The following is a 55761-nucleotide window of genomic DNA, read 5'->3' as shown; positions in this document are numbered from 1 at the left end:
TACGGAGAGGTGTCCGAGTTGGCCGAAGGAGCACGATTGGAAATCGTGTAGGCGCCAAAAGCGTCTCGAGGGTTCGAATCCCTCTCTCTCCGCCAGCAAGGACTTTATATACGGCCCGTTGGTCAAGGGGTTAAGACACCTCCCTTTCACGGAGGTAACAGGGGTTCGAATCCCCTACGGGTCACCACTTTCTTTAATGCATCAGGGGATAAGAATCCCGTCGGTTCGTCGGAGGATAACTTCGTAAGCATAGACTTCAGTCTCGAACGAAGTGAGAGTATCCCCTACGGGTCACCACTTTCTTTAATGAATGTAACAATCCAGATGGAGGCTTAGCTCAGCTGGGAGAGCATCTGCCTTACAAGCAGAGGGTCGGGGGTTCGATCCCCTCAGCCTCCACCATAATTCATCCCCATAAAGTGAAGCTCACGCTTCGCAGGTAATTCCGATTACTTTTCGGGGACCCATATTAGCAACCCTTTTAATGACGCGGGGTGGAGCAGTTCGGTAGCTCGTCGGGCTCATAACCCGAAGGTCGTAGGTTCAAATCCTGCCCCCGCAACCAATTTATGTCGCAATGGCGATAATGCCTCTTGGAACTGTGGTGTAGAGGCCTAACATGCCTGCCTGTCACGCAGGAGATCGCGGGTTCGAATCCCGTCAGTTCCGCCATTCTTATTAGCTTCAGGGATGAGAATCCCTATTGGGTTCGTCGGAGCTTAGCTTCGTTAGTATAGACTTCGCAGTCTCGAACGAAGAGAGCGTATCCCGTCGGTTCCGCCATTCTTTAACTCTTAGTAATAAGAGCCATTAGCTCAGTTGGTAGAGCACCTGACTTTTAATCAGGGTGTCGAAGGTTCGAGTCCTTCATGGCTCACCATCTTTACCAAGAGAGCTGGAAACGGAATACATATCATATTTGCGGACGTGGCTCAGCGGTAGAGCATCGCCTTGCCAAGGCGAGGGTCGCGGGTTCGATTCCCGTCGTCCGCTCCATTTTGCGCCCTTAGCTCAGCTGGATAGAGCGTTTGACTACGAATCAAAAGGTCGGGAGTTCGAATCTCTCAGGGCGTGCCATTTTTACAATCAGATGCTTAACTTATGAAATTTCTTTGTGCCGGTGTGGCGGAATTGGCAGACGCGCGCGACTCAAAATCGTGAGGGAAACCGTGGGGGTTCGAGTCCCTTCACCGGCATTAATTAACGGGATGTAGCTCAGCTTGGTAGAGCACCTGGTTTGGGACCAGGGGGTCGCATGTTCAAATCGTGTCATCCCGATTCAAACCGAAAGATCGCTTTCAGTATATCTGAAGGCGATCTTTCTTTGTTATGGATAGAAATGATGCCAACGGCCAGAGCGGAACTGAATATTTTGACAGCATCCCGGTCACAATATGAAAAACATTGAATAGAAGGGGATAACCTTGAGTGTTTTTCATTTCTTCAAGAAACTGTTCAGAAAACGTTGGAGACGTTGGAGACGCGCGATTTGGTCTTGTTCGATCGTAGTGCTCGTTGGTGTCATGGTATGGTCCGGCCAGAATATAACCGATCAGATGAAGAGGCTGCTCACCGCTACTTTCGATGAAACGCCGCTGGCTGTGGAAACGATGCAATACCTGCAAATCGAGGATGATAAGCAGGAGGAACGCAGGCAGGATCAGAGGGAATTCATGCAGAAGCTGAATACCTCGAAAGGAAAGAAGCATGTTCATGTCCGCATCACGTATGTCTGCGGCATTGAAGAGCAGGATATGGGAAAGCTTACGGCGGACGGCATTTATGAACTGATGAATAAAAATCCTTTATGGCAGGGACGATTGGATAATAAAGGCAATGTTTGGCTCGAGCAAACCGTATCCGACCTTTCGCCCGCCTGCAAGCGGCAAGCCTATATGAGCATCGATGCCAACGGGAACTTAACGTTGTTTGACGGCCCGCCGGAAGAAGAGAAGGTCATGCGCACCTTCTTCCAACTGGATGTCGGCTCGATGGAATCCTCTTTGCCTAAAGACGTGATTCAGCAGCTTGAAGAAGGTATTCGAATTCAAGATATGGAAGAGTACAACAGTGTACTGTCAACCTTTAGCGACTATGCACGGGATATGGCCGAAAATGTCATGAGTCCTAGCCCTTGAAACGTCTATGCTTGTCGCTTCATCACCAAAGCCGCAGCTGCCCGGAATTTTTCCGGGCGGTTTTTTGGTGTTTAGCCGTTCCATCGGCGGTGCCGTCAGGGAAGATATAGAACTCTGGCTTACGGGATCAAAGTTTTTCCTCAATTGAGGCCGAACTTTTGTTATAATGGGAGAACGATACATATGTTCGCTTCATCAGAGGAGAGATTGGTTTGCGCATTTTAGGAATCGACCCGGGGATTGCGATTGTGGGCTTCGGGTTTGTCGATAAGGTTGGAAGCAAAGTCACGCCGGTCCAGTATGGCTGCATCCAGACGGAAGCCCATACACCGGATGAAGAGAGGCTGCATCACGTGTATGAAGGCATGCTGCAGCTTATCGATAAATATGAGCCGGAGGCCGTTGCGTTCGAGAAATTGTTTTTTAACCGCAACGTCACCACCGCGATGTCCGTATCCCAGGCGAGAGGAGTTCTCATACTGGCGGCGGTCCAGCGCGGACTCCCGATTGCAGAATATACGCCTATGCAGGTTAAGCAGGCCATCGTCGGCTATGGCAAGGCGGAGAAGAAGCAGGTACAGGAAATGGTCAGGATGTTCCTGAAGCTTCAGAGCATCCCAAAGCCCGACGATGTGGCGGATGCTCTGGCCGTGGCAATCTGCCACGCCCATTCCTACACACTTAATTCCAAATTAAATGAGGTATTGCGAAAATGATCGATTTTTTACGGGGACAGGTTGTCCACTTAGAGAGTGAATATATTGTGCTGGATGTTCAAGGCGTAGGATACCGGGTGTTTTGTCCGAATCCGTATGCTTTTGCCAAAACGGAAGGAACCGTGACGGTCTTCACCCATCATCACGTTCGTGAGGATGCCATTCTGCTGTTTGGGTTTCCGACGCGGGAGGAGCAGAAGCTGTTCCGTAAGCTGATCGAGGTCTCGGGAATCGGCCCGCGCGTGGCGCTCGGCATACTCGGCGGAGGATCTCCGGATCATGTGGTTTCCGCGATCTATCAAGAGAATATATCCTTCTTGATCAAACTTCCGGGAATCGGCAAGAAAACAGCGCAGCGCATGATTTTGGATCTTAAGGATAAGCTTGAGGGCTTCGGGAATGCGAGCATGATGACCGGTCTTTTTGCCATCCAGGAGCCGGAATCGGATGATGGCGGCTCGGCATGGTCCGAGGCTCGCGAGGGCCTGAAGGCGCTTGGTTATACGGATAGCGAGCTGGATAAAGTCTGGCTGAAGATCAAGGATTCCGGCGCAAGCGGCGAATCCGTCGATGTGCTCATGAAACGGGCACTGCAGCAGCTATTCGCTGGATAGATAGAGAATCGCTGCAAGAGAGGAGTTATATAGATGGATGATCGAATTATTTCCGCCAATCTGATGATGGACGAACAAGCTGTCGAACTTAGTCTGCGTCCGCGTTATTTGGCTGAATATATAGGACAGAATCAAGTAAAGGAAAATTTGAAGGTATATATCGAGGCTGCAAAAATGCGCAACGAGGCGCTTGACCACGTGCTGCTGTACGGTCCTCCTGGACTTGGCAAAACGACGCTGGCCAATATTATCGCCAATGAGCTTGGCGTTAATCTGCGGACGACGTCCGGCCCGGCCATCGAACGGCCTGGCGATCTGGCGGCGCTTTTGACCAATCTGCAGGAAGGAGACGTCCTGTTTATTGACGAGATCCACCGGCTGCACCGGACGGTGGAGGAAGTGATGTATCCGGCCATGGAGGATTTTGCGCTGGATATTATGATCGGGAAAGGGCCAAGCGCACGCTCCGTTCGCCTGGATCTTCCGCCGTTCACCCTAATTGGCGCCACAACCCGGGCTGGCCTGCTCTCAGCGCCGCTGAGGGACCGTTTTGGTGTAGTAAGCCGTCTGGAATTCTATACGGTAGATGAGCTGAGCTACATTGTGTCCCGCAATGCTGATCTTTTGGGGATCGAGATATTGGGAGAGGCTGCAGAAGAGATTGCCCTAAGATCTCGGGGGACACCGCGCATTGCGAACCGCCTCTTGAAGCGGGTACGCGATTATGCGCAGGTTCGGGGCGACGGCATGATCACGCCAAGCATCGCGCAGGAAGCGCTGAAGATGCTCCAAATCGATCCGATGGGCCTGGATTTTATCGATCACAAAATGCTGAACGCCATGATCAAGAGCTTCCGCGGGGGACCTGTGGGACTGGATACCATTGCCGCAACCATCGGGGAAGAAAGCCAAACCATAGAGGATGTTTATGAACCGTATCTTCTACAGATCGGTTATTTGCAGCGTACGCCTCGGGGACGCGTCGTAACGCCTACAGCTTATCAGCATTTAGGCATTCCCTTTCCGGAGGATCGCCGCTAACTGAAGGAATCATGACATTTATGCATATACCATATCCAATTAGTTACAGGAGGAAAGACATACATGGATAGGAACTGGACGAAATCATTATTCGGTTGGACCACCAAAGGACTCTTGTCGCTGGCTGTTGCCGGAAGCTTATGGAGCGCGCCCGCCGTGCAAGCAGCCGCCCCTTCGTTAGATACGATTCGGGTTGCGATGTTCCTGGATCTGGGAAGCCAGTATAAATCGACGACCAATGCCGTGACGCTGAAATCCGCCGAGGCTCTAACCGCATCGCTGCTTGCCTCAGGTATTCATCAGACTCTGATGAGCATCCCTGCGAACCAGCAGGTCCGGATGAGCGTGGATACATACCGCGTTAAGGTGCTTGAGACAACGGATTGGAAAGCCGCTTCGGAAGCAGCGAAAAAGCTGCAGGCGACAAGTGACAAACCGATGCTGTTTGCGGATGGCAAGGTGTACAAGCTGTACGCCGGCATGTACGGTACAGAAAAAGCGGCCGCGGATGCGGCTGCTCGGACAGCGAAGACCGCGGCCGCATATCTGAATGGGCAAACGCCAGCCGTTAAAGGCGCGCTGCATCTGTCTGCCGGATCGTACGGATCGGAGACTGAGGCGGAGACCGTGCGCAAAGCGTATGCCGATGCCGGTCTGGATGCATTCAATGTCATGGTGCCGTCCGGGGAAACTTCGGCTTATGAGGTGTGGGTAGGCGAAGCGGCAAACACGGCCGATCTCGCTGCCGTCAAGAAAGAAGCTGCCAAGGTATCCGGCAGCCTGGTTGAACAGAACGCCAATACGCCGGGTCTTATCATAAGAAGTGACGTAAGCCTGAATCTGGCGGCTCCCCAAGAGGTGACACATTACATGCTGTCAGGTAATCAATCCGTTCTGCGGGTTGATGGGAAGTCAGGAGCGGGAACGAATGTGAAGGAGCGATCCGATCGCTCATATCGGGGCGCTTTGGAGATCGGGCAAAAGAACGGTCAATTATACCTCGTCAACGAATTGCCGTTCCAGCAGTACCTATATTCCGTCGTGGGGGCGGAGGTGCCTTCTTCTTGGGGAACCGAGGCTCTGAAGGCACAGGCCGTGGCAGCGCGCAGCTATGCACTCTTCCAAGGTAATAAATTCGAAGTAGCGCATGTCGTGGACACCACGCTGAGCCAGGCCTATTATGGGACGGCTTATGAGTATCCAAGCATTATTCAGGCAGTGGATGCAACCGATGGCGAAGTCGTCATGAAAGACGGCAAAATCGTGGAAACCGTGTTTTCTTCCAACAGCGGCGGGATGACGGCGGACTCCACCGAGGTCTGGGGCAATCGTAACGATCTGTTTGCCGCGGTGGAAAGCCCTGGCGACTCCTCATCCCAGGCCGCGCTTAAAGCTTGGTATCATGTGCTTCTTCCGAGTGGCGTTACGGGTTACGTGCGTGAGGACAATGTAAAGGAAACCGGCAATGCAACATCGGCAGGTCTTCCTTATATGACTGTTACCGCGAAGGATACCAACGTGCGCCCGCTGCCGCTGATCCAATCGAACGTTGAGCCCGTAAGCAAGATGAATCCGGGAGAAACGGCCGTCGTCCTGGACAAAGTCGCGGAATCCAACAGCTTCGAATGGGTTCGAGGCCCTTATACTTCGGATCAATTGCTGGCCACTTTAAAAGGAAAAACCGCCAATAGCCTGCCGGCCTCCATTACTACGCTGGATGTAACGGAGCGAGGCCCGTCCGGACGGGCCCTCACGGTGAAAGCCAACGGTCAAGTGCTGGACGTAAAATATCCGGATATGTTCCGCTCGGCTTTTAACGGTCTGCCAAGCACATTGTTTGATATTGAATCGACCGGAAGTTATACTGTATTGAGCGCGAATGGTGCGGTATCAACGGTTTCGAGCGGTCAAACGGTATCCGTCATTTCCGGAAGCGGAAACGGAAACGTCAAAGGCTCCGGCACCGTCGTGATGAATGGAACGGGGACAGCACGCGTAATCGAAAGCTCTCCGGGCTTTAAATTTACCGGTAAAGGCTTCGGCCACGGACTGGGCATGTCGCAATGGGGTGCCAAAGGAATGGCTGACGAAGGGTATGATTATAAGCAGATACTCCAACACTATTACCGCAACACGACTATAACGAAGGACTGACCGACATGAATGTGGATTTGTATGATTTTGAATTACCCGAACACTTAATTGCGCAGACGCCGCTGCTGGATCGAAGTTCTTCCAGGCTTCTCACGCTGAACAAAGAGAGCGGACAGATAAGCCACCAGACGTTTGCGGATATCATAGACAGCCTGAATCCGGGCGATACGCTCGTATTAAACGATACGAAGGTAATCCCGGCCCGATTGTTCGGCGAAAAGGAGGATACCGGCGCGAAAGCCGAGGTCCTTCTGCTGAAGAATATGGGAGAAGACCGTTGGGAAGCACTCGTAAAACCCGGCAAGAAGCTGAAAAAGGGAAACGTGATTTCCTTCGGCGAGGGGAAACTAAAGGCGGTCATCGAGGAGGAAGGAGAAATGGGTGCTCGCACCTTGTCCTTCTCGTATAAGGGGATTTTCCAAGAAATCCTGGATGAACTGGGCCAAATGCCGCTCCCGCCTTATATTAAGGAAAAGCTGGATGATCGCGATCGCTATCAGACCGTATACGCGAAGCATGAAGGATCCGCAGCCGCGCCGACGGCAGGCCTTCATTTCACGGAGGCTCTCCTGGAACAAATCCGGGCCAAGGGAGTGGACATCGCCTTCATCACTTTACATGTGGGACTGGGAACATTCCGCCCGATGTCCGTGGATCAGGTCGAGGACCATGTCATGCATGAAGAGTACTATTCCCTATCCCAGGAAACGGCAGACCTGCTGAATGAAACGAAACGGCGCGGCGGCCGGGTTATCGCCGTAGGAACGACCTCCTGCAGAACGCTGGAGACGGTAGGCTCACAGTTAAAGGGCGAGCCTCTGCGCGAGAGCAGCGGCTGGACAAGCATTTTTATTTATCCGGGATACTCTTTTACCGTGGTGGATGCGCTGATTACGAATTTTCATCTGCCGAAATCCACGCTGGTCATGCTGGTCAGCGCGCTGGCCGGACGCGAACACATCATGCATGCGTACAAGGAAGCCGTTGACAAAGAATACCGTTTCTTCAGCTTTGGCGACGCGATGTTTATCTATTAATTTCGGAGGTTGGTTATTACAATGGCAGCAGCTGTTACTTATGAACATATTAAAACGTGCAAACAATCGGGCGCCAGGCTCGGCAGAGTGCACACCCCCCACGGCGTAATCGATACGCCGACATTCATGCCTGTCGGAACGTTGGCAACCGTAAAAACGATGAGCCCGGAAGAGCTTAAAGCGATGGATGCCCACATTATTTTGAGCAACACCTATCACCTCTTCCTGAGACCGGGACATGATATTGTGAAGGAAGCAGGCGGATTGCACAAATTCATGAACTGGGACCGGCCGATATTGACCGATAGCGGCGGTTTCCAGGTATTCAGCCTGGCGGAAATGAGAAAAATATCGGAAGAGGGTGTACATTTCCGTTCGCATTTGAACGGAGATAAACTGTTCATCTCTCCAGAGGTCGCAATGGAGATCCAAAACGCGCTGGGATCTGATATTATGATGGCCTTTGATGAATGCCCGCCTTTTCCTGCGGAGTATGAGTACGTCAAGCAATCCACCGAGCGGACTTCCCGCTGGGCTGAACGCTGCCTGAAGAGTCATGCCAGACCGGAGGACCAAGCCCTGTTCGGCATCGTGCAGGGAGGCATGCATGAGGATCTTCGCCGTCAGAGCGCCCGTGATTTGACTTCCATGGATTTCCCGGGTTATGCTATTGGTGGACTTAGTGTGGGAGAATCGAAGCAGCTTATGTATGAAGTGCTGGATTACACGGTGCCCCTGTTGCCGAACAATAAGCCTCGCTATTTGATGGGAGTCGGATCACCGGATGCGTTGATTGAGGGCTCGATTCGTGGTGTGGATATGTTCGATTGCGTGCTTCCGACGCGGATCGCCCGCAACGGGACAACGATGACAAGTCAAGGCCGTCTTGTCGTTCGAAATGCTCAATATGCCAGGGATTACGGACCGCTGGATCCGGAATGCGACTGCTATACCTGCCGTAACTACTCGCGTGCTTATCTGCGCCATCTGATCAAGAGCGACGAAACGTTCGGACTGCGATTGACGACGTATCATAATCTGCATTTCCTGATCAATTTGATGCGGAGCGTGCGTCAGAGTATTATGGAAGACCGTCTGCTTGATTTCCGCGATGAGTTTTTTGATAAGTACGGCCTACACGATAATGAAAAAGGGTTCTAAAGCAAGATCATGGCCATCATGATAAGTTTGTGAAAGGGGGGAAAGAAATGTTTGGTTCAGTTGAACTCGCAGCAGCGCAAGGTCAGGGTGGAGGCATTTTGGGGTTGATTTTGCCTTTCGTTCTGATGTTCGTCATCTTTTATTTTCTGCTTATCCGTCCACAGCAGAAGAAACAGAAAACAAGAAACGCAATGCTTAGCGCCTTGTCCAAAGGAGATAAAGTGGTAACGATCGGAGGCCTTCACGGGACGATCGTGGAGATTACCGACGACATCGTGGTTTTGAAAGTGAACGACGTAACGAAGTTGACGTTCGACCGCAACTCGGTAAGCCATAGCGTGAATACGGATGCATAATCTCGTTTCACCTACATATGGAAAGTCATCGCTATAAACAAAGGCCGACTCCTTTTAGGAATCGGCCTTTGTTTTTTTATCACTGGGCGTGAAGTGCGCCAAAGTCGTTGCAAGGTTTTATTTTTTTAAGTTAACCCCGAACATTCCCCCGATGGCCCCGGCAGCAAAAACCGTGGCAATCAGCGTCAAATCTCCGAGTGACAAGGAACTATCCAAGGCTAGAAAGCCGATGGCGAGCAGCGTAATCCCATATACCAGCCCGGTCAGGCAGCCATAATACCAGCCTTTGTTACCTGCGCGTTTGCCGCTCACACAGCCCCCAATAAAGGCCGCGACGGCATGTACCAGAAACGTGTAGAACGATAAATCATCCTCGGCCAGTCCGCTGCCCCACAGCAGCAGGGATAGCGCCAATGCGCCAAGAAACATCCAGAAATAAGAATACAAGAGTCCTGAAAGAATCGGATTGGTGATCCTGAAAGTGAATACTCGCCGGATCGGTTCCATGAATCATCCCCCTTAACAAATCTTGATAATTATATTGTATGGCCAAGCCTGTACATATAGTACAAACTGAACATTTTGCATCGGGTTTTGCAGGATTACCATTAATTAATCAATTGTAATCGAATGGGAAGAGCTGCGGCAGGCCAGAATAGCTGTACATGAGAATGTTCGACAAGCTAGGGAGGGATTGTTTATGTCTCATATGACTATTCTGATTCTGCGGACCGTTCTGATGTATGTGGTTATCTTTGTTACCATGAGAATCATGGGCAAACGGGAAATCGGAAAGCTGTCTATCTTCGATTTGGTCATATCCGTCATGATCGCAGAGATCGCCGTTTTTGTCCTCGAAGATGTCCATAAACCGATTTGGGACGGACTAGCTCCTATCGCCGTGTTGGTTGCCATTCAGGTAGGACTTGCCTACATCGGCCTGAAAAATCGAAGCATACGGCTGTTTGCGGACGGAAAACCCAGCATACTGGTATCCCGAGGCAAGCTTCACCGCAAAGAGATGTCAAAGCTTCGCTACAATCTGGATGATCTGATGCAGCAATTAAGGGGAAAGGACATCGACAGTTTGGCAGACGTGGAATTTGCGATTCTCGAAACTTCCGGCCAGCTCACTGTTATTCCAAAAGATGCGGACAACGGTTCGAACCGCTCGAATAGTTCATCAAGTTCTTCCAACGCCTCAAGCTCCACTCATTCTTCAGGTGCTTTATCCAAGGCCAAATCCGAAACAGGAAACCCTACCGTTGTTGATATTCCATACGATAAAATTACGTACGAAGGACTGCCCATTCCGCTTATATTGGATGGAAAGGTGCAGGACGAAAACCTTGAACTGATTGAAAAAACAAGGTTCTGGCTGAAAAACGAGATTCAAAACCACGGAGCCAAGGATTTTAAGGATATCTTCCTATGCTCCATCGACCATAAAGGACGTATTTACATCGACCGCAAAGACAGGGACTAGCGGCGGCTAAACTTGTTGAACCAGGTACCGACGACAGGGACGCGTTCCAGATCCCGGGGCGTTACCAGCTTGGTCATGAAAATCATGATGAAATAGACCAGGATGCCAACCACGATCGAGGTCCAAAACTGCAGCCAGGGGGTCGTTGAGAACGGAAGATGTCTATACCCGTAAAGAACGCAGGCACCCATAATGATCATGACGGCAGCGATTTTGACATAGTCGAGCAGGCGGAAGCGAAAGCCGATCAGCCTGGAGAGACTAAAACCGTGAAGCAATGTAACCGCGATGCTGTTAACGATGATGGCAATGACGGCCCCTATGATGCCGAAGGCGGGGTTGGATGCCAAATATACGATAAGGCTCATCTTGATGATCGCACCGAATAAGGTATTCAACAATGCCCGTCCCGGGCGGTCCAATGCTTGCAAGGCAGCTTGAAGCGGGGACTGCACATACAGAAACAAGGCAAAGGGCGCCATGATTTTGAGCATATCGCTAATCTCGGCGTTGTCGTAGAGCAGCAGGCACAGCGGCTCAGCCAGGACAAACATAATGATGGCAAACGGAGCTCCCGAGACAAGAGCCAGCCGAAGGGATTGATTCATTCGCTTATGGATGGTAGGCCGGTCGTTGCGGGCCGCTGCCTCCGATAGGGAAGGCACCAGGGAGATGGCCAGGGAAACGGTCAACGCACCGGGCAATAGCAGGAGCGGGATAATCATGCCTTGCAGAGCGCCGTATTGGGCGGTGGCCACGGATGTCGCGATACCTGCCATGGCGAGGCTGCGATTGGTCAGTATCGTTTCCAGCAGGTAGGAGAAGGACCCTACCATCTTTCCGCCCGTTACAGGCAATGCAATGCCGAATAACCGCTTCAGGATGCCTTTATTCGAAGAAGAGTCTTCCGGCGCTTTTTTTTCAGATACGGCTTCTTGTGGCTTAGGTAAAAGTTTGTTCGTTCTTCGGCCCTCGCCGGAATATTGCAGCAGCAGCGCAATCATGCCAATCAGCTCGCCCACGGCTGTTCCAAGCATGGCCCCGGCTGCCCCGTAAGCGATGCCTTTGGGCATCAGGAGATGCGCAAACCACAACATGCATATAATTCGGACTATCGTCTCGATAACGGAGGAGCTTGCAGAGGGGATCATATTTTGTTTGCCCTGGAAATATCCCCGGTAGACCGACGAAACGGCAATGATGATCATCATGGGCGTCATGCTGATGAAGGTTTGATATACACGCTCGTCCGGCAAAAGCACGCCGGTTACCCAAGGAGCAAGCAGCAGGCTGAGTCCCGTGAAGAGGGCTCCTGCCGTAATCGTCAGCATCAGGCTGACATGCAGAATTTGCTTGGAAGCATCAGGCTTCCCGGCACCTTCGGCTTCGGCGACCATTTTGGCAATAGCTAGCGGAATACCGCCCGTAATGATGGTCACGAGCACGATAAAGAAGGGGTACCCCAATTGGTAAATTCCGACACCCTCAGGTCCGATGATCCGGGGAAGGGCGATCCGGGGGATAAAACCGAGTAGGCGGTTTAATATGCCGGCTGCAAGTAAAATCAGCGTTCCTTTAATAAACGATTGCTTGTTCACTGTCCATCCCACTCCCTGGTTAAGGCTGAATACGTTGACACGACATGGCTATTCTTATGGATATGCCCTACCTGTCCCATCTGATGACTTTACTTTTTTTTCTGGACATGGTAGGAATAGAAGGAAAGCCATATGTCATGTCGAATGTAACTTAGGGACAACAGGGAGTCAGTGAGGAGGCCATATGCATGGAACTCGAGCAAATGAGCGAGGAAGAATTGATGAGCACCATTGAGATGGTATGCTTGAGCAAGGTTGAGGAAATGCATTTGATTGGGTACGAGTATGTGACGAGCGACGATATTTGGAACTGTGTCAGCAGCAAGTACGAAAAGGAAGGCGTTCCGTCCCTCCACCAATTGGTCAACGACATTCTGTCCTTGAAAGCAACAGCCTTGATGAACTATATGACAATATCAGCATATAAGGGATCTTCTTTCGATTAATCGAAGAGGTCCCTTTTGCCTTGCGGATATAAGGGTTCATCCATAAGCCCGACAAATTTTGATAAATTGACTGGGTTTTATGACATCGCTATAATAGGAATATTGAGTAAAAAGGGGGAACAAGGGACGGCATGAAGAGAATTATCAGTTTCGTCGGAACCGTGCTCGTGATCACTATTTTAATGGCCGTTACAACTCCAGGCTTGCTGAAAGACGTCCGTCTAGGTTTGGATCTAAAGGGTGGATTCGAAATCCTTTATGAAGCAGAACCGTTGATGGAAGGGCAGCAGGTTACCAAAGAAGCGCTGCAGGAAACCGCAAAGAGCTTGCAAAAGCGTGCGGATGCGATGGGAACATCGGAGCCTGAGGTTACGCCGGAAGGGGCGAACCGTATTCGCTTGAAGGTGGCGGGCGTAACGGATGAGGCTGAAGTTCGAAAAACAATGAAAGAACCTGCAAACCTCACATTCCGAAGCAATGACGGCTGTAAAGAAGGCGAGGAGTTCTGTAAAATAGAGCTCCGCGGCGACGATTTCGTCGAGAACGGCGCATCGGTAGCCTATGACCAGCTTAATCAGCCTATGATAGATATTAAAGTGAAGGACAAAGGGAAGTTTGCTGAAATTACAGAACGCCTTCTCGGTCAAGAGCTGGCTATCTTCATGGACGACCAATTGCTGTCAGCTCCAACGGTACGAGCCGTATTAACGGACGGTACCGCGCAAATTACAGGGAACTACTCGCTGGATGAAGCGAAGCAGATCCGGGATACGATCAATCTCGGCGCCCTGCCGCTGAAGCTGGTCGAGAAATATTCGCAGAGCGTAGGGGCTACGCTTGGCATGCAATCTCTTACAAAAACTTTAGAAGCCGGTCTGATCGCTTCCGTCGCGATTTTGCTGTTCATGATTATCCGATATCGCGTACCGGGCTTGCTGGCAAGTTTCGCACTTATTTTGCACACATGGCTGCTGATCCTTATTTTCGTATGGGCTGACTTTACGTTGACGCTTCCAGGCATTGCGGCATTTATATTAGGTATTGGTATGGCGGTGGATGCCAACATTATCACCTATGAACGCATTCGGGAAGAGATCAAGACAGGCAAAAGCGTGCCATCTGCAGTGAAATCAGGCGGTAAATCCTCCCTGCGCGCCATTATGGACTCCAACTTGACGACGATTCTCGTTGCCGCTGTCATGTTCGGATTCGGTACCGGTGCGGTAAAAGGTTTTGCCCTTGTATTGATTTTGGAGATCATCGTTAGTATTGCCACGAACGTTTATTTCTCCCGTTTCCTGCTCAATCTGCTTGTGAATATCGGTTGGGCCCGCAAACCGAGCCATTATGGCGTAAAGGAGCGTGACATTCGTGAGCTTTAAGAACTTCGATTTCGTAGGCAAAAGCAGAATTTTCTACGTACTATCCATTGTAATTACGATTTTGGGCTTAGTTTTTCTCCTGACTCGCGGTCTTAACTACGGAGTTGATTTCCAATCCGGCTCGAACGTGGACATTTCACTCTCCAAACCGTTGACTACGGAGCAAATCAATACCATATTAGAGGATGCTGGAATCGGGGAGGATGCGAGCGTTACTCCGGGTAATGACCGCGTCAACATCCGATTCAGCGAGGTGCTGACCGAGGATCAGGATCAGAAGCTTCGTTCCGGCATCGAGAAGCTGGACGAGAAGGCAACCTTCGAAATTAATACGGTTGATCCCGAGATGGCCAAAGAGCTGGGACGAAACGCAATTTATGCCGTATTGATTTCCTGTATCGGGATTATCATTTATGTCAGCATCCGCTTTGAATGGCGGTTTGCGATTGCAGCGATCGTAGCGCTCCTGCATGATGCCTTCGTTGTCATCAGTATCTTCTCCATCCTTGGATTAGAGGTGGACCTGACATTCATCATCGCCGTCCTGACCATCATTGGTTATTCGATCAACGATACCATCGTTATCTTTGACCGGATCCGGGAAAACCTGCGGTTTGCGAAGATTAAGAGGGTCTCGGATCTCAAGGATCTGGTTAACAAAAGTTTGTCGCAGACGATCGGGCGCTCGATCTATACGGCCTTGTCCGTATTCATCGCTGCATTCTTCATGCTCCTCTTGGGCGGCGAATCGATCCAGATGTTCTCGCTGGCCATTTGTATCGGTTTGGCATTCGGCGCGTACTCTTCGATCTTTATCGCAAGTCCGTTGTGGCTCCTTCTTAAAGGCCGCAACGTGAGCAATAAGCCGAATTCGCCGAAGCCAAGCAAAGATAAAATCGAAATTTAATTAAACCGCTGAAGGGCGTTTGCAGTCCAGATATCAGAAGATCCTATACAAGTGAAAGCCGCGTCGCAGGCGACGCGGCTTTCTAAAGTTAGCAGCAGGCAGCATGACGAGTACAGGATCGACAGTGACATTGAGGGGGGCCTCAAGTGAGCAATGAACGCTTGAATCATACGGAGACTGTCCTATGGACAGGCATTGTAACGGATTTGGCATTAGCCTTGTGCAAAGGGATAGCCGGTTACTTATCCGGCAGCAAGGCTCTCATCGGAGATGCCCTGCATTCTGCGGCGAATGCCGTAACTTTATTGGTGGACCGGTTGCCAAGCCTTGGCATATTCGGCACGAAAAGTCCGATGCGGGACAAACGGAACGTTTCGAGTACGACGGAGCCCGTCATATCGATCTTATTTGCCGTGTTATTGATCATGGGCGGCATTCAAATTGCGGTATCCGCGATCCAGACCATGGCATCGGATAACCTCGAGCCGCCGGCCACATCGGCGCTCCTTGCAATTTTCATATCGATGGCGGTGAACGAAGCGGTATTCCAATATCAAAGCTGGCAGATGAAAAGACTGCATGATCCCCGGTACGAAATGCTGTCGGCTGATCATCGGTTTGCCTTATATTCATCGCTAACGGTATTGATCGGCGTGTCGCTATCCATGGCAGGCTCCTATTTTGAATGGTCGCCTCTATTCTACATGGATTCCATAGCGGCTCTTATCGTGGCTTGTCTCGTGGTCCGGAAAGGATATATACTCATCGTTCATTCCGTTTACGGCACGCTTGCGGAGGAGAAACGCCATGAACACGAAGCCGAGTTCATGGATACGATTCAGCGGGTTCACGGCGTGATCACGATCGAGGAGCTGAAGGTTCAAGAATACGGACAGATTCGCCACGTGAACATCGAAGTGAAAATCACCGTGAATCCGAGAACGTCCGTATTGGAAGCTCAGGAAATTGCCGAGCGAATCCGGAAGCTGTTGACCCATCGATTTATTCAGGTTACGGATGCCAAGGTTCACGTTGTGCCTTATGAACCCGGGTACCCGTATAAATCGAACTATGACTTGATGGACAACGATATGCCGACACTGCCGCAATAAGGGCAGAGCTTTTAAGACAGCAGGAAATAGGCAGGAAAAGGAAGGTGAATCCCTGTGCTGTATTCCAAATATGAATGGAGAATACGAGAGGCAGCGTCAACGATCACCGAACGGCTGGCCCATGATTTGTCGCTGCCACCCATCGTGGCTTCACTCATGGCGTCCCGGGGGATACAATCAGCCGAGGATGGCCGGGAATTTTTATATGGAACGTTTGAGCTGACGCACGACCCTTATCTCATGCAGGGAATGCGGGAGGCCGTGCCGCGCATCCGCAAAGCGCTGGAGGATCGGGAGCATATTCTGATCTACGGCGATTATGACGCGGACGGGGTTTCCAGCACATCATTGATGATTCATCTGATGCGTTATTTGGGAGCATCTTATGATATTTATATCCCTCACCGATCCAATGAAGGTTATGGCTTACATAATCATGCGCTGGATTGGGCCCATCAGCAAGGGGTCAGTCTGGTGATTACCGTAGATACCGGGATTAGTGCGGTCGAGCAAATCGCGTATGCCAACAGCCTTGGCATCGACGTCATCGTCACCGACCATCATGAACCGCCTGAGGTGCTGCCTGAGGCATATGCATTGATCAATCCGAAGATCCCGACATGCCCGTATCCCTTTAAGGGGCTGGCCGGCGTAGGCGTGGCTTACAAATTGGCACAGGCTCTCGTGGGTGACCCGCCGGAGGAATGGCTCCAGATCGTTTCGATCGGAACGATCGCTGACTTGATGCCGCTCACGGGGGAGAATCGGGTGCTTGTGAAGCACGGTATCGAATCGATGCGAAAAACGCGGTATGAAGGCATCCGCAGCTTGCTTGAGGTATCGGGAATTCATGTAGAGCAGGTGACGGCCGTTAACGTGGCCTTCTCCATGGCACCACGGATTAACGCCAGCGGCCGCTTGGACCATGCAGGCCGTGCCGTTACGCTGCTTACAACGGAGCACAGGGAAGAGGCAGAGCGCCTTGCTTGGGAGCTGGACGGACTGAACAAGGATCGGCAGCAAGTGGTCGAAAACATCGTCCAGGAAGCGCTGGGGATGGTTCAAGACCGCTGGAGAGGGCAGGAGATCCCGCCTGTTATCGTACTGGCGGGCGAGGGCTGGAATGTCGGCGTGGTCGGCATCGTGGCTTCCAAAATCCTGGAGCGCTTTTACCGCCCCGTTGTAATTCTCGGGATTGATCCCGAAACGGGAAACTGTAAAGGCTCTGCCCGTTCGATTCCGGGATTCGATATCTATGCGGCTTTGCTTTCTTGCAAAGACGTCATGGACCACTTTGGCGGCCATCCTTCCGCAGCCGGCATGAGCCTCCATCGAGACCGCTTGGCGGCATTCGAACAGGGACTTCATCGATATGCGGAGGATGCGCTCGAAGCAGAGCATCTGATTGCCGTTTGCGAAGCGGACCTTGAAGCCAGTTTGTCGGAGGTATCCGTACCCATTCTGGAACAGATGGAACAGTTAGGCCCGTTCGGCATGGCGAATGCCGTACCGAAGATCGTTTTTCGGGACGTTGTCATCAAGGACGTCCGCAAGATCGGCAAAGAAGGGAAACATCTGAAGCTTCGTTTGCAGCAAAAGCGGGAGGTTATCGATGCGATCTCATTCGGCTGGGGCCATCTTGCCGATATTCTGCCGGTGGGTTCGGTTGTGGATGTGCTTGGCGAGCTTTCCGTCAATGAATGGAACGGGAGCCGTAAAGTGCAGCTCATGATTCAGGATATCTGCGCCCCTTATCAGCAGGTGTTTGATTACCGCGGGATCAAAGAACCGATCCGGGAGATCCAGAGGTGGAGAGCTGAACTGGAGCCGCATCTGCGGTGCCCGGCTGTCCGTTCCGCGGTGGTGTACGCAAAAGATTCACATCCGGAAATAAAAAGTCAATTGTATGATATGTGCCTTTGGGTATATGATAGGAATGCTGGCATCGTGCCGGATAATGAAATCGCCGCGAGCGGCAGTCAAGAAGACATTTCCGTTTTGTTCGTACTGGATGTACCGGAGACGGCTGAGCAGCTCGCTGCATTCATGTCAGCCTTCCATTCCGTTCCCAATATATTTATGTTACATCCGACCCGGAACCTGCGCGAACGGCTGCAAATTCCGGACCGGGAACAGTTTAAGAAGCTGTACGTATCAATCGCTGGACTGACGTCCGCTCCCATGCCGGAAAAAGAGGTCGTAGCACGTCTACAGAAGCAGACTTCGTTGTCATCGCGCATGCTGGTCAAAGTACTGGATGTCTTTGAAGAATTGGCATTCATTCAGCGTGACCAGGGACAAATTACCTTTGTACCGAAGCCGGAGAAAAAACCGCTCGACGCATCCCGTCACTTCCGGGAATTAAGCGACTTGGCGGATATGGAGCAGCATCTGCTGCATGCCGGCACCGAACAGTTAACCCAGTGGATGACGTCCCGTACAAAAGGCGTATCTTAACCGCAACTATACAGGAGGAGATTATTTTGGATTTTAAAGATTATATTCGTGTCATTCCCGATTTTCCGCAAGCGGGGATCAGCTTCAAGGATATTACCACACTGCTGAAGAATGGTGAGGTATATCGCAAAGCCATCGAGGAACTGAAGGTCTTGGTTTCCGATCTCAAAATTGATGTGATAGCTGGTCCCGAAGCCCGTGGATTTGTCGTGGGTGCTCCGCTGGCTTACGCGCTTGGCGTGGGATTCGCGCCCATTCGCAAAAGCGGCAAGCTGCCTTACGAAACGATTGAAGTGGGATATGACCTCGAATACGGTAAAGATCGCTTGGCGATGCATACCGATGCAATCGAGAAAGGGCAAAATGTATTGATTGCGGATGATCTTCTTGCAACAGGCGGTACGATTGCGACTTCGGTTAACCTCATCCGTCAATTGGGCGGGAACGTTGTTGGCGCTGCTTTCATGATCGAGCTGACGGATTTGAACGGCCGTTCGAAGCTGGATGACATCGATGTATTTACGTTGATGCAGTACGAGTAAACGACACTATTCTTCCTGATTTTCCCGGGAAATAATAAAATGCCCTGAGCAATCAGCTCAGGGCATTTTTCTGTTTGCAATGAAGTTGTCGGTTCAATCCGGCGTTTTTTCGACGAGCGGCTCATCATTCTTTTCATTGGAGAGCCCGGTAATTTCGAAGAGTTTGAAGAGGACAGCCATTATGACACCTACGATGGTCGCCAATGCCATACCCTTCAGCTCGACCGTGCCAATCTTCAAGGTTACGCCGCTGATTCCTGTTACCAGTACGATTGTAGCCAAGATCATGTTGCTTGCTTTGGAGAAATCCACCTTCTGCTCCACGAAGATCCGTAGGCCGGAAGCTGCGATTACCCCGAACAGCAAGAGAGACACGCCGCCCATAACCGGTGTTGGAATGTTCGCTACAACGGCGGAAAATGTTCCTGAGAAGGAAAGAATAATGGCAATAATGGCGGCGCCTCCGATGACAAACACGGAGTACACCTTCGTCAAAGCCATAACCCCGATATTTTCACCGTACGTTGTATTCGGCGTGGAACCAACGAATCCGGACAAGATGGTGGAAATACCGTTGCCGAGCAGGGAGCGGTGAAGGCCAGGATCCTTGGAAAGGTCTTTGCCCACGATATTGCTGGTGACCAGCAGGTGGCCGATGTGCTCCACGATAACTACGAGCGAAACCAGAATGATGGTCCAGATAGCCCCGCTGTCAAAAACCGGGGTTGTCAGCTCCGGAGCCGACAGGAACTTCGCGTTTGCGATTTTCTCCGTGTCCACGACCCCAAGCGCGAAGGAAAGCGCATATCCGACAACGATCCCGATCAGGATGTGGATAATTTTGGCGAAGCCGCGGAACAAGATGGAACCCAACACCGTAACTCCGAGGGTAACGAGCGAGATGGTAATGATTTTAGGATCGATGGATTGCCCTTCTTCCGGCAAAAATCCAGCCATGCCTGCGGCAACCGGTACCAGCTCAAGCCCGATCATCGCAATGATGGCACCCATAACCGCAGGCGGGAAGACGAAGTCGATCCATTTGGTTCCCGCATATTTAACGATGAGCGCCACAAGACAGAAAATGATCCCCGTCACGATAAAAGCTCCCAAGGCTTTGCCGTAGTTGGCTTCCGGGTCGCCTGCCAGTACGATCAGCACCGGGGCGATAAAGGCGAAGCTGGAGCCGAGGTAGGCCGGAATCTTTCCTTTACATAAAAAAATGTAGAGCAGCGTGCCGATACCGTTCATCAGCAGGATCATGCCGGGATCCACGCCGAATATGTTCGGTACAAGCACCGTGCTTCCGAACATGGCGAACAAATGCTGCAGGCTCAGAAGGAACCCGGGACCAAACGGAAGCTTCTCATCTACTTGAATTTCACGTTGCAAACCATTTCACTCCTCTATAGGACTTTAAATATAGGACCGTTCGCGTACGATCTTTAATAGATTAAATACAATCGTTCGTTTTTTCAACAATAATTTTTACAGTTCGTCAAAATATTCAATTCATGTCATGTTTTGATGTCCCCGTGCAGGAAAAGGGCATACTATAAGTGACCGAACGCTCCACATGTTGACGTATAACGCCGCAAGCGTCATAATGATAGGAAAACAATCACGAGGGAACCTGCACGTTTTGACAAGGGCGGGTTCCATTTTATATAGAAAGGGAAGAGAAGGACTCCAAAATGGGCATAGAGCGATTACTCGAAAAGGCCAGCGCCTATATAAAAGAACCCGATCTTCTCCGCATCCAGGAAGCTTATGAATTTGCGGAGCAAGCCCACCACGGACAAGTGCGGAAATCGGGAGAACCTTATATTCTTCATCCGCTTGCGGTTGCAGACATCGTGGTGAACATGCAGATGGACACATTGTCCATTATTGCTGCATTGCTTCACGATGTCGTTGAGGATACAACCGTATCGCTCGAGCAGATCCGCGAGCGTTTCGGGGATACCTGCGCAATGCTGGTGGATGGTTTAACAAAGTTGGAACGCATCCAATTCCGATCCAAAGAAGAGCAGCAAAACGAAAATTATCGCAAGATGTTTATCGCCATGGCACGGGATATCCGCGTAATCGTCATCAAGCTGGCGGACCGGCTTCATAATATGCGTACTCTTAAGTACCAATCCGAGGAGAGCCAGCGCCGCATTTCCTATGAAACCTTGGAAATCTTTTGTCCGATAGCCCATCGTCTCGGTATTTCCGCGATCAAGTGGGAGATGGAGGACATTGCGCTTCGTTACTTGAATCCGCAGCAGTATTACCGCATTGCGAATTTGATGCACAAGAAGCGTGCGGAGCGGGAGCAGTACATCGACAACGTCATCGTCTGCATCCGCGAGAAGCTTGACGAGATGGGCATTCAAGCCGATTTGTCGGGCAGACCCAAGCATATCTACAGCGTGTTCAAGAAAATGACGGTGAAGAACAAGCAGTTCAACGAAATTTACGATCTCCTTGCAATCCGCATTATTGTGGACAATATCAAGGATTGTTATGCCACGCTCGGCATCATCCACACCCTGTGGAAGCCGATGCCTGGCCGCTTCAAAGATTATATCGCCATGCCAAAAACGAATATGTACCAGTCCCTCCACACGACGGTGGTAGGGCCTAACGGGGAGCCGACGGAGGTTCAGATCCGCACCTGGGAGATGCATCGAACGGCGGAGTTCGGTATCGCGGCACACTGGGCGTATAAAGAAGGCTCCGCAGGCAACGGGGGCAGCTTCGACAACAAGATGACGTTTTTCCGCGAGATATTGGAGCTGCAGCATGAAACGAAGGATGCGTCGGAATTTGTAGAATCTTTGAAAATGGACTTTTTCTCGGATTTGGTGTTTGTGTTTACGCCAAAAGGCGAGGTGATCGAGCTGCCTTCCGGCTCCGTTCCCCTCGATTTTGCCTACCGAATTCATACCGAAGTAGGAAACCGCACCATTGGTGCCAAGGTCAACGGAAGAATCGTTCCGCTGGATCATCAGCTCAAAACCGGCGATATCGTGGAAATTTTGACGTCGAAGCATTCCTACGGTCCAAGCCAGGACTGGCTGAAGATTGCCCAATCCTCGCATGCCCGAAGTAAAATCAAGCAGTGGTTCAAGAAAGAGAAGCGCGAAGAGAATGTCGAGAAGGGCCGCGAGATGCTGGAGCGCGAAATCAAGCGCCTCGGTCTTGACGTGTCCGAGTGGACGACGGACGATAAATTAATGGAAGCGGCCAAGAAATTCGCTTTTAATGATATCGAGGATATGCTATCGGCGGTCGGCTTCGGCGGTATCACTGCCGCGCAGATCTGTACGAAGGTGACCGAGAAGCTGCGCAAGGAGCAGGAGGAAGCCAACCAGCTTGAATTAACCTCCGAGATGAAGGAAATCAAGCCGGCCGAGAAGCGCAGCCGCCCGACCAACGGCGTCCGCGTCAAAGGGATTGATAACCTGCTCGTGCGTTTCGCAAGATGCTGCAATCCCGTACCCGGCGACGATATTGTAGGCTATGTAACCCGCGGCCGCGGCGTATCGGTCCATCGTTCGGATTGCGCGAATCTGCCGACAACGGATGAGGGCGAGGATGCGGCACGCGTGATTGAGGTGGAATGGGAAACGGCCGTCGAAGCGAATTACAGCGTCGATATTGAAGTGACGGGACACGATCGCAACGGATTGCTGAACGAAGTCCTTCAGGCCGTCTCCGAGAGCAAGACGAACATTTCCGCCGTCACGGGGCGATCCGACAAGAACAAAATGGCCATGATCCACATGACCATCCTGATTCGCAATACGGATCATCTCCAATCCGTAGTGGAACGAATCAAGCGGGTGAAGGATGTGTATACCGTTCATCGGATCATGCAGTGACGGCACGATGCGCTAAGGGAATGGTCCCGGGGTTCATGACGATCCCGGAGGATAATACGAATGCGGTCTGTTATCCTGAGGGAGACAGGCCGTTTTATTTTTTGAAGATGAAGGAGCTGAACCGATGAGAGTGGTCATTCAACGATGCAAGAATGCGCAAGTCGCAGTGGATAATGAAATCGTCGGCAAGATTGAAGCGGGATTGATGGTGCTGGTCGGCGTGACGCATGAGGATGAAGAGAAGGATGCCAAATACCTTGCGGAAAAGGTAGCGGGGCTGCGAATTTTTGAGGATGAGGACGGAAAAATGAATTTCAGCGTCCAGGACGTGGGCGGAGCGATTCTGTCGGTGTCCCAATTTACCCTCTATGGAGACACCCGCAAAGGAAAGCGGCCGAACTTTATGGCTGCCGCAAAACCGGATGAAGCGAATGCATTGTACGAGTCGTTTAACCGCGAGCTTTCGGCGAAGGGATTGCAGGTGGAGACCGGGGTGTTCGGAGCGATGATGGACGTGTCGTTGACCAACTGGGGACCGGTGACGCTAATTATCGACAGTCGATCCTAACCTGCGTGGAAAGGATAGCAGCATGCATCATATCGGAGAGATGGGGCATCCTGAGTGAATAATCGAAGGTTGTTATTCGCAAATAAAGGAGCCGTACGATATGCGTCAATCCCCCAAATTTTCGATATGGAGCAGTTTGCCTGCGACGGTCGGGACCGGAGGCGTCAGGGAAGCAGCCAGCACGGAACGGATGGTTTCGGCGCCGGAAGAATCTGCACAGCTCATCAGCATCAAGGGAAATATGCGGAAGCAGCTGCCCCGATCGTAGATTCAGCACAGCGTCGCGTGTCATAAATGCGGATTTTTATAAGCGGAGCCTGAGATGATCTCAGGCTCTTTTTGGCGTTCGCCGATCATCGCCATACTCAAAGCTTCCTTCAGACAATGCCTGTTGCAGCCAAGCTCCGTTCATGGGCCTTTTCGTGAATTCCGCTGTTATAAAAAAGAGATTCCAGGGTAATAACAAATCGAGGACATTTCAGGAAGGAGACATGCCAGATGAGTAAAGTAGCATTTCTACTAGCCGACCAATTCGAAGATTCCGAGATGAAAACTCCTTACGATGCCGTGAAGGAAGCGGGGCATCAGGCTGATATCATTGGATTGAAACAAGGACAAGAGGTAAAGGGCAAACAGGGCAAGGCTTCCTACACAACCGATAAAGCCATTGCGGACGTCAACATAAACGATTATGATGCGGTGGTTATTCCAGGCGGTTCTTCTCCGGAAAACTTGCGTCTGGATTCCCATATATTGCAGTTTGTTGCAGCAGCGGACAAGGCAGGCAAACCGATTGCCTCGATATGCCACGGGCCGCAAATTTTGGCAAGCGCCGACCTGCTGAAGGGACGCACGATCACTTCTTATCCTCCGCTTCAGGATGATATGGTAAACGCCGGCGCCAACTTTAAGGATGAGGAAGTCGTCGTGGATCGGAATTTCATTACGTCCCGGACTCCGAAAGACGAGCCGGCCTTCGTGCGCGAGCTGTTAAAAGCGCTGTAGGCGCTAAATTAGCTGTATGGTTGTCCATGTAATACCGATCTTTCAAACACGCGGGTTGAAAAAAAGGAGGAATGGACATGTCTAGACAAATTCAAGCTTATTTCAGGACGGAAGACGACGCTGAAGGCGCAAGGACGAGGCTGCTGACGTACAATACGGAACAGCTGGAAGTAGGACAGCTTCAGGATTCGGTCCGAAGCGGAGGGAATATCCTCGTGCCGCTGGTGCCATGGGGCAATGCCGGCACGGGCGGAGCTACCGCAGGGGCTACAACGATGGGGGCTCCCGGCGGCGTAGTCGGAGCTCCCGGGGTGATTGTGGGCGCAAGGGATACCAGCCGCGACATCGCCCAGGATCGGCCGGACAGCGATGATCTGCCCGGCGACGGATGGCGCGAAGCGGACGTGACCGACGGGGATTATGACGATCTCAGATATACCCTGTCCGTTAAGGTAAGGGACGAGGACTATGATCAGATCGTGCATGATTTGCGGGCGAATAACGCTTATGTGGAGCGATTTGATTAATGTCTGATTAGCAAATAGACCGGCAGGCGATGAGTTACTAAGAGGGGGCTTATCCGCCCGAAACGCAAAAAAGGGCTGTTCCTTTGGTGGAGCGGCCCTTTTCAACTCTATGACATAAAAGCGCTTTCTTGCTTGTAATATAACTGTAATGTTTGTTCAATCTTTCTTTAATATTCCCTGTTTATAATAACAGCATGACCCCCTTTTTTATATAATATATGTTTTGGACCTACAACAGTGGTTTGTAGGTCTTTTTCTTTTTTCGGGAAATTTCTACAAAGTTTCTTGACTTTAGTGCGGCGGTTCATTAGAATCTAAAAATATAATGTTTTGGGTATACTATATTTATGAATAACGGATTTCATGACGGGAACAAGTACTCCATCCCCACAAGACCAGAGAAGAATCCCTTGGCTGTAAGGATTCGCTTGATGAGTGGACGAATGACCTCCCCGAGAACAGACGGCGAAGCAAGCACCGGTTAACCGGTGGGATAGACAGTAGCCGAACTGCGCGGCCGGGCGTTATACGGATGAAGCGGATGGTTGAACACATGTTAGGATGTGTCGCCGCCGGAATGTGGGTGGTACCACGGGTGATAAATTAAACATCTCTCGTCCCTGTTGTCTTAGGACAGCGGGACGGGAGATTTTTTGGTTTCACGGCTTGTTGAGAAATGACTCCCTAGGAGTTTTTCCATAGTTAAACAGATCTAGCAAGGGACATGTTCAAAAGGTGAGTATGTCATAGGACGCGGAGGGATGAAGATGGCAAACGAGAAATTCGAGAAGCCGACAGGCACGCAGGATATCCTGCCAGGAGCCGTCGAGAAATGGCAGTTTATCGAGGAAAAGGCACGGGATCTATGCCGGAGGTACAACTACCGCGAAATTCGCACACCGATCTTCGAACAGACCGAATTGTTCGAACGCGGGGTCGGCGAAACGACGGATATCGTAGAGAAGGAAATGTACACGTTCAAGGACAAAGGGGATCGCAGCATGACTCTTCGTCCGGAAGGGACGGCAGGCGTCGTTCGGGCTTACGTGCAAAACAAGCTGTATGGAGAGCCCGATGTCACGAAGCTGTACTATATGGGGCCCATGTTCCGCTATGAGCGGCCGCAGGCGGGCCGATACCGCCAGTTTCACCAGTTCGGCGTTGAGGTGTTCGGCACCGCGGATCCGGCTATCGATGCCGAGGTCATTGCGCTGGGGTACAGCTTCTACAAGGAACTTGGACTGAACGGGGTAAAAGCAGAGATTAACTCCGTGGGAACGCCCGAGGTAAGGGCAGCTTACCGCAGCGCGCTGCTTGCTTTCCTGGAACCGATGAAAGACAGCCTTTGCTCGGACTGCCAGTCGCGCATGGAACGCAACCCGCTTCGCGTGCTGGATTGCAAGAAGGACCAAGGGAAGTTCGGTGATGCGCCTTCGATCCTGGACAGCCTGGACGAGGAGTGCAGCACGCATTTCGAGAAGGTCAAAGGGTACCTGGACGCCATGGGCATCGAGTATGAGATCAATCCAAGACTGGTTCGGGGATTGGACTATTACACGCATACCGCCTTCGAATTCAAGGCCCAGGGCATCGGCGCGATTGATACGGTAGGCGGGGGCGGACGCTTCAACGGTCTCGTCGGCCAGATCGGCGGACCGGATCAGCCGGGCATCGGGTTCGGCATCGGCCTTGAGCGTATCCAATTGATTCTGGAGCATCAAGGCGTCAATCTCTCGGCCTCGAAGCCTTTGGATGTCTATCTGGTGGCGCTGGGTGAAGCCGCCGAGCGGGAATTGGCGAAATTGATCTACGAACTCCGCAGCAATGGCGTGTCCGCGGAACGCGATTATCTCGGCCGGAAAATGAAAGCCCAGATGAAATCGGCCGATCGTCTGCAAGCCCGTTATACCGCCATTCTGGGCGACGACGAGCTGGTGCGGGGCGAAATCGCATTGAAGTCGATGGAGACCGGCGAGCAGCGAACCGTGAGGCTGGATAGCCTGGTACAGGAATTTGTTTAATCGCCGTAAAGCGGCTTAATTATACTAAAGGGGAATGATAACCGATGAAAAGGACGCATCATTGCGGTCACCTGACAACCGCGAACATTGGAGAAACTGTAACACTGAACGGATGGGTACAAACCCGCCGCGACTTGGGCGGCGTGCTGTTCATCGATCTTCGCGATCGCAGCGGCATCATGCAAATCGTATTTAACCCGGATTTCTCCGGCGAGGCTTTGGCCGTTGCCGATAAAGTCCGCAGCGAATTCGTGGTGGCCGTATCCGGGAAAGTCGTAAAGCGCGATCCGGAAACGTTCAACCCGAACCTGCCGACAGGCGAAATCGAAGTACAAGTAACCAGCATCGAAGTGCTGAACGCAGCCAAAACGCCTCCGTTCTTTATCGAAGACGGCGTGGAAGTGGATGAGCAGCTCCGCCTGAAGTATCGTTATCTGGACCTTCGCCGTCCGGAGATGCAAAAAACGCTGATGCTGCGCTCCAAAGCATCGAAAGTATTCCGCGACTTCCTCGATGATGAGGGCTTCGTGGATGTGGAGACGCCAATTCTGACCAAGAGCTCGCCGGAAGGCGCGCGCGACTATCTCGTGCCGAGCCGCGTACACGCAGGCGAATTCTTTGCGCTTCCGCAATCCCCGCAAATCTACAAGCAGCTCCTTATGGTGAGCGGGCTTGAGCGTTACTACCAAATTGCGCGCTGCTTCCGTGACGAAGACTTGCGGGCCGACCGTCAGCCGGAGTTTACCCAGGTCGACATCGAGACATCCTTCATGGATCGGGAAGACCTGCTGAACATGATGGAGCAGCTGATGGTGAAGCTGTTCAAGGAAACCATCGGCGTTGAGCTGGCGACGCCGTTCCAGCGTATCAGTTATGCCGACGCCATGGGCAAATACGGCTCCGATAAGCCGGATCTCCGCTTCGGCATGGAACTGATCGAAATGAACGACATCGTTGCAAGCAGCGGCGTCAAAGTATTCTCTTCCGTCATTGAAAAAGGCGGCGAAGTGAAGTGTTTGAACGCTAAAGGCTGCGGCACCTGGACCCGTAAGGAAATTGACGATCTGGGACCGTATGCAGCCCGTTACGGAGCGAAGGGGCTTGCCTGGATTCAAGTGAAAGAGGGCGAATTCAAAGGGCCAATCGTGAAATTCTTCAGCGAGCAGGAGATTGAAGCGGTAAGAGAACGCACGGGAGCCGAAGACGGAGACCTGCTGCTGTTCTCTGCAGACAACAAAAAAGTGGTTGCCGACGTGCTTGGCGCGCTCCGTTTGAAAATCGGACGCCAGCTTGGCCTGATCAACGACAACGAATACAAGTTTGCTTGGGTGCTGGACTTCCCGCTGTTCAGCTATGACGAAGAGGCGAAGCGCTATGTGGCCGAGCATCATCCGTTCACCCGTCCAAAAGACGAGGATCTGGAATTGATGGATACGGATCCGCTTGCCGTACGCGCCGAGGCTTACGACATCGTTCTGAACGGATACGAAGTAGGCGGCGGTTCCATGCGGATTTACAAACGCGAGATCCAAGAGAAAATGTTTGCGGCTCTTGGCATGTCGCCGGAAGTGGCGCACGACAAATTCGGCTATCTTATGGACGCCTTTGAGTACGGCACGCCTCCGCACGGCGGAATCGCCTTCGGGTTGGACCGTTTGGTCATGCTGCTTGCCGGACGCACCAATCTGCGTGAAACGATTGCGTTCCCGAAAACGGCAAGCGCAACGGATCTGTTGATGGACGCTCCTTCCCAGGTGGACGGAGGACAGCTGGAGCAGCTGCATATCAAACTCGCCAAGAAGCCGGGCGACGAGAAAAAATAAGCCTGTTGTTCTTGATAAAGGAGGTTGCTTGAATTATGCTGCACCAATTTTCCCGAACGGAATTAGCCATCGGTCCCGAAGGCCTTGAAGTGATGAAGAACAGCACCGTGGCGGTGCTCGGTATCGGCGGCGTGGGTTCCATTGCGGTGGAGGCCCTCGCCCGAACCGGAGTCGGCCGCATCATTCTGATCGACAAAGACGTGGTGGACATCACGAACATCAATCGGCAGATCCACGCGTTAACGACGACGGTGGGTCAGAAGAAAGCCGATTTGATGGTCGATCGGGTCAAACTGATCAATCCGGAATGTGAAGCGATCGCCCTGAACATGTTCTACACCGAAGAAACGTATGAAGAGCTGTTTAAGTACGAGCTGGATTATGTGATCGATGCCTCGGATACGATTATTTATAAAGTGCATTTAATCAAGGAGTGCCTGCGTCGCGGCATTCCGATCATCTCCAGCATGGGCGCGGCCAACAAAATGGACCCGACGAAGTTCCAGGTGGCCGACATCTCCAAAACCTCCATGGACCCGATTGCCCGGATCGTGCGCACCAAGCTGCGCAAGGACGGCATTAAGAAAGGGGTCAAGGTCGTGTTCTCTCTGGAAGAGCCGATGAAACCCCGCCAGGACGTGACGGAGAAAATCGTGCCCGAGAATGCTCCGGAAATCCGGAAGGCGAAGCAGCCGCCGGCAAGCAATGCATTCGTGCCGCCTGTGGCGGGACTGATCATGGTCAGCGTGACGGTGAAAGAGCTGCTCGAAAAAGGCGGCGTCTCGTTGTAACGGGGTGTCCGGACACATTTAAACTCGGATCGAGAAAACGATAGACAAAAGGAAGGCAGAAAGGAAGAACAGCCTTTCGGCAAAATTGAGCGTGGTTAACCAAACGCAGTGTCCAGCAATGGACGCTGCGTTTTTTGCTGCCGTGGACAAGCGAATAGGACAGCAAACCCAAACAATACAATTCCTGTGACAGCGCTTTGCTAGTATATCCCGGCGAGTTGTGCTACAATGGAACTCCTTTTTGTGTCACGGCCCTAAAGCCAGACTTCGATACGAAAAAATATGTTCTTAGGAGGTAACTGAAAGTGTCAGAATCTTTTCAAAGTGCCTATCAAGAAGAAGAGTCAAGGCTAAACGAGGTTATCGTTGAAATTGACCGTCAGCTTGAACGGCTGCGCGGTATTCCGGTATACACGGGCCATGATTTTACGGAGCAGGTGCTCGAGGCAGGCCGGGAAGAGAAACGGCAGGCCCTCGCCAAAAGCTTGCCGGAGCCTTATTTCGGAAGGCTGGATTTTCAAGAGAACGGAACGGGGGCGAAGAAACCGCTCTACATCGGGAAGATAGGCTTCGACAAGGCGGACGCTGGTGATCACCCGATGGTGATTGATTGGCGGGCTCCGGTCGCGAGTCTATTCTACTCCTTTACGGGCGGTACCGATCCGGCTTCATTCGAAGCGCCCGAAGGAATCATCGAGGGGCTTGTGTATTTAAAACGAAACGTCGTGATCCGCAAGCAAATTTTGGAGCGGGTATCGGACACGTACAATCGGGAAAGCGGCGGACCTGCCGTATCCGATGAGTTTTTGGTCTACCGTCTCGGTGAGAACAAGGATAACCGGCTGCGGGATATCGTGTCCACGATCCAAGCGGAGCAGGATAAAATCATCCGGGCGGCCAAGAACACCGCCCTCATCATCCAAGGGGTGGCGGGAAGCGGAAAAACGACGGTGGCGCTGCATCGGCTGGCTTATTTGCTCTACCAGTACAAGGAGCAGGTAACGGCCGAGAAAATGATCATATTCGCGCCAAACCTCATGTTCCTGGATTACATATCCGATGTGCTGCCCGAGCTCGGAGTTGGCGATATTCAGCAGCGGACCTTTGGCGATTGGGCGGCGAAGCTGCTTGATATTCAGCTGTCCTCGGAGGATCATGCGCAGACGCTTCATCAGTGGTTCGAGACGGAACCGGGCCAAGGGACGCCGGATATCGACGATAATGTGAGCGGGCGCTATAAAGGCTCCTTAAGGCTGATGGATATCGTGCGGCGGTGCGTGGAGTACATCGAAGCAGAGGCCCTTCCGGACGGGGATTTCTCTCCATGGGATGGAGCCATCCTGAAGCAGGAGACGATTGCGGAATGGTTTTACCAGGAATATAAGCCCTATCCGCTGGCGAAACGAAAGGAACGGCTGCTCGCCAGATTGCATCGCTGGGTCGAGATGGAGCTGAAGAAATCGCCATCGGCGGCCGTGATGAAAGAACGGAAGAAAAAAGCGGCACAACGCGAAAAAGCTTATGCCAATCGCTGGCCGAAATTTGAGCCGATTTCCCTATATAAGCAATTGTTTGGAGCGGTCAAGGCGGCCGGCTCCTGGGTCGAAGAGCTCTCCGCTCTTATTCCGCCGGAGGTACTGGCCGCAACGCGCAAAGATCTGAAGAAGAATGTGGTCCGGGAAGAGGATTTGCCTGCCCTGCTGTATTTTCACTGCTTGCTGAACGATATTTCCTCAGAGCAGCGGTTTGACCACATCGTCATCGATGAAGCCCAGGACTTCTCTCCGTTTCAGGTGGCTGTGCTGGATCTGTTCGTAAGAGGACATTCCTTCACCATACTAGGCGATCTGTCGCAGGGCATTCATGCGTATCGCGGCGTGCACGCATGGGAAGAAATGAGCTCCCTGTTCAAGGAAGAGGAAACGGCTTATTTTGCGCTGACGCGCAGTTACCGTTCCACGATGGAGATCATTGAATTTGCCAATGGGATACTGGAGAAGGGGGTCGCAAGCGACCTGCTCGCCGTGCCCGTATTCCGTAGCGGCGATGCCGTCCGCCTCATTCCTTATGATGCCGCGAACGCCAGAAGGAAGGATTTGGAGCGGGCCATGGGGGCGCTCATTGCCAAGGAATACCGGACGGTAGCCATTCTCACCCGCACCTTGCGGGAAGCGAAAGAGCTGCATGAGGAGTTAAGCCCGTCCTGGCCGATGTTGAATCTGATCGATGGCAGCAAAGGAACGTATCAGGGCGGATATTCCGTGCTCCCCGTGTACTTGTCCAAAGGGCTTGAGTTCGATGCCGTTGTGGTGGCGGATGCGGACCGGGCGCATTACGCGGAGAAAGCTTGGGATGCCAAGCTAATGTATGTAGGCTGTACGCGTGCACTGCATGAGCTGTGGCTGCTGCACGGGGAGCCGCTGCCTTCGTATATCATGGCAGAGAATTCAGAGATCATGGCGAGCGGTTGGCCGGCGGACTAATCGTGCAATTGCGCAGCGGCTGTCGGCTCCCGGAATGTCAATAGAGAGAGTCGGAAGTCCCGCAGGGATTCACATGGCAGCATGTGTTAGCCTCTGCGGGACTTTTTTTGTTGTGCAGGGGCTTGCTAGGGGGTTAACCAAGCATTTGGTAGGAGGAGCCCAGATTTTCGATAAACCGGATCAAAGTCCAGACAGCAAGGATGGAACAGGCAGCGGCCAGAAGGATGAAGAGGGTCATTTTTCGCATAGGCTTTCGTTTCAATTCCATAGTCTCCCTTCGTGGATAGTGGTTAAGCGACACGCTTCATAACAAGACCTCGTCGTCATCCTCACCCCGGATTCCCTGCCTGTACTCGTAAAGCATGATGGCTGAACGTATGAAGACGTACAAGCCGAGCAGGAACTGCAGGATAAGAACGGCATACAGCAGGTTCATCGCCAGTCTCTCATCGTCGAGGTAACCGGGGCCGAATGTTTCTTGCAAAAGATGATAGGTGCTGGCATGAAGGTAGAGCCCCAGTATACTGAACGTCATATGGATCACCGCGTTATACAATTTGCGTACGGATTTTTTGCGAGTCGTCATCACATTCTCCCCAGATCAGGCTTTTCAAACGCTTCCCTATTATATGAAACGCTTCCGGTTCGATAAAAGTTGGATATGATCAAAATAAAATGCAATATCCGAGCCATGGGACGAATGAAGCGTAGGACAGGAAGTTGCCGCAGCGCAGGCACGGCGAATTCGAATATGATATGATAGAGCGTGATGGATTGAATGGAAACGACTTATTTTTGCATCGATATCAGACAAGGAAGTGTAGCCATGGATTTATTCAGTATCGGGCGTGAAGGGGACCGGGACTCCCGGCTGCTGGCCGATCGGATGCGCCCTTCGTCGCTGGATGAATATATAGGACAAGAGCATATTATCGGACCGGGCAAACTGCTCCGGCGGGCCATAGAGGCAGACCAGGTCTCGTCGATTTTATTGTACGGCCCGCCGGGATGCGGCAAAACAACGCTTGCGCATATCATATCCCAGCAAACGAAGGGGCATTTCGTTCGGCTGAACGCGGTGGAAGCCACGGTCAAGGACGTTAGGGAAGTCATTGAACAAGCCCAGAGCAACCGCAGCCTGTACGGGACCAAAACGATCCTGTTTTTGGATGAGGTGCACCGCTTCAACAGCTCAAGACAGGATGCCCTGCTGCCTGCCGTGGAGAACGGCACCATCATATTTATCGGCGCGACGACCGAGAACCCCTTTCATTATGTCAACGGGGCTCTAATGAGCCGGTCCACTTTGTTTCAGCTTCAGCCGCTGACCAAGGACCATTCCATGATCGCGATGCGGCGCGCGCTGATCGATCAGGAAAAGGGTCTTGGGTTCATGGATCTCAAGGCCGATGAGGAAGCGCTGGAGCACATTGCAGCCATGGCGAACGGGGATATCCGGCGTGCACTCAATGCGCTGGAGCTGGCCGCGATGACGACGCCGCCGGACGCAAGCGGTACGGTCCATATCACGCTGGAGGTGGCGGAGGAATCGATTCGCCGGCCTACCGTGCGTGCGGACGAGTCCACGCAGTATGATGTGCTGTCCGCCTTTCACAAGAGCATTCGGGGCTCCAGCGATGCAGCGCTGTTCTGGTTTTTGTATGCAGTCGAAAAGCTCGGCATGGACCCGATGGTGTTCATCCGCCGCCTGATTGCTGCCAGCAGCGAGGATATCGGGCTGGCCAATCCCCAAGCCATGGTGCAGGCGGTAAGCGCATTGGATGCCTACCGGAACAACGGCTGGCCGGAAGCTAAGCTGAATATCGCCCAGGCGATCCTGTTCGCCGTGGAGAGCCCGAAATCCGATGGCGTTGTATCCGCCATATCCCGCGCGATGTCCGCCATGGATGAAGTGAAATCGGCGGAGGTTCCGCTGCATCTGCGCGATGCGCATTACTCGGGGGCGGTTAAGCTGGGACATGTGGGCTACAAGTACCCGCACGATTATCCGGGCCATTACGTGAAGCAGGAGTATTTGCCGAAGGAGCTCTCCCGCCGGGTGTTCTATCAGGCCACGGAGCAGGGGAACGAAGCCAAGATCGCCCACAACCAGCGATTACGACGCGAAGAATAGGGTCGTAAGGCGATAACGGGATTTACGGCCGCTAGCTTAATTAAATGGAGGAAATGAATGATGAAAACAGGGAAACAACGGTTTGTCATCCTGCTGCTGTCCGCCGGCCTTATGCTGAGCGGCTGTTCGGGAAAAAGCGCCCAGGAGCAGGTCGTTGGTGGACAGGCAGCCGAGGCGGCGCATGAGCACGGACATCAGACGCAGCTGTCCAACGGGGATATCCAGGAGGCGACGTCTTCGATCGATGAGCTGCCGACCTTTTTGAAGAGCCAGACCAGCGAGCTCCAAACGATTTATGCTTTGTCCGCGCAGGTGAGTGATGTCCTGAAATACATTCCTTGTTACTGCGGCTGCGGGGAAAGTGCCGGTCATGAGAGCAACCTGAACTGTTTTATCGATGAGATTCAGGAGGACGGCACGGTGGTGTGGGACGATCACGGCACCCGCTGCGGGGTGTGTTTGGACATTGCCGTGGAATCTGCCAAAATGAGCAGCGAGGGTATGAGCTTAACGGATATCCGGACCGCGATCGACGAGAAATACAGCACCGGCTATGCCAAGCCGACGCCAACCCCGATGCCGCCTGTGGAAAGTTAAATTGTTATCGGTCAAACAAGAAGGTACCCGATGGTGATCCAAGGATCGCCCGAGGTGCCTTTTTTTGTAGGGCACTATCCCCTTCGGGGTTACGCGTAAGTGCAGCCCTATTCGATTTTAAAGACCGACCATCGTGACCTATATCACAGCACTAAACTATATATGGATGTAAATTGATAAAATAAAACTATATATAGTGTGTTAACGATATGAAGAAGAGGAGTTGTTCCTATTCATGAAGGTCATGAAGAGAGACGGATGCCTGGTAAAATTTGAGACGATCCGAATCGTGGAGGCGGTGGATAAAGCTTTTATGGCGGTAGAGGGTGTTTCCCGCAAGGATGCTTCGTTGCGGATTGGAGATGAGGTTGCCCATGCCACTGCGGGGATGGACCAGGTTAGCGTGGAGGAGATTCAAGATTTCGTTGTGGAGCATTTGCAAAGCACGGGTTATCCCGAAGTAGCAGCTGCCTATCAACATTACAGGGAGGCCCGCGATCTGGAGCGGATGCGGCGGGGAGAGCTTTATAAGATCAGCAGGGATGTGATCGGGGTAACCGATTTGGACCTGCTGCGGGAGAACGCGAATCTGAACGGGGAATCCTTCAGCGGAAAAATGAGCCGGATCGGCTCCGAATACGCCAAATGGATGGCAAGCAAATTCATCCTGCCGACAGAGCTCACGAGAGCGGTGAGGGATGGGTATGTATACGTTCATGACCTGGACCAGTATGCGCTGGGAACGACGAACTGCATCTTCATCCCGTTCGGCCGGTTGCTGGCCAAGGGCTTCAATACCGGTAACGGATCGGTCAGGCCGCCGCAGAGCATCATGACCGCCATGGCGCTGGTAGCCATCATCTTTCAATCCCAGCAGAACAGCCAATTCGGCGGCGTGTCCGGCAGCAAAATCGATTGGGATCTCGCGCCGTATGTCGGCAAATCGTTTCGTCGGCATTTTCGCAAAGGGCTGGCCTACTTCGGAGAAGCGGGGCTGGGAGCGGATCGGCCGTATGAACGAGCTCTTGAGGATCACGAAATATACATAGACAATGAGCAGCTGAAGGACACATATCCGCGAATATACCATTATGCCTATCATGAAACGGTGAATGAAACAAAGCAGGCCGCGGAATCCTTGATCCATAATTTGAATACGATGAGCAGCCGGGCCGGCGGACAAATTCCTTTCACTTCGTTGAATTACGGCATGTGCACGTCAACCGAAGGAAGGCTGGTGTCCCACGCCCTGCTGGATGCCACGATGAAGGGGCTCGGCGGGGGAGAGACGCCGATATTTCCGCAGCATATTTTCCAGTGCAAGCAGGGGGTCAACCAGGCGGAAGGCGAGCCGAATTACGACCTGTTCCTGAAAGCCGTCGAGTGCTCCAGCCGCAGGCTCTATCCGAATTTCGTCAACGTGGACGCGTCGTTTAATCTCGTCTATTATAACCCGGGCGACCCGGACACGATTATTGCCACCATGGGCTGCAGGACCCGCACGATTTCGGATCGCTTTGGGCGAAACCGCCTAAGCGGCAAGGGCAACCTGTCCTTTAATACGATCAATTTGGTCCGGCTCGGGATTGAACATGGCATCGTTCAAGGAAAGCGGGAAGTGCCGGACCTGAACCGTTTCTATCAACAGCTGGATCATTATATGAGAATTGCGGTGGAGGGCTTGATTCACCGTTACGAGCTGCAGGCCGACCAACCGGCCAAAGCGTCCGATTTCATGATGCGGGAGGGCGTGTGGGAAGGCGGCGAGGCGCTGGCGCCGGAGGATAAGGTGCGCGAACTGATCAAGCACGGCACCCTGGCGCTTGGATTTATCGGGCTGGCCGAATGCCTGAAGGCGTTGACCGGACGGCATCACGGCGAGGATGAGGACAGCCGAGGGCTGGGGATCGAGATCATCCGGCATATGCGCCGGTTTTGCGATGCAGCCGGTGAAAGGTATAACCTGAACATCACGCTGTTTGCCACGCCTGCAGAAGGGTTATCCGGGAAATTCACGAAGCTTGACCGGCAGACCTTCGGGGTGATCGAGGGTGTGACTGACCGCGAATATTACACGAATTCTTTTCATATACCCGTGTACTATCCGATGGCCGCCTACCGCAAAATCCGTTCCGAAGCTCCTTTCCATGAGCCGTGCAACGCCGGAGCGATTTCGTATGTGGAGCTGGACGGCAACGCAAGGCAGAATACGGCTGCTTTCCGGGACATCGTGCAGTTTGCCCTGCAGCAGAACATCGGATATTTCTCCGTTAACCATCCCGTCGACCGGTGCCCGGCATGCAACTACGAAGGCATTATCGGAAGTGCGTGCCCTGGATGCGGCGCTTTGGAGACGGATGGAAACTTCCAGCGGCTGCGGAGGGTAACGGGATATTTAACGGGCAATTATACGGAGCGCTTCAATTCGGCCAAGCAGGCCGAGGTTCGGGATCGGGTGAAGCATTTGTGAATGTGTGCGGATACATCCCCGAGAGCATCAATGAAGGCCCCGGACTTCGTGCGGTTCTATTCGTGAGCGGCTGCCGCCATGCCTGCGCCGGATGTTTTAATACGGATTCCTGGGACTTTGAAGCGGGGGAGCCCTTTACCGAAGAAATGTCAGCGGCGATACTGCAGGATATCCTGGACAATCCTTTGCTGGATGGCGTGACCTTATGCGGTGGAGACCCCTTCTTCTCCCCGGAAGAATGTGCGGCATTCGTACGCAGTCTCAGGACCCTCTGTCCCGCAAAAAACGTATGGGCCTATACGGGGTTCACCTTCGAAGCGCTGCTGAGGCAGCCGAAGCTGCGCGAATTGGCCCTGCTGTGCGACGTCATCGTTGACGGCAAATTCGAGTTGGAGCGCAGGGATGTCTCGCTTCCTTTCAGGGGCAGCTCGAATCAGCGTTTCATCGATGTAGCCGCCAGCATGGAGCAGGGAATTGCCGTGGAGTATATTCTTCGCTAGCACGCAAAAAAAAGAGCACACGCTTTACGGAACTTCCGTATCAAGCGTGTGCTCTTCGCGTATCATTCAGCGGATTAATAAGGAACTTTATCCGCCGTTTCGATCGTTCCCCCGCCAAGGCATTCGTCCCCTTGATAGAAGACGACGGCTTGTCCCGGCGTGATCGCTTTTTGCGGCTTCGCAAACGCGACATGAACGGTTCCGTCTTCGCGCGGGGTTATGGTTACTTCCTGGTCCGGCTGACGGTAGCGGAATTTGGCGGTGCAGGTGTAGGCGTCTTTGGGCATAGCGTCTTGTCCTGCAATCCAATTTATTCCGGAGGCAACGAGTCCGGTCGAATACAAGCTCGGATGATCGCCTTGAACTACGTACAAAATATTGTTGGTCAAATCTTTGTCGGCTACGAACCAAGGCTCCCCGGAGCCGGATCCGCCGATCCCGAGGCCTTGGCGTTGCCCCAGCGTGTAGTACATCAAGCCGTCATGGCGGCCCTTTACTTCACCGGTGACAATGTCCACCATATCGCCGGATTGGGCGGGAAGGTATTGTCCAAGGAACTCCTTGAAATTCCGCTCGCCGATGAAGCAAACGCCGGTGCTGTCTTTTTTCTTGGCAGTATACAGCCCGGCCTCCTCAGCAAGTCGGCGGACTTCCGGTTTCGGCAGATGCCCGATCGGGAACATCGCCTTGGCAAGCTGCTCTTGGCTCAGCGCATTGAGGAAGTAGGTTTGGTCTTTGTTGCTGTCCACACCCCGCAGCAGCCGGTACTGTCCGTCCTCCTCGATGACGCGGGCGTAATGGCCGGTAGCGACGTAGTCGGCTCCCAGGTCCATGGCCTTGTTCAGAAATTCGCCGAATTTGATCTCGCGGTTGCACATGACATCGGGGTTCGGCGTTCTCCCGGCTTTATATTCATCGAGGAAATAGGAAAATACTTTATCGAAGTATTCCTTCTCGAAATTGACGGTATAGTAGGGAATGTCGAGCTGCTCGCACACGCGGCGCACGTCTTCAGCGTCCGCTTCGGCTGTGCAGTAGCCAAGCTCATCGGTATCATCCCAGTTTTTCATAAAGATGCCGATCACTTCATAGCCCTGCTGTTTGAGCAGGAGCGCTGTTACGGAGGAGTCGACTCCTCCCGACATGCCGACAACGATACGAGTGTTATGTTTTTCTTTTGACATCGTTATCACCATTTTCATATTGAATTGTGCCCATGGAGGTATTTTAACATATTGGAACAAGGTTCACACGCTTCATTTTGTCCACTCAGGGTGAACATTTTTCGAGTTTCCAGCTGGAATATTACCCATTGGGGTCCAGGATATGTTACGATAAGCTGAGGGTAATGATCGGAATACGGAGAAAAATACAGGATAAGCTGCTTTACTCATGGATTACGACGTATTTATCGCTCGCCCGCCACCTACAACTCATGTACAGGATGGACATAATATACAAATTACCGAAAGAGGTGTCACCTTTGAAGATATCAACAAAAGGAAGATACGGATTAACGATTATGATGGAGCTGGCCGCCAAGTTCGGCGAAGGGCCGACTTCGCTGAAGAGCATAGCCGAGAAGAACCAGCTCTCGGAACATTATCTTGAGCAGCTGATCGCGCCGCTGCGGAATGCGGGCTTGGTTAAGAGCATCCGCGGTGCATACGGCGGATATATCCTTTCCCGGGACCCGGCATCCATCACGGCAGGGGACGTCATCCGCGTTCTGGAAGGGCCGATATCCCCCGTCGATTTTACGGAAGAGGACGATCCGGCGAAGCGTGACCTCTGGCTCCGGATCCGCGACAGCATCGCTGAAGTGCTGGATTCCACGACGCTGGACTATCTGATCAATTACCATGAACAGTCTGCTGCAGACAACTATATGTTTTACATTTAAGGGTGACGACGGAGATGAAATCAGTATACTTGGATCATGCCGCATCAACCCCGGTTCATCCGGAGGTCGCGGAGCGGATGATGAATGTCATGACGAGCCAATACGGCAATGCTTCGAGCGTCCATGCTTTTGGACGGGAAGCGAAGAAGATCGTGAACGGGGCGCGTGATCGAATAGCGTCTTTGTTGGGATGCCATTCGGACGAGCTGGTGTTTACTGCAGGCGGGACCGAAAGCGATAACCTGGCTGTTCTGGGACTGCTGGAGTCCTTGGGCGTGGAAGGCAGACATGTGATTACGTCAGCGGTGGAGCACCATGCGGTGCTCCACACTTGCCATGAGCTGGAACGGCGGGGCTGCCAGGTTACCTATGTCCCGGTGGACCCTACAGGGCGTGTTTCTGTAGAGGACATTGCGGGCGCGATTCAGGACAACACGGCGCTGGTGACCATCATGTACGGCAACAATGAAGTAGGCACCGTTCAGCCGATCGCCGAAATCGGCGAGTTATGCCGGAGCCGAGGAATCGTATTCCATACCGATGCCGTTCAGGCATTGGGCTCGGAGGCGATCAACTGCCGCGAGCTGCCGGTGGATATGTGGAGCTTTTCCGCCCACAAGATCAACGGGCCGCAGGGCGTAGGCGCTTTGGTCGTCCGCAGGGGACTCAGCGTATCTCCCCGTCTGTTCGGAGGGCTGCAGGAGAAGAAGCGCCGGGCCGGGACAGAGAATATGGCCGGAATCGCCGGTTTTGCTGCGGCAGTGGAATGGACCGTGCAGAATATGGAGACGCGAATCCAGCATTATCGCGAACTGAGATCGACCCTCCTTGACGGGCTTCGTCAGGAGATTGGCGAGAATTCTTTTGTGATCAATGGAAACCCGGAACATCACCTACCTCACATCCTGAATATCAGCTTTCCCGGTGCCAATACGGAGACGATGCTGATGAACCTCGATATGGAAGGAATTGCGGCGGCAAGCGGCTCGGCTTGTACGTCGGGATCCCTGGAAATATCCCATGTACTCCGAGCAATGAAACTTTCTGACCCTGTTTTGCGCTCCGCGATTCGTTTTAGTTTCGGTTTGGGTAATACTACTCAAGAAATGGAGTACACTGCCCAAAAAATTGGAACCATCCTTAATCGGTTACGTAAATAGATGTTAAGGGATTTCTCCTTCTACGGAATAGGGGGTATGCGTTCGTCCATTTCATCCTTGGAAATTGCCCGTCGGTCAGCGTTTTTTGGGAACCGCGGTTGATTTCAAACCATGAAGGATGAGGAGGTGTCCACGGTTATGAAACTTCAAGAAATGATCGGACTGGCTGTATTCGACGTGGAGAACGGTAAGGAAATCGGCAAAATCCACGATTTTATACTAGATGAGAACTGGTTGATTACCGGATTGGAGCTTGAAGGCAAGGCTTTGTTTTCCTCTCATGTGAAAAGCGTCTCATGGGAAGATATCGTAGCCTACGGGGAAGATGCCGTCATGATCCGGAGCCAAGAGGCTGTCCGCAAATTGGGCGCCAACGATATACCGCTTACGTACCTTTTGGGCAAGCGCAAATTGAAAGAGATGCAGGTCCTGACAGAGGATGGTGTCCTGCTCGGTCGTATATCGGATGTTTATTTTGAGCAGGAACAGGGCAATACAATACTAGGGTTGGAAATATCCGATGGATTTGTCTCGGATTTGATCGAAGGTCGCAAATGGCTGCCTTGCACAGCGGAAATGGCTATCGGCGAGAGTGCCGTCATGGTACCCCCGATGAGCGAACAGCGTCTGGAAAAAGCCATTAATTCTGTGAACGGATAGGGTGAGGTAGGATGAAATGTCCAAACTGTAGTTCCAAAGATATCGGAAAAATCGGCTCCCACCAGTTTTATTGCTGGGGTTGCTTTATCGAATTGACGGTTAACGGAGAGAAAATGTCCGTATACCAGGTAGAAGAGGACGGCACGCTCAGCTCGCTGGATGATTTGTTCTTCGGCGATGACATGCAGCCGGATTTTCCTCAGATGCACGCGTCTTCCTGAAGAACGCGTACATAGCGTAAGATCAACGACTCCTTGCTTAAGGCCCGTGCGGCTGAGTAGCAGGAGTCTTTTTCATTTTGGCCGGCGGAAATGTTAGTTTATTTCTGGAAGCTTGTACATATACTACAGGGTAGCTTTCGAAAAAAGGAGGGTGCCTGTGTGGAACAGCTGACCGAGAACAAATGGTTTCGGTTGTTGGTTTGGTTGATGCTTGGACTCATCTCCCTTTATTTTGTCTGGCTGCTGCGCCCGCTGTTTCTGGATGTCTATCGCTTTCTTAAGGCCGTCCTGGCGCCATTTTTGGTTGCCATGATCATATCGTATGTGTTGAATCCGATTGTATGCACGCTCTCTGACCGCAAAGTTCCGCGGAGCATTGCGGTGCTGCTCATTTATGCCGTCTTCCTGACTTCGCTGGCCGTCATTCTGATCAATATGATTCCGATGCTGATCCGGCAGCTGGAGGAGCTCAACGAGCACTTGCCTGAATTATCGATGAACGCCCAAAGCCTGATGACCAATCTGGACAGCAGGCTGCTGCCCCCGGGAGTAAGGACAGGCGTCAACAGCTGGTTCCTGCAGATGGAGTCGAGGCTGGCCGGTGGAATTTCGGATTTCATGGACAATATCGGCAACACCATCAACATCCTGTTTAATGTGTTAATTGTTCCGTTCCTGATCTTCTACATATTAAAAGATTTTGAGGTGTTCCAGCGAACCGCCGTATCCTATCTGCCGCGGAGCCGCCGGAAGTCGATCGTCACGCTGCTGAAAGAGATCGACACGGCCCTCGGGAATTATGTCCGCGGACAATTTCTGGTATGCTTGATCATCGGCGTTCTCGCTTACGTGGGGTACATGATCGTGGGCATGCCGTACGCGCTGCTGCTGGCCAGCATCGTGGCGGTGTTTAACATCATCCCGTATCTAGGCCCCTTTCTCGGGGCAGCTCCTGCGCTTGTGATGGCATCCACGATTTCCTGGAGGATGGTGCTGCTGGTGGCGGTGGTCAATATGGTCTGCCAGACGCTGGAGAGCAATGTCATCTCGCCGCAAGTGGTCGGCAAGAAGCTGCATATGCATCCGCTTCTGATCATATTTGCGCTCCTTGTCGGCGGACAGGTGGCAGGAACCGTGGGTCTGATTCTGGCCGTACCGGTCTTTGCCGTCATCAAAGTGCTGCTGCAGCATGTTTTCGCTTATTATGTCAGGAAGAAATCCGGTTGACCCCTTCGGCCGATAACCAGGCATGTTCATGCATTGACAGATGGATTCCCCCTATATATACTTGAAATGATAAACCTATAACCGTTAAAATCGATGACAAAATCGAGTAGGCTTTGTGCACCTTGCCCAGAGAACAGGTTCCTGCCCGGAGAATTTCCGGCTGGCTGCGAGAACCTGGAAGCGTCCCTAGCCGAATGCTAATTTTCGAGTGTGATTCAAAATTCACCGGGCGGCTCCCGTTATCAAGCTGTTACGAGGCGATCGTCGTATTCGTTATCCAAGGAAGACATGCTGGAGGATGAATGGACGATAACCAGGGTGGTACCGCGAGAACATTCGTCCCTGAATTATATTCAGGGGCGTTTTTTGTGTTCGGATACAGATGATTGTGTCCCTATATTATGACTGAAGGAAGTGTAGAGATGAAAGCTAGTGAGATCCGTTCCAAATGGCTAGAGTTTTTTGCAGAGAAAGGCCACAATATTGAACCGAGTGCATCGCTTGTACCGCATAATGACCCGTCCCTGCTCTGGATTAATGCAGGCATGGCTCCGCTCAAGCCTTACTTCGACGGGCGCGTGAAGCCGGAAAATCCGAGAATTGCCAACTCGCAGAAATGCATTCGTACCAACGATATCGAGAATGTCGGCAAGACCCGCCGGCACCATACATTCTTCGAAATGCTGGGCAACTTCTCCATCGGCGACTATTTTAAAGAAGAAGTGATCACCTGGGCCTGGGAATTCCTGACGGACAAAAAGTGGATCGGCTTCGATCCGGAGAAGCTGTCCGTAACCGTGTATCCGGAGGACGAGGAGGCCTATAAACTGTGGAACGAGAAAATCGGTCTCCCGAAGGAGCGCATCATCAAGCTGCAGGATAACTTCTGGGATATCGGCGAAGGACCATGCGGACCTTGCACCGAGATTTTCTATGACCGCGGCGAAGGATACGACACGGAGGCACCCGAATCCGAAATGTTCCCCGGCGGCGAGAACGAACGCTGGCTTGAAGTATGGAACCTCGTGTTCTCCCAGTTCAACCACAACAAGGACGGCAGCTATACACCGCTTCCGAACAAGAACATCGATACGGGCGCAGGTCTGGAGCGCTTTGCTTCCATTCTGCAAAACGTGGCTTCCAATTTCGATACCGACCTGTTCCAGCCGATCATTCAGAAGACGGCAGAACTTGCCGGCGTAAAATACAACGAGAAGACGGAATACGATATCGCTTTGAAAGTCATTGCAGACCACATCCGTACGGTTGCATTCGCGGTAGGCGATGGCGTGCTGCCTTCCAACGAAGGCCGCGGCTATGTCATCCGTCGTTTGCTCCGCCGCGCGGTTCGTTACGGAAAGGTGCTCGGACTGGACAAACCGTTCATGTATACTTTGACCGGAACCGTAGGCGATATTATGGGAGTATACTACCCAGAGGTCGTTGAGAAGCGCGCCTTTATCGAGAAGGTCATTGCGACGGAAGAAGAACAGTTCCATAAAACGCTCTCGGACGGCTTGAACATCCTGGCTGACGTCAGCGCCGAAGCGAAAAAGCAGGGCAAATCCGTCATCAGCGGCAGCGACGCGTTCAAATTGTACGATACGTACGGCTTCCCGTTTGATTTAACGGAGGATTATGCGTCCGAACACGGATTGACCGTGGACCGCGAGGGCTTTGATGCCGCGATGAAGGAACAGCGTGACCGTGCGCGCGCAGCCCGTCATGAAACGGAAAGCATGAAGGTCCAAGGCGGCGTTCTTTCCGATTATACGGTTAAAAGTGAATTTGTTGGATATAATGACACCGTCAGCGAGGCGAAAGTGCTCGCCATTGTGTCCGGTGACAGCTTTGCGGACAGCGTCAGTGAAGGCGAGACCTGTCAGGTCATTCTGGACGTTACCCCGTTCTATGCGGAAAGCGGCGGCCAGGTCAGCGATCAGGGGATGTTGGAAGGCGGATCCGTGCGTGCCCGAGTGGAAGGCCTCTTCAAGGCTCCGCATGGACAGCATGTGCATTTCGTAACCGTCGAGCTCGGCGAGCTCAAAGTGGGCGATACGGTCAAGGCGCAGGTCGACTCGGCTATGCGCAATGACATCGTCAAGAACCATACAGCGACTCACCTTTTGCATAAAGCGTTGAAGGAAGTGCTTGGCGATCATGTCAATCAGGCAGGTTCCCTTGTCGAACCGCAGCGTCTGCGTTTCGACTTCTCCCACTTCGGCAGCATTACGCAGGAGGAACTGGCCGATATTGAGCGCCGCGTGAATGAACAGGTATGGAAGAGCGTTCCGGTCGTTATCGAGCGCAAGGCCATTGATGAAGCGAAGGCGATGGGCGCCATGGCCTTGTTCGGCGAGAAATACGGCGATATCGTCCGTGTCGTTCAGGTCGGGGATTACAGCATCGAGCTGTGCGGCGGATGCCATGTGGACAACACGTCCCAGATCGGAATCTTCAAGCTGCTTGGCGAGAGCGGCATCGGCTCCGGCGTTCGCCGCATTGAAGCCGTAACGGGACGTTACGCTTATGAGCACCTGGAGGGCCAAATGGACCTGCTCAAGCAGGCTGCCGGCTTGCTGAAGAGCAATCTTGCGGACGTGCCGAAGCGGATCGAAGGCCTGAACCAACAGGTGAAGGATCTTGCCCGGGAGAACGAGTCCCTGCAAGGGAAGCTGGGAGCCATTGAAGCCAGCCAGCTGACCGACAAAGTGAAGCAGGTCGGCAACACGTCGCTGCTGGCAGCCGAAGTACAGGCCGGCAGCATGGACGGACTCCGCGGCATCGCTGACGAATTGAAGGGCAAGCTGCCCGAGACCATTCTTGTGCTCGGCTCCAAAGCAGGCGACAAGGTGAATTTCGTCGTAGCGGTTCCGCAGGAGCTGGTGAAGCAGGGCTATCATGCCGGCAAGCTGGTTAAGGAAGTCGCATCGGTATGCGGCGGGGGCGGCGGAGGCCGTCCGGATATGGCCCAAGCCGGGGGCAAAGATGCTTCCAAGCTTGCCCAGGCGCTGCAGCATGCGGAGGACCTCGTAGCCCGGGGCGTGTAAACATGATTTGTCCAGATTGTGTACGGCAGGCGACCGTAAGCGGGAAGCGGCATTTGCTGTACACAATCCCGAATTTTTTGGAACACTCTCTAAATATTTCGCTTTGGATTTCCGTAGAGACTTAGGATTATGTTATGATATAACTAGATCAAGCTGGTAAATATTTATTCGACGAAGCATGGTAAACATGTTCTTTGAAGAAGCGAGGTGTGTCACACATGGACTCCATGGATAAGACAGTCAAGTTCAATGTAAAAGGTGATGAAAAGGAGGCTTCCGCCCAGGACATTCTACTTTCGGTATACGATTCGCTGGTAGAGAAGGAGTACAATCCGATTAACCAAATCGTAGGGTATCTTTTGTCCGGGGATCCCGCTTATATACCTCGGCACAATAATGCCAGAAGTTTGATCCGGAAAAAAGAGCGAGATGAATTGATTGAAGAACTGGTCCGGTTCTACTTAGCCAGTCACCGTTAGGAGCACACAGGGATGAAGAAGATCATGGGATTAGATTACGGGGACCGCAGAATCGGTGTTGCCATCAGCGACGCGTTCGGATGGACGGCCCAAGGGGTTGAAGTTATCGAACGCCGCCGCGACGAAGGCGAGCTGGACAGAATTGCCGCACTCGTCAAAGACAACGAGGTCGGCGAGATTGTGGTCGGCCTGCCTAAGAATATGAACGGCACGATTGGTCCGCGGGGCGAAATCTGCATGGAATTCGCAAACACGTTGCGAGAGTCCCTATCCTTACCCGTTCACCTTTGGGATGAACGGCTATCAACAGTATCCGCTGAAAGGACATTGCTTGAAGCCGATGTCAGCCGAAAGAAGCGAAAACAGGTTGTAGATAAAATGGCGGCAAGCTTGATTTTGCAAAACTACTTGGATTCTAAAAGGTAAAGGTGAGGGTGATTACAATGGCTAATGAGCATATTGGTATGGAAGAAGAACCGGAAATTATTTATATTCCCGACGATGAAGGCAACGAGGAAGAGTTCGAAGTCATCATGAAATTCGAAGTGGATGGCTCGGATGCCAAATATATGATGGTCGTACCAAGGGAGTCTGCAGAAGAAGAGACCGACGAGGTTTACGCCTTCCGTTATGAGGAAGACGGAGAAGACCTGAAATTGTTTATGATCGAAGACGATGAAGAATGGGCCATTGTTGAAGAAACCTTCAATACGCTCGTGGAAGAGCTGGACGGGAGAGACGAATGATGTCTGATTTTTCGGTTGAGAATATCGTATGGACCCAAGCCCTTAAGGAAGCATTCGGTGAGAGTGTTGAGCTTGAGGACGATAAAGGCCATCTCGAGGTTTATGATATTGCCGCCGAATTTGAAGTGGATGGTCAAGGATATGCCATTCTGGTTCAGCCGGACCGCACCGATGAGGAGTACGAGGTTCTCCGGATCGTGAAGAATGCGGATGGCGGATTGGAGCTGGCCACCATTGATGACGACGAGGAATGGGAGAATGTGTCCGAGCTCTACGATGAGCTGACGTTTCCCGAGGGAGACGAGGACTAAGTTCCCTCCTGCAGGGCACATGCTTAATTTTCAAATGAAAGTTCAGGAAGGGGCGGAGCTGTCCGCCCCTTTTGGTGTGAAGGGATGAGTAGATTGAAGAAACTGGCAATAGCAGCATTGGTTCTGATCCTCATTGCAGGCGGGGCCGTATTCTACGTATGGAATGGTTTGCAACCCGTTCAGAGCTCGGAAACTCCCGTCGAATTCTCCGTGGAGTCCGGCATGAGCACATCCTCTATCGCCGATCTGCTTGAGGAAAAGGGACTGATCAAAAATGCTCTCATACTTAAAGGTTATCTGAAGCTTAGCGGCGAAGGCAGCCGTCTCATGGCGGGCACCTATGAAGCAACGCCGGGCACTCCCTTCCAGGAGCTGTTATCCAAGATGAACAACGGCGAAGTGAAGCCTGAGGAAATGGTCCGTTTCACGATCCCCGAAGGATATACGATCCTTCAGATGGCGGAAACCATCGCTCGCGAGAGCGGCATCGACGAGAAGGAGTTCCTGGAGGTTGTGGATCAGCCATCCGGCTGGAATGTGCCCATAGCGGAAGAGATTCCCGCAGAAGCAAATCTGAGGCATCATCTGGAGGGCTACTTATTCCCGGCGACCTATGAACTGCCGAAGAAGGATCTAACGGCAAAAGGGATCGCAGAGACCATGCTGAAGGAAACCGAGAAGCGTTTGGCTGAAATTCCGGATTGGGAGAGCCAGCTGGAGGCGCGAGGCGTGACGTTCCATGAGCTCATGACCATCGCTTCGCTGGTGGAGCGGGAAGTGGTTGCGGACCAGGAGCGCGCCCTGGTAGCCGGCGTGATTTATAACCGGCTGGACGAGGATATGAGGCTTGAAATCGATGCGACCGTTCAATATCTGTTAGATAAGCCGAAGGAGCGGCTGCTTTACGCCGACCTGGAGGTCGAGAGCCCGTATAACACTTATCGTCAAAAGGGACTTCCGCCGGGGCCTATCTCGAGCCCGAGCCTGGAATCCATTCAGGCAGCCCTGAACCCGGAGAAATCCGATTATTTGTTCTATGTGACGAAGAAGGACGGTACGCAGGAGCATCTCTTTGCCAAAACGTACAAAGAGCATTTAAAAAACATCGAGGCCAGCAAAAAGATGGCACAACAATAATATGACGTGTTCAGCAAGTCCGATTGCGGCAGGCAGGCGACGCCTCAACCCTACGGCATGAAAGAGGCTTGTTGAACAACCTCTAATAGGGAGGAAATCATCATGAGTATCAAACCTGAATTATTGGCGGCAGCCGGCTCCGTGGCCGATGCTGCTGCTTACTTGGAAGCCGGAGCCGATGCGCTGCTTGTCGGCGAAGACCGCTTCGGCATGAGATTGCCCGGCAGTTTGACCCTGGACGAAATTGCGCAAGTCGTGCAGCTTGCTCACGGGCATGGAAGCAAAGTGTACGTAAGTTTGAACAACTTAATGACCAATGATTTGCTGCCGGAGCTTCCCGCTTATGTTAAAGCGATCGGAGACATCGGAGTGGATGCGGTGGAATTCAACGATCCCTCGGTGCTAACCACCGTAAAAGACTTGGCTCCGCAGGTAAAGCTCCACTGGAATGCGGAAATGACCGCCACCAACTATTCAACGGCCAATTACTGGGGAAGCAAAGGCGCCTCCCGGGTTATTCTGGCGCGTGAATTGAATATGGACGAAGTCACGGACATGAAGCCGCAGCTTCAGCTGGAAGCGCAGGTCCAGGTCCACGGCATGACCAACATCTATCACTCCAAGCGGCGCCTGGTGAACAGTTACATGCAGCAGCAGGGCAGACCGGTCAATGACGGCAGCCTGGGCAAAGAGCGAGGCCTGTTTCTCATCGAGGCCGAACGCCAGGACGAGAAATATCCGATCTATGAGGATATCAATGGCACCCATATCATGAGTTCGGAGGATATCTGCATTCTGGAGGATCTGCATCTGCTGATGGCAGCAGGCGTGGACAGCTTTAAGGTGGAGACCCTGCTGAAGCCGCGCCATTACAATGAGGTTGTAATTCGAACGTATCGTAACGCGATCGATCTCTATGCTGCAGACGCTTCAGCTTATGCATTTCAGGAAGAGTGGATGGACGGAATCCGCGCGATTCAGGATCCGGAACGCGAATTGTCGTTTGGATTTTTCTACAAGGAACAAGTTTATTAAGGAGGGGACAGCATGGAAGCAATGGCACAGCCAAAATACAAAGGCAAACGCTATCGCCTGGACAAGCCGGAATTGCTCGCCCCGGCCGGTAATTTGGAAAAACTGAAATTTGCGGTGCATTATGGCGCCGATGCGGTATATATCGGAGGACAGAAATACGGCCTTCGTTCGAATGCGGACAACTTCAGCTTCGAAGAAATGAAAGAAGGCGTGGAATTCGCCAGGAAATACGGCGCGAAGGTGTTTGTGGCCACCAACATTTATGCGCATAACGAGGACATCGAAGGCATCGAATCCTACCTGCGAAGCCTGGAAGAAGCAGGCATTGCAGCGATCATCGCTGCCGATCCGGCGATTATCGAGGTTGCCAAGCGCGCTGCGCCTAAACTTGAAGTGCATCTGAGCACGCAGCAGTCCACGCTCAATTGGCAGGCCGTGAAATTCTGGAAGGACGAAGGATTGCCGCGGGTCGTACTGGGACGGGAGGCAAGCCTGGAGGAAATCGCAGCGATTAAAGAGCATGTTGACATTGAGATCGAAGCCTTTATCCATGGAGCAATGTGCTCCTCGTTCTCCGGCCGCTGCGTATTGTCCAACCATTTTACGGACCGTGATTCCAACCGGGGCGGATGCTGCCAATCCTGCCGTTGGAAATATGATTTGTTCGAGGATGGACGAGAAGAGCAGGGACATTGGGTGTCGGAAGAGCAGCAGCTGATGGAACAGCCTGCCCCTGCTCCATCCCCGTTCAAACCGGGCGTTACCCAGATCCCGCTGTTCCAGCCGGAAGATAATCAGTTTACGATGGGGTCGAAGGATCTCTGCATGTTGGAGCATATTCCGGATCTGATCGAGGTCGGAATCGACAGCTTCAAGATTGAGGGACGGATGAAATCGATCCATTACGTTGCGACCGTGGTCAATGTGTATAGACAGGCGATTGATTCTTACATGGCCGACCCTGACCATTATGTATTGAAGCCGGAATGGATCGAGGAAATTAATAAAGCGGCCAACCGACCGCTGAATACTGGATTTTTCTATGATACGCCGGACCATGAGGATCATATTTATGAACCGGAAGAGAAGGCGGTGCCTTATGATTTCGCGGGATTGGTGATGGAATATGACGAACACTCGGGAACGGCCGTCATCCAGCAGCGGAACCACTTTAAGCCGGGGGATCAAATCGAATTTTTCGGGCCGGAAGGGACCTTCTTTAAGCAGACGGTTGGGCCTATCCAGGATGAGAATGGAAGCGAACTGGATGCAGCTCGCCATCCCCTTCAGCTCATTCGCATGAAGGTGGATCAGCCGGTGCGTCATTTTGATATGATGCGAAAACGCAAATGATAATAAAATACAGTTCTTAAGAACTACACAATTGAGAATCCGGGTCTGTGGATGGACCTTGGATTCTTTTTGTTTACAAAAAAATTAGGATTTAAGAATTATTTTTTTGCGAAAACCCAAAGGAAAACACCCCCAATTGTCGAAATAAAGAGTAACGAATACGTTTCAGGGGATTGGACCGACGTATTAATAATATGATTGTGGTAGGTGAACAGCTAATGTCAGAAGTTGAGCAGCATGATAAGAAACCGAAAAAGGACAAGAAGCCCGGGGGAAACAAAGAGAAAAAGAAAACGCCTTCGGCATCATCAGGGATACATACTGCCAAGTCGTTCGTTTCCAACATGGGAACGGCCATAAGCCGGATGCCGATGAACCCGGCAAAATCCGTCGGAATCCGGTTGTTCCTGATCTTTTTGTCAGCCATTGTATTTTTTGTGATCGTCCTGGGGTATCTGTCTTACAACAAGGCAAAGGACACGATTGAGAAGAATGCTGCGAACGGCAATCAGCAGACGATTATCCAAACCTCCGAGAAAATCGACATCATTCTGGATAAGTACGAGAATGCCGGCAGACAAATCTTCTATGACATTGAATTGCAGAAGTTGTTGTCCGAGTACACGGATAAGAAGTTAAGCGAGTACGATGCGTTTACGGTAGAGCGGACCATCCGCGATAAACTATCCAATCAGATTACGTCGGACTCGGCCATCAGAGCCATTTATTTGATCCCTTCCAAGGGAGAGAAGATCATATCCGCAGGACAATCCTCGGAATCCTCCAAAACCGTCCTTGAGCAAAGCTGGTATGCCGAACTGAAGGAAGGCGACAAGAAGATTATGTGGCTGCCAACGATGCAGAACAGCGGTGCTCCGTATTTCACGATTGCCCGCTCCTTGGGTTCCATGAACGACCTGACGTCTACGTATGTCGTCATGTTTGAACTGAACGCCTCGGTGCTGGATGCCCAGCTGAAGGGAATTAACCTTGGCGAGAACGGTCAACTGCAATTGATCAGTCCGGAAGGCATCGTTGTTTCCTCCAGCGATTCCTCCATCGTGGGTTCGGAAACCGCTTGGACGTTTGCGAAAGAGTTTCCGGCCGACACCAAAACGGATGACGTAAGAACGAAGGATGAGGAAGGAAGAAATGTACTGGCGGTTTACAATACGCTGAGCACGAACGATTGGAAGCTCGTAGGCTCTGTCCAAACCAGCGAGCTCACGAAGGATGCCTCCAGCATACTGGTCATCACGCTGATCGTGGCTGCGATCGACGTTATTTTTGCCATTCTGATCGGTATTTGGATGGTAAGAATGATTGCCCGTCCGATAGGCAAGCTGAACCTGCTGATGAAGGAAGGCGCTAAAGGGAATTTGAATGTTCGTACAGACCATAAGAGCCAGGACGAAATCGGTCAGCTCTCGGCCAGCTTCAACGATATGATGGAGCAGATTACCGGACTCGTGCAGCAAACGAGCAATACCGCCCAGGAAGTGCTTCGAACGGCTGCAGAATTAAGCGATGCCTCGAAGAAGACTGCGATTTCGGCCAAAGAAATTGCCGTGGCTACCGAGGAAATTGCGAACGGAGCCAGCAGTCTGGCAGTTGAAGCAGAGCGCGGCAGCGATCTGACCAACAACATCTCGAAGCAGATGCAAATCGTTGTTACGGCTAACGAAGAGATGGGCAAATCGGCCCGTCACGTAGAAAGCTCCAGTGAGCTGGGAACGAAGCATTTGAGCGACTTGCTGGATAAGACCCATCAGACCGAGGATATGACCCGCTCGATGATGCATAAGGTTGATGGCTTGAAGGAAACGACATCTTCGGTTGCCAAAGTGCTTGATGTGCTTCAGAACATCACCAAGCAAACGAACATCCTCTCCTTGAATGCAACGATCGAAGCGGCCCGTGCCGGAGCAGCCGGTAAAGGCTTCATGGTCGTAGCCGATGAAATCCGCCAGTTGGCAGACCAATCCAGGCAATCCATCGATATGGTCAGCCAAATTACGGACCGCATCATGGCCGAGATGAACGAAACCGTGCAGGTACTGCTCGATGCGAACCCGCTCTTCAAAGGTCAGATGGATGCCGTTAAGGAAACGAACGATATCTTCGTATCCGTTCAACAGCAGATGGTAGAATTTATCGATCGCTTGGATTCCGTCACGCATTCCATTGATGAGCTGAATGAATCTCAAAATGTGCTTTCGGAAGCGATGAGCAATGTGAGCGCGGTAGCCGAAGAATCCTCCGCAACTTCGGAAGAGGTGGCTTCTCTCTCCACAGAGCAGCAAAGCGTCAGCAGTCAGCTGGTCAATCTGTCAACACAGCTTGAGAATGTATCGAATGAGCTGAAAGAGACCTTGTCTCGTTTTAGATTATAGAAAGTTGTTTCATAGGCTGTTCCATCCGTTAAGCGGGTAGGAGCAGCCTTTTTTCTGTTACGGATAAAAATGGATTTCAGAGGGTATCATAACGGAGAATATGGTTGAAGGAGTCGAGGTCACATGAAGACGAAGCAGCCTGGCCAAACGCCTGAATTCCTGTCAACGCACCTAAAGGAAAACCTGGAAACATTAAGTCTGTTGCTCAATGACCCCAGCGACCTCACCACCAAAGTGCTTCAGGTTGGGGGCGTTTCATATACCTCAGCCATTGTCAGCTTGGAAGGATTATCCGATCAGTTGTTGATTAAGGAGCAGATTATCCAGCCGATTCAGCATAACCCGGAGCAATACGCGTCATCCATGAAGGATGTGCGGCATGTTCTCCATGAAATCGAGAATCGGATGATATCCCTGCAGATCACCAACCGAACGAGACGCTGGGATGAAGTCATTCCGGTCATTCTTTCGGGCGATACGATTCTTATGCTGGAGGGTACGGAAGAGGTCCTGCTGATCAAAACCCGCAAATGGCCGGGACGGAGCATTGAGGAACCTCAAACCGAAGCGCTGGTGCGCGGCCCGAGAGTAGGATTTACGGAAAGCATCTACACCAACATCTCCCTGCTGCGAAGACATATTCGCGAGCCCAATCTGACGATCGACCCCCATACCATCGGCAGGCGATCGAACCAGTCGCTTGCGGTCGTCTATATTAAAGGATTGACGAATCCGGAGCTGATCGAAGAAGTCAACCGCCGGCTGAAGTCGCTGGATCTCGACTATGCCCCTGAATCCGGGACGGTGGAGCAATGGATCGAGGACAGCTTTTTATCGCCGTTTCCCCAGATCCTCAATACCGAGCGACCGGATAAAGTCACTTCCGCCCTGCTGCAGGGAAAAGTAGCGATTTTGCTGGACGGTACCCCTTTTGTGCTTCTGCTTCCGTTTACTTTCATTTCCCTGTTACATTCCCCGGAGGATTATTACGAACGATGGAGCATTGGTTCGCTGATACGTTTGCTGCGTCTTGTGGCCATCGGAATTACCTTGTTTCTTCCCGCGCTGTATATTGCCATCCTGTCTTTCCATCCCGGCATGATCCCGTTTAAGCTCGTATTCTCGATTGCTGCTTCACGGGAAGGGGTGCCCTTTCCTGCAGTGATCGAAGCCTTACTGATGGAAGTTACACTGGAATTGCTGCGCGAAGCGGGAATTCGCCTGCCGAAACCGATAGGTCAAACGATCGGTATTGTCGGAGGACTTGTGATCGGGGAGGCTGCGGTTCAGGCGGGGATCGTGAGCCCGATTATGGTCATCATCGTGGCACTGACAGCAATATCCTCCTTTGCCATTCCGTCTTACAGCGCAGGCATTTCTTTTCGAATGCTGCGCTTTGCGATCATGATTGCTGCAAGCTTTTTGGGACTGTATGGGATCGTGCTGACCTTTATCATGATCTGTATCCACTTGATGAGGCTGCATAGTTTCGGAATCCCGTATCTGAGTCCCATTGCCCCCTCTGTTCAGCACGATTGGAAGGATATGTTTATCCGCGTGCCGGTGACTTGGCTTACGCTCAGACCTTTATTTATGAAGCCCCAGGATATCCATCGGGCAAAAAAGCGGTGATTCGTATTGAACCTTAACCAACGAAGCAGTCAAACAATCGGCAGAAAAGAGATTATCTACTCTGTCAGCAATATGATGATTGGATTCGGAATCCTCACGCTCCCCCATACGATTGCGAAGAAGACCCAGTTCTCGGATGGCTGGATGCCGATCATTCTGGGCGGCATGATCGCATTTGTATTTGCTTGGGCCATCGGCGCATTGGCTTCGAGGTTTCCCGGTAAAAACTATCATGCAATGGCCTCGATGATTTTGAGCCGAAAAGCAGCCCATGCGTTGACGCTGTTAATGAGTCTCTACTTTTTGTTATTTGTCAGTTATCAAGTGCGCGGCGTTTCTACGATAACGAGGCTGTATTTATTCGATAACACGCCGGAGGAAATCATCGGACTGGTTTACTTGCTGGTATTAATCTATGCCGTTGCCGGTCCAAGCATCGCTTTGGTGCGCTTGAACCTGATTTTCTTTCCAATCGTCGTCACGATTTTGCTGCTGATCGTCCTCTTGAATCTTGGA

49 protein-coding genes and 10 tRNA genes (1 of these 59 running past the window's edge) are annotated in these 55761 nt (G+C 52.1%); 54 read left to right on the top strand and 5 right to left on the bottom strand.

Annotation, left to right across the window (positions count from 1 at the left end; genetic code table 11):
• Positions 1-3: 3 nt before the first annotated feature.
• The 18 genes from RB297_RS18815 (at position 4) to yajC (ending at position 9217) form a co-directional block, all read left to right on the top strand.
• A tRNA-Ser gene (locus RB297_RS18815) sits at positions 4-95 on the top strand.
• Positions 96-112: 17 nt separating this feature from the next.
• Positions 113-187, top strand: a tRNA-Glu gene (locus RB297_RS18810).
• Positions 188-326: 139 nt separating this feature from the next.
• Positions 327-402, top strand: a tRNA-Val gene (locus RB297_RS18805).
• Between the two features lie 86 nt (positions 403-488).
• Positions 489-565 (top strand) — tRNA-Met (locus RB297_RS18800).
• Positions 566-595: 30 nt separating this feature from the next.
• Positions 596-672, top strand: a tRNA-Asp gene (locus tag RB297_RS18795).
• 132 nt (positions 673-804) lie between these two features.
• Positions 805-880, top strand: a tRNA-Lys gene (locus tag RB297_RS18790).
• 41 nt (positions 881-921) lie between these two features.
• Positions 922-996 (top strand) — tRNA-Gly (locus RB297_RS18785).
• A 4-nt stretch (positions 997-1000) separates the two neighbouring features.
• Positions 1001-1077: transfer RNA gene (locus RB297_RS18780), tRNA-Arg, on the top strand.
• A gap of 39 nt (positions 1078-1116) precedes the next feature.
• Positions 1117-1196 (top strand) — tRNA-Leu (locus tag RB297_RS18775).
• Positions 1197-1204: 8 nt separating this feature from the next.
• Positions 1205-1278: transfer RNA gene (locus RB297_RS18770), tRNA-Pro, on the top strand.
• Between the two features lie 146 nt (positions 1279-1424).
• Positions 1425-2138, top strand: coding sequence for a BofC C-terminal domain-containing protein (locus tag RB297_RS18765; protein ID WP_015734032.1), 714 nt, complete (start codon positions 1425-1427; stop codon positions 2136-2138).
• Positions 2139-2350: 212 nt separating this feature from the next.
• On the top strand, positions 2351-2854 hold the full coding sequence (gene ruvC, locus RB297_RS18760; protein ID WP_009592782.1) for a crossover junction endodeoxyribonuclease RuvC: 504 nt from the start codon (positions 2351-2353) through the stop codon (positions 2852-2854).
• Positions 2851-3468, top strand: a complete 618-nt coding sequence (ruvA, locus tag RB297_RS18755; protein ID WP_009592777.1) for a Holliday junction branch migration protein RuvA — start codon at positions 2851-2853, stop codon at positions 3466-3468. The genes ruvC and ruvA overlap by 4 nt, the downstream gene beginning before the upstream one ends.
• A gap of 33 nt (positions 3469-3501) precedes the next feature.
• Positions 3502-4509 (top strand): Holliday junction branch migration DNA helicase RuvB, encoded by a 1008-nt coding sequence (gene ruvB / locus RB297_RS18750; RefSeq protein ID WP_009592741.1) that lies wholly within the window; start codon positions 3502-3504, stop codon positions 4507-4509.
• Between the two features lie 63 nt (positions 4510-4572).
• Positions 4573-6663: a SpoIID/LytB domain-containing protein gene (locus RB297_RS18745; RefSeq protein WP_375121110.1), complete on the top strand. Its 2091-nt coding sequence runs from the start codon at positions 4573-4575 to the stop codon at positions 6661-6663.
• Positions 6664-6668: 5 nt separating this feature from the next.
• Positions 6669-7700, top strand: coding sequence for a tRNA preQ1(34) S-adenosylmethionine ribosyltransferase-isomerase QueA (gene queA / locus RB297_RS18740; protein WP_096772924.1), 1032 nt, complete (start codon positions 6669-6671; stop codon positions 7698-7700).
• A 21-nt stretch (positions 7701-7721) separates the two neighbouring features.
• Positions 7722-8861, top strand: coding sequence for a tRNA guanosine(34) transglycosylase Tgt (tgt, locus tag RB297_RS18735; protein WP_096772925.1), 1140 nt, complete (start codon positions 7722-7724; stop codon positions 8859-8861).
• 47 nt (positions 8862-8908) lie between these two features.
• Positions 8909-9217 (top strand): preprotein translocase subunit YajC, encoded by a 309-nt coding sequence (yajC, locus tag RB297_RS18730; protein WP_096772926.1) that lies wholly within the window; start codon positions 8909-8911, stop codon positions 9215-9217.
• A gap of 117 nt (positions 9218-9334) precedes the next feature.
• On the opposite strand, the gene RB297_RS18725 is transcribed toward yajC, so the two are convergent.
• The gene (locus RB297_RS18725) at positions 9335-9724 is read right to left on the bottom strand and encodes a TIGR04086 family membrane protein (protein ID WP_096772927.1); all 390 of its coding nucleotides are present in this window, start codon (positions 9722-9724) and stop codon (positions 9335-9337) included.
• Between the two features lie 193 nt (positions 9725-9917).
• On the opposite strand from RB297_RS18725, the gene RB297_RS18720 reads away from it, so the two are divergent.
• Complete coding sequence (locus tag RB297_RS18720; protein ID WP_015734039.1) at positions 9918-10703, top strand: YetF domain-containing protein; 786 nt, start codon at positions 9918-9920, stop codon at positions 10701-10703.
• Here the strand turns inward: RB297_RS18720 and spoVB are convergent.
• The gene (spoVB, locus tag RB297_RS18715; protein ID WP_096772929.1) at positions 10700-12301 is read right to left on the bottom strand and encodes a stage V sporulation protein B; all 1602 of its coding nucleotides are present in this window, start codon (positions 12299-12301) and stop codon (positions 10700-10702) included. The two genes, RB297_RS18720 and spoVB, sit on opposite strands and share 4 nt — an antisense overlap.
• A gap of 188 nt (positions 12302-12489) precedes the next feature.
• On the opposite strand from spoVB, the gene RB297_RS18710 reads away from it, so the two are divergent.
• From RB297_RS18710 to RB297_RS18685, 6 genes are all read left to right on the top strand, one after another.
• A complete protein-coding gene (locus RB297_RS18710) occupies positions 12490-12747 on the top strand; it encodes a post-transcriptional regulator (protein WP_096772930.1) in 258 nt (85 codons plus the stop codon).
• 131 nt (positions 12748-12878) lie between these two features.
• Positions 12879-14129: a protein translocase subunit SecD gene (secD, locus tag RB297_RS18705; protein WP_009592810.1), complete on the top strand. Its 1251-nt coding sequence runs from the start codon at positions 12879-12881 to the stop codon at positions 14127-14129.
• Positions 14119-15036, top strand: a complete 918-nt coding sequence (secF, locus tag RB297_RS18700) for a protein translocase subunit SecF (RefSeq protein WP_375121108.1) — start codon at positions 14119-14121, stop codon at positions 15034-15036. The genes secD and secF overlap by 11 nt, the downstream gene beginning before the upstream one ends.
• 146 nt (positions 15037-15182) lie before the next feature.
• A complete protein-coding gene (locus RB297_RS18695) occupies positions 15183-16148 on the top strand; it encodes a cation diffusion facilitator family transporter (protein WP_015734042.1) in 966 nt (321 codons plus the stop codon).
• 54 nt (positions 16149-16202) lie between these two features.
• Complete coding sequence (recJ, locus tag RB297_RS18690) at positions 16203-18605, top strand: single-stranded-DNA-specific exonuclease RecJ (RefSeq protein WP_375121107.1); 2403 nt, start codon at positions 16203-16205, stop codon at positions 18603-18605.
• Positions 18606-18631: 26 nt separating this feature from the next.
• A complete protein-coding gene (locus RB297_RS18685) occupies positions 18632-19147 on the top strand; it encodes an adenine phosphoribosyltransferase (RefSeq protein ID WP_009592753.1) in 516 nt (171 codons plus the stop codon).
• Positions 19148-19240: 93 nt separating this feature from the next.
• On the opposite strand, the gene uraA is transcribed toward RB297_RS18685, so the two are convergent.
• Complete coding sequence (gene uraA, locus RB297_RS18680; RefSeq protein ID WP_375121106.1) at positions 19241-20539, bottom strand: uracil permease; 1299 nt, start codon at positions 20537-20539, stop codon at positions 19241-19243.
• A 302-nt stretch (positions 20540-20841) separates the two neighbouring features.
• Between uraA and RB297_RS18675 the strand changes: the two genes are divergently transcribed.
• From RB297_RS18675 to RB297_RS18635, 9 genes are all read left to right on the top strand, one after another.
• The gene (locus RB297_RS18675; protein WP_009592739.1) at positions 20842-23019 is read left to right on the top strand and encodes a RelA/SpoT family protein; all 2178 of its coding nucleotides are present in this window, start codon (positions 20842-20844) and stop codon (positions 23017-23019) included.
• Between the two features lie 124 nt (positions 23020-23143).
• Positions 23144-23587, top strand: a complete 444-nt coding sequence (gene dtd, locus RB297_RS18670; RefSeq protein WP_096772934.1) for a D-aminoacyl-tRNA deacylase — start codon at positions 23144-23146, stop codon at positions 23585-23587.
• 100 nt (positions 23588-23687) lie between these two features.
• Entirely contained in the window at positions 23688-23855 is a 168-nt protein-coding gene (locus RB297_RS18665; protein WP_009592793.1) for a hypothetical protein, read from the top strand.
• A gap of 230 nt (positions 23856-24085) precedes the next feature.
• Complete coding sequence (locus tag RB297_RS18660; protein ID WP_009592768.1) at positions 24086-24592, top strand: type 1 glutamine amidotransferase domain-containing protein; 507 nt, start codon at positions 24086-24088, stop codon at positions 24590-24592.
• A gap of 77 nt (positions 24593-24669) precedes the next feature.
• Positions 24670-25119: a hypothetical protein gene (locus RB297_RS18655; RefSeq protein ID WP_009592790.1), complete on the top strand. Its 450-nt coding sequence runs from the start codon at positions 24670-24672 to the stop codon at positions 25117-25119.
• A 767-nt stretch (positions 25120-25886) separates the two neighbouring features.
• Positions 25887-27140: a histidine--tRNA ligase gene (hisS, locus tag RB297_RS18650; RefSeq protein WP_192569309.1), complete on the top strand. Its 1254-nt coding sequence runs from the start codon at positions 25887-25889 to the stop codon at positions 27138-27140.
• Positions 27141-27184: 44 nt separating this feature from the next.
• Positions 27185-28963, top strand: coding sequence for an aspartate--tRNA ligase (gene aspS / locus RB297_RS18645; RefSeq protein ID WP_009592809.1), 1779 nt, complete (start codon positions 27185-27187; stop codon positions 28961-28963).
• A gap of 35 nt (positions 28964-28998) precedes the next feature.
• Positions 28999-29754 (top strand): tRNA threonylcarbamoyladenosine dehydratase, encoded by a 756-nt coding sequence (locus RB297_RS18640; protein WP_009592791.1) that lies wholly within the window; start codon positions 28999-29001, stop codon positions 29752-29754.
• A 305-nt stretch (positions 29755-30059) separates the two neighbouring features.
• Complete coding sequence (locus RB297_RS18635; RefSeq protein ID WP_277748311.1) at positions 30060-32237, top strand: HelD family protein; 2178 nt, start codon at positions 30060-30062, stop codon at positions 32235-32237.
• Between the two features lie 304 nt (positions 32238-32541).
• On the opposite strand, the gene RB297_RS18630 is transcribed toward RB297_RS18635, so the two are convergent.
• Positions 32542-32823: a hypothetical protein gene (locus tag RB297_RS18630; RefSeq protein ID WP_192569306.1), complete on the bottom strand. Its 282-nt coding sequence runs from the start codon at positions 32821-32823 to the stop codon at positions 32542-32544.
• Positions 32824-33063: 240 nt separating this feature from the next.
• Between RB297_RS18630 and RB297_RS18625 the strand changes: the two genes are divergently transcribed.
• From RB297_RS18625 to nrdG, 4 genes are all read left to right on the top strand, one after another.
• On the top strand, positions 33064-34371 hold the full coding sequence (locus tag RB297_RS18625) for a replication-associated recombination protein A (RefSeq protein WP_213577306.1): 1308 nt from the start codon (positions 33064-33066) through the stop codon (positions 34369-34371).
• Between the two features lie 57 nt (positions 34372-34428).
• Positions 34429-34968: a PCYCGC domain-containing protein gene (locus tag RB297_RS18620; RefSeq protein ID WP_192569304.1), complete on the top strand. Its 540-nt coding sequence runs from the start codon at positions 34429-34431 to the stop codon at positions 34966-34968.
• A gap of 235 nt (positions 34969-35203) precedes the next feature.
• The gene (locus RB297_RS18615) at positions 35204-37438 is read left to right on the top strand and encodes an anaerobic ribonucleoside triphosphate reductase (protein ID WP_375121103.1); all 2235 of its coding nucleotides are present in this window, start codon (positions 35204-35206) and stop codon (positions 37436-37438) included.
• Positions 37435-37938, top strand: a complete 504-nt coding sequence (nrdG, locus tag RB297_RS18610; protein WP_375121102.1) for an anaerobic ribonucleoside-triphosphate reductase activating protein — start codon at positions 37435-37437, stop codon at positions 37936-37938. Before RB297_RS18615 ends, nrdG begins: the two co-directional genes overlap by 4 nt.
• A gap of 74 nt (positions 37939-38012) precedes the next feature.
• Here nrdG and mnmA read toward each other — a convergent pair whose 3' ends face one another.
• On the bottom strand, positions 38013-39122 hold the full coding sequence (gene mnmA / locus RB297_RS18605) for a tRNA 2-thiouridine(34) synthase MnmA (protein WP_186326400.1): 1110 nt from the start codon (positions 39120-39122) through the stop codon (positions 38013-38015).
• A 299-nt stretch (positions 39123-39421) separates the two neighbouring features.
• On the opposite strand from mnmA, the gene cymR reads away from it, so the two are divergent.
• From cymR to RB297_RS18525, 16 genes are all read left to right on the top strand, one after another.
• Entirely contained in the window at positions 39422-39841 is a 420-nt protein-coding gene (cymR, locus tag RB297_RS18600) for a cysteine metabolism transcriptional regulator CymR (RefSeq protein ID WP_015734056.1), read from the top strand.
• Positions 39842-39855: 14 nt separating this feature from the next.
• The gene (locus tag RB297_RS18595) at positions 39856-41001 is read left to right on the top strand and encodes a cysteine desulfurase family protein (protein ID WP_096772945.1); all 1146 of its coding nucleotides are present in this window, start codon (positions 39856-39858) and stop codon (positions 40999-41001) included.
• 138 nt (positions 41002-41139) lie between these two features.
• Positions 41140-41661, top strand: a complete 522-nt coding sequence (locus RB297_RS18590) for a PRC-barrel domain-containing protein (protein ID WP_009592754.1) — start codon at positions 41140-41142, stop codon at positions 41659-41661.
• Positions 41662-41672: 11 nt separating this feature from the next.
• The gene (locus RB297_RS18585) at positions 41673-41882 is read left to right on the top strand and encodes a hypothetical protein (RefSeq protein ID WP_015734058.1); all 210 of its coding nucleotides are present in this window, start codon (positions 41673-41675) and stop codon (positions 41880-41882) included.
• A 159-nt stretch (positions 41883-42041) separates the two neighbouring features.
• The gene (locus tag RB297_RS18580) at positions 42042-43109 is read left to right on the top strand and encodes an AI-2E family transporter (protein ID WP_009592785.1); all 1068 of its coding nucleotides are present in this window, start codon (positions 42042-42044) and stop codon (positions 43107-43109) included.
• Positions 43110-43531: 422 nt separating this feature from the next.
• Complete coding sequence (gene alaS, locus RB297_RS18575) at positions 43532-46159, top strand: alanine--tRNA ligase (protein ID WP_096772946.1); 2628 nt, start codon at positions 43532-43534, stop codon at positions 46157-46159.
• A 218-nt stretch (positions 46160-46377) separates the two neighbouring features.
• Positions 46378-46638: an IreB family regulatory phosphoprotein gene (locus RB297_RS18570; RefSeq protein ID WP_006208869.1), complete on the top strand. Its 261-nt coding sequence runs from the start codon at positions 46378-46380 to the stop codon at positions 46636-46638.
• Positions 46639-46650: 12 nt separating this feature from the next.
• A complete protein-coding gene (ruvX, locus tag RB297_RS18565; protein ID WP_015734060.1) occupies positions 46651-47064 on the top strand; it encodes a Holliday junction resolvase RuvX in 414 nt (137 codons plus the stop codon).
• A 17-nt stretch (positions 47065-47081) separates the two neighbouring features.
• Entirely contained in the window at positions 47082-47384 is a 303-nt protein-coding gene (locus tag RB297_RS18560; RefSeq protein ID WP_015734061.1) for a DUF1292 domain-containing protein, read from the top strand.
• Complete coding sequence (locus RB297_RS18555) at positions 47384-47695, top strand: DUF1292 domain-containing protein (protein WP_175320776.1); 312 nt, start codon at positions 47384-47386, stop codon at positions 47693-47695. The genes RB297_RS18560 and RB297_RS18555 overlap by 1 nt, the downstream gene beginning before the upstream one ends.
• 93 nt (positions 47696-47788) lie before the next feature.
• A complete protein-coding gene (gene mltG / locus RB297_RS18550; protein WP_375121123.1) occupies positions 47789-48832 on the top strand; it encodes an endolytic transglycosylase MltG in 1044 nt (347 codons plus the stop codon).
• Between the two features lie 102 nt (positions 48833-48934).
• Complete coding sequence (locus RB297_RS18545) at positions 48935-49867, top strand: peptidase U32 family protein (RefSeq protein ID WP_375121101.1); 933 nt, start codon at positions 48935-48937, stop codon at positions 49865-49867.
• Positions 49868-49879: 12 nt separating this feature from the next.
• Positions 49880-51220 carry a peptidase U32 family protein gene (locus tag RB297_RS18540; protein ID WP_375121100.1) on the top strand — a complete coding sequence of 447 codons (1341 nt, stop codon included), beginning with the start codon at positions 49880-49882 and terminating at the stop codon, positions 51218-51220.
• 218 nt (positions 51221-51438) lie between these two features.
• Positions 51439-53613, top strand: a complete 2175-nt coding sequence (locus tag RB297_RS18535; RefSeq protein WP_009592774.1) for a methyl-accepting chemotaxis protein — start codon at positions 51439-51441, stop codon at positions 53611-53613.
• A gap of 123 nt (positions 53614-53736) precedes the next feature.
• On the top strand, positions 53737-55245 hold the full coding sequence (locus RB297_RS18530; protein ID WP_375121099.1) for a spore germination protein: 1509 nt from the start codon (positions 53737-53739) through the stop codon (positions 55243-55245).
• Positions 55246-55251: 6 nt separating this feature from the next.
• Positions 55252-55761: the 5' portion of a GerAB/ArcD/ProY family transporter gene (locus tag RB297_RS18525; RefSeq protein WP_375121098.1), read on the top strand. 597 nt of this gene lie beyond the right edge of the window; the window shows 510 of its 1107 coding nt (coding positions 1-510); it begins with the start codon at positions 55252-55254; the stop codon falls past the right edge of the window.

The sequence above is a fragment of the Paenibacillus sp. CR_12 genome, assembly GCF_041953985.1.
Classification (GTDB): domain Bacteria; phylum Bacillota; class Bacilli; order Paenibacillales; family Paenibacillaceae; genus Paenibacillus_AQ; species Paenibacillus_AQ lautus_A.
The sequence above is the reverse complement of the archived record's forward strand: the minus strand, read 5'-3'. Positions and strand labels throughout refer to the sequence as shown.

Coding starts and splice junctions, on each gene's coding strand:
- RB297_RS18570 (WP_006208869.1), top strand. CDS start 46,378: ATGGACTCCATGGATAAGACAGTCAAGTTCAATGTAAAAGGTGATGAA.
- ruvX (WP_015734060.1), top strand. CDS start 46,651: ATGAAGAAGATCATGGGATTAGATTACGGGGACCGCAGAATCGGTGTT.
- RB297_RS18665 (WP_009592793.1), top strand. CDS start 23,688: ATGCGTCAATCCCCCAAATTTTCGATATGGAGCAGTTTGCCTGCGACG.
- aspS (WP_009592809.1), top strand. CDS start 27,185: ATGAAAAGGACGCATCATTGCGGTCACCTGACAACCGCGAACATTGGA.
- RB297_RS18620 (WP_192569304.1), top strand. CDS start 34,429: ATGATGAAAACAGGGAAACAACGGTTTGTCATCCTGCTGCTGTCCGCC.
- RB297_RS18555 (WP_175320776.1), top strand. CDS start 47,384: ATGTCTGATTTTTCGGTTGAGAATATCGTATGGACCCAAGCCCTTAAG.
- RB297_RS18590 (WP_009592754.1), top strand. CDS start 41,140: ATGAAACTTCAAGAAATGATCGGACTGGCTGTATTCGACGTGGAGAAC.
- RB297_RS18720 (WP_015734039.1), top strand. CDS start 9,918: ATGTCTCATATGACTATTCTGATTCTGCGGACCGTTCTGATGTATGTG.
- RB297_RS18625 (WP_213577306.1), top strand. CDS start 33,064: ATGGATTTATTCAGTATCGGGCGTGAAGGGGACCGGGACTCCCGGCTG.
- RB297_RS18545 (WP_375121101.1), top strand. CDS start 48,935: ATGAGTATCAAACCTGAATTATTGGCGGCAGCCGGCTCCGTGGCCGAT.
- RB297_RS18660 (WP_009592768.1), top strand. CDS start 24,086: ATGAGTAAAGTAGCATTTCTACTAGCCGACCAATTCGAAGATTCCGAG.
- dtd (WP_096772934.1), top strand. CDS start 23,144: ATGAGAGTGGTCATTCAACGATGCAAGAATGCGCAAGTCGCAGTGGAT.
- RB297_RS18540 (WP_375121100.1), top strand. CDS start 49,880: ATGGAAGCAATGGCACAGCCAAAATACAAAGGCAAACGCTATCGCCTG.
- RB297_RS18640 (WP_009592791.1), top strand. CDS start 28,999: ATGCTGCACCAATTTTCCCGAACGGAATTAGCCATCGGTCCCGAAGGC.
- ruvA (WP_009592777.1), top strand. CDS start 2,851: ATGATCGATTTTTTACGGGGACAGGTTGTCCACTTAGAGAGTGAATAT.
- tgt (WP_096772925.1), top strand. CDS start 7,722: ATGGCAGCAGCTGTTACTTATGAACATATTAAAACGTGCAAACAATCG.
- RB297_RS18560 (WP_015734061.1), top strand. CDS start 47,082: ATGGCTAATGAGCATATTGGTATGGAAGAAGAACCGGAAATTATTTAT.
- RB297_RS18595 (WP_096772945.1), top strand. CDS start 39,856: ATGAAATCAGTATACTTGGATCATGCCGCATCAACCCCGGTTCATCCG.
- yajC (WP_096772926.1), top strand. CDS start 8,909: ATGTTTGGTTCAGTTGAACTCGCAGCAGCGCAAGGTCAGGGTGGAGGC.
- RB297_RS18615 (WP_375121103.1), top strand. CDS start 35,204: ATGAAGGTCATGAAGAGAGACGGATGCCTGGTAAAATTTGAGACGATC.
- RB297_RS18535 (WP_009592774.1), top strand. CDS start 51,439: ATGTCAGAAGTTGAGCAGCATGATAAGAAACCGAAAAAGGACAAGAAG.
- RB297_RS18630 (WP_192569306.1), bottom strand. CDS start 32,823: ATGACGACTCGCAAAAAATCCGTACGCAAATTGTATAACGCGGTGATC.
- queA (WP_096772924.1), top strand. CDS start 6,669: ATGAATGTGGATTTGTATGATTTTGAATTACCCGAACACTTAATTGCG.
- alaS (WP_096772946.1), top strand. CDS start 43,532: ATGAAAGCTAGTGAGATCCGTTCCAAATGGCTAGAGTTTTTTGCAGAG.
- ruvB (WP_009592741.1), top strand. CDS start 3,502: ATGGATGATCGAATTATTTCCGCCAATCTGATGATGGACGAACAAGCT.
- hisS (WP_192569309.1), top strand. CDS start 25,887: ATGGCAAACGAGAAATTCGAGAAGCCGACAGGCACGCAGGATATCCTG.
- RB297_RS18745 (WP_375121110.1), top strand. CDS start 4,573: ATGGATAGGAACTGGACGAAATCATTATTCGGTTGGACCACCAAAGGA.
- RB297_RS18710 (WP_096772930.1), top strand. CDS start 12,490: ATGGAACTCGAGCAAATGAGCGAGGAAGAATTGATGAGCACCATTGAG.
- RB297_RS18655 (WP_009592790.1), top strand. CDS start 24,670: ATGTCTAGACAAATTCAAGCTTATTTCAGGACGGAAGACGACGCTGAA.
- mnmA (WP_186326400.1), bottom strand. CDS start 39,122: ATGTCAAAAGAAAAACATAACACTCGTATCGTTGTCGGCATGTCGGGA.
- secD (WP_009592810.1), top strand. CDS start 12,879: ATGAAGAGAATTATCAGTTTCGTCGGAACCGTGCTCGTGATCACTATT.
- RB297_RS18585 (WP_015734058.1), top strand. CDS start 41,673: ATGAAATGTCCAAACTGTAGTTCCAAAGATATCGGAAAAATCGGCTCC.
- RB297_RS18725 (WP_096772927.1), bottom strand. CDS start 9,724: ATGGAACCGATCCGGCGAGTATTCACTTTCAGGATCACCAATCCGATT.
- RB297_RS18675 (WP_009592739.1), top strand. CDS start 20,842: ATGGGCATAGAGCGATTACTCGAAAAGGCCAGCGCCTATATAAAAGAA.
- RB297_RS18530 (WP_375121099.1), top strand. CDS start 53,737: ATGAAGACGAAGCAGCCTGGCCAAACGCCTGAATTCCTGTCAACGCAC.